This is a genomic window from Cellulomonas fimi (assembly GCF_028583725.1).
In the GTDB taxonomy this organism is placed as follows: Bacteria; Actinomycetota; Actinomycetes; order Actinomycetales; family Cellulomonadaceae; genus Cellulomonas; species Cellulomonas fimi_B.
Window position 1 is genome coordinate 3,850,718 of the sequence record NZ_CP110680.1, and the last position, 57,671, is coordinate 3,908,388.

At 75.2% G+C, this 57,671-nt stretch carries 47 protein-coding genes (2 of these 47 running past the window's edge); 14 read left to right on the plus strand and 33 right to left on the minus strand.

Annotation, left to right across the window (positions count from 1 at the left end; genetic code table 11):
- From OOT42_RS17325 to dacB, 21 genes are all read right to left on the minus strand, one after another.
- Positions 1 to 3,938, minus strand: the 5' portion of a protein-coding gene (locus OOT42_RS17325) for an endo-1,4-beta-xylanase (protein ID WP_273652394.1). It extends 838 nt beyond the left edge of the window; the window shows 3,938 of its 4,776 coding nt (coding positions 1-3,938); the start codon lies at positions 3,936 to 3,938; its stop codon lies off the left edge, out of view.
- A 216-nt stretch (positions 3,939 to 4,154) separates the two neighbouring features.
- On the minus strand, positions 4,155 to 4,496 hold the full coding sequence (locus OOT42_RS17330) for a histone-like nucleoid-structuring protein Lsr2 (protein WP_273652395.1): 342 nt from the start codon (positions 4,494 to 4,496) through the stop codon (positions 4,155 to 4,157).
- A gap of 65 nt (positions 4,497 to 4,561) precedes the next feature.
- Positions 4,562 to 4,771 carry a hypothetical protein gene (locus tag OOT42_RS17335; protein WP_273652396.1) on the minus strand — a complete coding sequence of 70 codons (210 nt, stop codon included), beginning with the start codon at positions 4,769 to 4,771 and terminating at the stop codon, positions 4,562 to 4,564.
- 3 nt (positions 4,772 to 4,774) lie between these two features.
- On the minus strand, positions 4,775 to 6,313 hold the full coding sequence (gene lysS, locus OOT42_RS17340; protein ID WP_273652397.1) for a lysine--tRNA ligase: 1,539 nt from the start codon (positions 6,311 to 6,313) through the stop codon (positions 4,775 to 4,777).
- 61 nt (positions 6,314 to 6,374) lie between these two features.
- On the minus strand, positions 6,375 to 7,262 hold the full coding sequence (gene nadC, locus OOT42_RS17345; RefSeq protein WP_273652398.1) for a carboxylating nicotinate-nucleotide diphosphorylase: 888 nt from the start codon (positions 7,260 to 7,262) through the stop codon (positions 6,375 to 6,377).
- Between the two features lie 99 nt (positions 7,263 to 7,361).
- A complete protein-coding gene (locus OOT42_RS17350) occupies positions 7,362 to 10,751 on the minus strand; it encodes an endo-1,4-beta-xylanase (protein WP_273652399.1) in 3,390 nt (1,129 codons plus the stop codon).
- Between the two features lie 151 nt (positions 10,752 to 10,902).
- Positions 10,903 to 12,588, minus strand: a complete 1,686-nt coding sequence (locus tag OOT42_RS17355; RefSeq protein ID WP_273654876.1) for an L-aspartate oxidase — start codon at positions 12,586 to 12,588, stop codon at positions 10,903 to 10,905.
- An 83-nt stretch (positions 12,589 to 12,671) separates the two neighbouring features.
- Entirely contained in the window at positions 12,672 to 13,166 is a 495-nt protein-coding gene (panD, locus tag OOT42_RS17360) for an aspartate 1-decarboxylase (RefSeq protein WP_273652400.1), read from the minus strand.
- On the minus strand, positions 13,163 to 14,125 hold the full coding sequence (gene panC / locus OOT42_RS17365; RefSeq protein ID WP_273652401.1) for a pantoate--beta-alanine ligase: 963 nt from the start codon (positions 14,123 to 14,125) through the stop codon (positions 13,163 to 13,165). Before panC ends, panD begins: the two co-directional genes overlap by 4 nt.
- Entirely contained in the window at positions 14,122 to 15,195 is a 1,074-nt protein-coding gene (locus OOT42_RS17370; RefSeq protein ID WP_273652402.1) for a Rossmann-like and DUF2520 domain-containing protein, read from the minus strand. The genes panC and OOT42_RS17370 overlap by 4 nt, the downstream gene beginning before the upstream one ends.
- Positions 15,192 to 16,796: a PH domain-containing protein gene (locus tag OOT42_RS17375; RefSeq protein ID WP_273652403.1), complete on the minus strand. Its 1,605-nt coding sequence runs from the start codon at positions 16,794 to 16,796 to the stop codon at positions 15,192 to 15,194. Before OOT42_RS17375 ends, OOT42_RS17370 begins: the two co-directional genes overlap by 4 nt.
- Positions 16,793 to 17,302 (minus strand): PH domain-containing protein, encoded by a 510-nt coding sequence (locus OOT42_RS17380; protein WP_273652404.1) that lies wholly within the window; start codon positions 17,300 to 17,302, stop codon positions 16,793 to 16,795. Before OOT42_RS17380 ends, OOT42_RS17375 begins: the two co-directional genes overlap by 4 nt.
- A 50-nt stretch (positions 17,303 to 17,352) precedes the next feature.
- On the minus strand, positions 17,353 to 17,838 hold the full coding sequence (locus tag OOT42_RS17385; protein ID WP_273652405.1) for a DUF3180 domain-containing protein: 486 nt from the start codon (positions 17,836 to 17,838) through the stop codon (positions 17,353 to 17,355).
- The gene (gene folK, locus OOT42_RS17390; RefSeq protein ID WP_273652406.1) at positions 17,838 to 19,544 is read right to left on the minus strand and encodes a 2-amino-4-hydroxy-6-hydroxymethyldihydropteridine diphosphokinase; all 1,707 of its coding nucleotides are present in this window, start codon (positions 19,542 to 19,544) and stop codon (positions 17,838 to 17,840) included. The genes OOT42_RS17385 and folK overlap by 1 nt, the downstream gene beginning before the upstream one ends.
- Entirely contained in the window at positions 19,541 to 20,524 is a 984-nt protein-coding gene (gene folP, locus OOT42_RS17395) for a dihydropteroate synthase (RefSeq protein WP_423775926.1), read from the minus strand. Before folP ends, folK begins: the two co-directional genes overlap by 4 nt.
- Before the next feature lie 33 nt (positions 20,525 to 20,557).
- Complete coding sequence (gene folE / locus OOT42_RS17400; RefSeq protein WP_273654878.1) at positions 20,558 to 21,157, minus strand: GTP cyclohydrolase I FolE; 600 nt, start codon at positions 21,155 to 21,157, stop codon at positions 20,558 to 20,560.
- A gap of 25 nt (positions 21,158 to 21,182) precedes the next feature.
- Complete coding sequence (gene ftsH, locus OOT42_RS17405) at positions 21,183 to 23,237, minus strand: ATP-dependent zinc metalloprotease FtsH (RefSeq protein ID WP_273652407.1); 2,055 nt, start codon at positions 23,235 to 23,237, stop codon at positions 21,183 to 21,185.
- 130 nt (positions 23,238 to 23,367) lie between these two features.
- The gene (hpt, locus tag OOT42_RS17410; protein WP_273652408.1) at positions 23,368 to 23,919 is read right to left on the minus strand and encodes a hypoxanthine phosphoribosyltransferase; all 552 of its coding nucleotides are present in this window, start codon (positions 23,917 to 23,919) and stop codon (positions 23,368 to 23,370) included.
- A 2-nt stretch (positions 23,920 to 23,921) separates the two neighbouring features.
- Positions 23,922 to 25,055, minus strand: a complete 1,134-nt coding sequence (gene tilS / locus OOT42_RS17415; RefSeq protein WP_273652409.1) for a tRNA lysidine(34) synthetase TilS — start codon at positions 25,053 to 25,055, stop codon at positions 23,922 to 23,924.
- 103 nt (positions 25,056 to 25,158) lie between these two features.
- On the minus strand, positions 25,159 to 26,232 hold the full coding sequence (locus OOT42_RS17420; protein ID WP_273652410.1) for a zinc-dependent metalloprotease: 1,074 nt from the start codon (positions 26,230 to 26,232) through the stop codon (positions 25,159 to 25,161).
- Between the two features lie 64 nt (positions 26,233 to 26,296).
- On the minus strand, positions 26,297 to 27,706 hold the full coding sequence (dacB, locus tag OOT42_RS17425) for a D-alanyl-D-alanine carboxypeptidase/D-alanyl-D-alanine endopeptidase (protein ID WP_273652411.1): 1,410 nt from the start codon (positions 27,704 to 27,706) through the stop codon (positions 26,297 to 26,299).
- 174 nt (positions 27,707 to 27,880) lie between these two features.
- Here dacB and OOT42_RS17430 point away from each other — a divergent pair, with 174 nt between their 5' ends.
- Positions 27,881 to 28,378 (plus strand): inorganic diphosphatase, encoded by a 498-nt coding sequence (locus OOT42_RS17430; RefSeq protein WP_162353993.1) that lies wholly within the window; start codon positions 27,881 to 27,883, stop codon positions 28,376 to 28,378.
- A gap of 160 nt (positions 28,379 to 28,538) precedes the next feature.
- Here OOT42_RS17430 and OOT42_RS17435 read toward each other — a convergent pair whose 3' ends face one another.
- Positions 28,539 to 29,972 (minus strand): NlpC/P60 family protein, encoded by a 1,434-nt coding sequence (locus OOT42_RS17435; RefSeq protein WP_273652412.1) that lies wholly within the window; start codon positions 29,970 to 29,972, stop codon positions 28,539 to 28,541.
- Positions 29,973 to 30,498: 526 nt separating this feature from the next.
- On the opposite strand from OOT42_RS17435, the gene OOT42_RS17440 reads away from it, so the two are divergent.
- The 5 genes from OOT42_RS17440 (at position 30,499) to OOT42_RS17460 (ending at position 36,014) form a co-directional block, all read left to right on the plus strand.
- On the plus strand, positions 30,499 to 31,818 hold the full coding sequence (locus OOT42_RS17440) for a bifunctional o-acetylhomoserine/o-acetylserine sulfhydrylase (RefSeq protein WP_273652413.1): 1,320 nt from the start codon (positions 30,499 to 30,501) through the stop codon (positions 31,816 to 31,818).
- 138 nt (positions 31,819 to 31,956) lie between these two features.
- On the plus strand, positions 31,957 to 33,174 hold the full coding sequence (gene metX / locus OOT42_RS17445; RefSeq protein WP_423775928.1) for a homoserine O-acetyltransferase MetX: 1,218 nt from the start codon (positions 31,957 to 31,959) through the stop codon (positions 33,172 to 33,174).
- 99 nt (positions 33,175 to 33,273) lie between these two features.
- Complete coding sequence (locus tag OOT42_RS17450; RefSeq protein WP_273652414.1) at positions 33,274 to 33,999, plus strand: maleylpyruvate isomerase N-terminal domain-containing protein; 726 nt, start codon at positions 33,274 to 33,276, stop codon at positions 33,997 to 33,999.
- 87 nt (positions 34,000 to 34,086) lie between these two features.
- A complete protein-coding gene (locus OOT42_RS17455; protein ID WP_273652415.1) occupies positions 34,087 to 35,034 on the plus strand; it encodes a zinc-binding dehydrogenase in 948 nt (315 codons plus the stop codon).
- A 14-nt stretch (positions 35,035 to 35,048) separates the two neighbouring features.
- Positions 35,049 to 36,014 (plus strand): alpha/beta hydrolase, encoded by a 966-nt coding sequence (locus OOT42_RS17460; protein WP_273652416.1) that lies wholly within the window; start codon positions 35,049 to 35,051, stop codon positions 36,012 to 36,014.
- Between the two features lie 64 nt (positions 36,015 to 36,078).
- On the opposite strand, the gene OOT42_RS17465 is transcribed toward OOT42_RS17460, so the two are convergent.
- A complete protein-coding gene (locus tag OOT42_RS17465; protein ID WP_273652417.1) occupies positions 36,079 to 37,674 on the minus strand; it encodes a hypothetical protein in 1,596 nt (531 codons plus the stop codon).
- 260 nt (positions 37,675 to 37,934) lie between these two features.
- Positions 37,935 to 38,231: an MTH1187 family thiamine-binding protein gene (locus OOT42_RS17470; RefSeq protein ID WP_168680835.1), complete on the minus strand. Its 297-nt coding sequence runs from the start codon at positions 38,229 to 38,231 to the stop codon at positions 37,935 to 37,937.
- 103 nt (positions 38,232 to 38,334) lie between these two features.
- Between OOT42_RS17470 and OOT42_RS17475 the strand changes: the two genes are divergently transcribed.
- Both OOT42_RS17475 and OOT42_RS17480 read left to right on the plus strand, forming a co-directional pair.
- Positions 38,335 to 39,102, plus strand: coding sequence for a hypothetical protein (locus OOT42_RS17475; protein WP_273652418.1), 768 nt, complete (start codon positions 38,335 to 38,337; stop codon positions 39,100 to 39,102).
- Between the two features lie 49 nt (positions 39,103 to 39,151).
- Complete coding sequence (locus tag OOT42_RS17480; protein ID WP_273652419.1) at positions 39,152 to 39,622, plus strand: DUF6174 domain-containing protein; 471 nt, start codon at positions 39,152 to 39,154, stop codon at positions 39,620 to 39,622.
- Positions 39,623 to 39,637: 15 nt separating this feature from the next.
- On the opposite strand, the gene OOT42_RS17485 is transcribed toward OOT42_RS17480, so the two are convergent.
- The 4 genes from OOT42_RS17485 to OOT42_RS17500 all read right to left on the minus strand — a co-directional run bounded on the left by OOT42_RS17485 (position 39,638) and on the right by OOT42_RS17500 (position 45,762).
- Entirely contained in the window at positions 39,638 to 42,598 is a 2,961-nt protein-coding gene (locus OOT42_RS17485) for an FAD-binding and (Fe-S)-binding domain-containing protein (protein WP_273652420.1), read from the minus strand.
- Positions 42,599 to 42,673: 75 nt separating this feature from the next.
- Entirely contained in the window at positions 42,674 to 43,111 is a 438-nt protein-coding gene (locus tag OOT42_RS17490; protein WP_273652421.1) for an OsmC family protein, read from the minus strand.
- 112 nt (positions 43,112 to 43,223) lie between these two features.
- Positions 43,224 to 44,405, minus strand: coding sequence for an AAA family ATPase (locus OOT42_RS17495; protein ID WP_273652422.1), 1,182 nt, complete (start codon positions 44,403 to 44,405; stop codon positions 43,224 to 43,226).
- A gap of 115 nt (positions 44,406 to 44,520) precedes the next feature.
- A complete protein-coding gene (locus OOT42_RS17500; protein WP_273652423.1) occupies positions 44,521 to 45,762 on the minus strand; it encodes a D-alanyl-D-alanine carboxypeptidase family protein in 1,242 nt (413 codons plus the stop codon).
- 381 nt (positions 45,763 to 46,143) lie between these two features.
- On the opposite strand from OOT42_RS17500, the gene OOT42_RS17505 reads away from it, so the two are divergent.
- The 4 genes from OOT42_RS17505 (at position 46,144) to OOT42_RS17520 (ending at position 52,494) form a co-directional block, all read left to right on the plus strand.
- A complete protein-coding gene (locus OOT42_RS17505) occupies positions 46,144 to 46,719 on the plus strand; it encodes a hypothetical protein (RefSeq protein WP_273652424.1) in 576 nt (191 codons plus the stop codon).
- Between the two features lie 135 nt (positions 46,720 to 46,854).
- Positions 46,855 to 47,439 carry a protein-L-isoaspartate O-methyltransferase family protein gene (locus OOT42_RS17510; protein ID WP_273652425.1) on the plus strand — a complete coding sequence of 195 codons (585 nt, stop codon included), beginning with the start codon at positions 46,855 to 46,857 and terminating at the stop codon, positions 47,437 to 47,439.
- Between the two features lie 190 nt (positions 47,440 to 47,629).
- A complete protein-coding gene (locus tag OOT42_RS17515; protein WP_273652426.1) occupies positions 47,630 to 51,784 on the plus strand; it encodes a S8 family serine peptidase in 4,155 nt (1,384 codons plus the stop codon).
- 200 nt (positions 51,785 to 51,984) lie between these two features.
- Complete coding sequence (locus OOT42_RS17520; protein WP_273652427.1) at positions 51,985 to 52,494, plus strand: DUF3806 domain-containing protein; 510 nt, start codon at positions 51,985 to 51,987, stop codon at positions 52,492 to 52,494.
- A 55-nt stretch (positions 52,495 to 52,549) separates the two neighbouring features.
- Here OOT42_RS17520 and OOT42_RS17525 read toward each other — a convergent pair whose 3' ends face one another.
- On the minus strand, positions 52,550 to 53,182 hold the full coding sequence (locus tag OOT42_RS17525; RefSeq protein WP_273652428.1) for a ribonuclease H family protein: 633 nt from the start codon (positions 53,180 to 53,182) through the stop codon (positions 52,550 to 52,552).
- An 81-nt stretch (positions 53,183 to 53,263) separates the two neighbouring features.
- Between OOT42_RS17525 and OOT42_RS17530 the strand changes: the two genes are divergently transcribed.
- Positions 53,264 to 53,785 carry a hypothetical protein gene (locus tag OOT42_RS17530; protein WP_273652429.1) on the plus strand — a complete coding sequence of 174 codons (522 nt, stop codon included), beginning with the start codon at positions 53,264 to 53,266 and terminating at the stop codon, positions 53,783 to 53,785.
- 37 nt (positions 53,786 to 53,822) lie between these two features.
- Here the strand turns inward: OOT42_RS17530 and OOT42_RS17535 are convergent, their stop codons facing one another.
- The 4 genes from OOT42_RS17535 to OOT42_RS17550 form a co-directional block, all read right to left on the minus strand.
- Positions 53,823 to 54,416 (minus strand): DoxX family protein, encoded by a 594-nt coding sequence (locus OOT42_RS17535; protein WP_273652430.1) that lies wholly within the window; start codon positions 54,414 to 54,416, stop codon positions 53,823 to 53,825.
- 198 nt (positions 54,417 to 54,614) lie between these two features.
- Positions 54,615 to 55,568, minus strand: coding sequence for a 5'-3' exonuclease (locus OOT42_RS17540; protein WP_273652431.1), 954 nt, complete (start codon positions 55,566 to 55,568; stop codon positions 54,615 to 54,617).
- A 54-nt stretch (positions 55,569 to 55,622) separates the two neighbouring features.
- Complete coding sequence (locus OOT42_RS17545) at positions 55,623 to 56,267, minus strand: response regulator transcription factor (RefSeq protein WP_273652432.1); 645 nt, start codon at positions 56,265 to 56,267, stop codon at positions 55,623 to 55,625.
- Entirely contained in the window at positions 56,258 to 57,436 is a 1,179-nt protein-coding gene (locus OOT42_RS17550) for a sensor histidine kinase (protein ID WP_273652433.1), read from the minus strand. The genes OOT42_RS17545 and OOT42_RS17550 overlap by 10 nt, the downstream gene beginning before the upstream one ends.
- A 131-nt stretch (positions 57,437 to 57,567) precedes the next feature.
- On the opposite strand from OOT42_RS17550, the gene OOT42_RS17555 reads away from it, so the two are divergent.
- Positions 57,568 to 57,671, plus strand: partial view of a DedA family protein gene (locus OOT42_RS17555; RefSeq protein ID WP_273652434.1) — the beginning only. Its footprint extends 547 nt past the window's final position; the window shows 104 of its 651 coding nt (coding positions 1-104); it begins with the start codon at positions 57,568 to 57,570; the stop codon falls past the right edge of the window.

The window sequence follows — 57,671 nt, forward strand, 5'->3', positions numbered from 1 at the left end:
TTGCCCGGGTCGACGAAGATCTCGACCGAGTCCTGCGTCCACGGGTCCGAGCCGGCCGTGTTGACGACCGCGTCCGTGACGGTGGCGAGGACGTAGAGCGTGTCGTCCTTCCACAGCGTCTTGACGTCCGCGACGGCACCCGCCGGGTCGGAACCGGCGCCGACGACCTTGGTCGTCGTGACCGAGCCCGCGTCCGCCCAGACCGCGTCCTCCTCGCCGTCGATCGTCGGCGCCGACGACGCCGGCGCGACCTCGAGGTAGGACAGCGGCTCGACGAGCGTGAGCGTGCCGGTCGCGCCGAGCTTGTTCCAGCCGACCGTCGTGCTGCCGTCGGTCGCGGTCACGTCGAACGCGAGCTGGTCGCCGGCCGCGGCCGCGTCGAGCGGCAGGTGGACCACCGCGGCCCACCCGTCACCGAGCTCGGTCGCGACCCCGTCGACGTCACCCTCGCCGTCGCGACCGAACGCGTACGTCGACCCGTCGAGCGTGAGCGTGAGGCCGTCCGACGCCGCCGGGGTGCCGTCCGACACGACGACGAACGCGGTCAGGTGGTCGGCCTCCCAGCGGAGCTGGAACGCGGCGGAGTCGCCCATCGGGAGCAGCGGGAGCCGGTCCCAGTCGGGTGCCGAGGTCGCGTCGTCGTCCAGCGGCACCGTGCCCTGGAAGACGTTCGCGGCCCGCATCGGGGCGGGCAGCGTCGACGCGTCGACGATGCCGTGGTACGCCGGCTTGGCCTTGACCTGGTCGTCGAACACGAGCGGCGCGCCGGAGTCGTTGCGCCACGACCGGCCGTCGACGAGACCCCACACGGTCGCCGAGAAGACCTGGTCGGTCTCCGCGTGGAACGCGCGGAACGCGTCGAAGGCGTCCTTGTAGTAGTAGCCCTGGTCGACCAGCTTCGCCTCGGTCACGGGCGTGCCCGTCGTGACGTCGAACTCCGTGATCGCCTGGACCTTGCCCAGGTCGGCCATGCGGTCCAGCGCACCCGCGAGCGTGCTCACGGGGGTCGCGAGGCTCACGTGGAACTGGTGGCCGATGCCGTCGAACTCGACGCCACGGTCCACCATGCGCGCGATCAGGTCGTGGTAGCGCTGCTGCTTGCCGGCCTGCTCGGTGTTGTAGTCGTTGATGAACAGCGTGACCGGGTGCGACTGCCCGGGAGCCGCGTACGTGCCGTTGAACGCGTCGTTCGCGTACTCGAAGGACAGGTCGACGAACTCCTCGCCGAGCACCTGGAACCACCGGCTCGTGCGCATGCCGCCGGGGGTGCCGCCGCCGTCGGAGACGACCTCGTTGACCACGTCGAACGCGGTGAGCGGATTGGTCGTGCTGCCGAACTTCCCGTACTTGTCGCTCAGGTACTTCGCGACGTTCTCGATGTGCGTGCGCAGCCGGGCCTTCAGCACCGCCTGGTCGGCCGGGCTGTTCGTGAGCCAGCGGCCGGCGCCGTCCTGGAAGAACCAGTCGGGCGTCTGGCTGTGCCACACGAGGACGTGCCCGTAGACCTTGAGGTCGTGCTCCGCCGCGTACGTCATGAGCGCGTCCGCCTCGGAGTTCGTCGTGACGAACGTGTGCGTCGGGTCGTTCGCGTCGTACCACGCCTCGGGCTTCATGAAGTTCTCGGGCGTGATCTGGTCGAAGTGCTTGGTGAGCAGGCGACCATAGGGGTCGACGGTGTCACGGGCCTGGATCGCGGCGCCGAACGGGAAGTCCAGCGTGTCCTTGATCGGCGTCAGGCCCTCCTCGATCGAGAGCGGCGACGCGACCGTGACGACGACGTCGTCGACCAGGAAGTCGGACGTGTTGCCGCCGTTGTAGTCGGTCTCCAGGTACAGCAGGTCGGAGCCCTCGGGCAGCCGGACCGACGCCGTCACCTCGACCCACTGGCTGTTCGACTGGCCGGACACCTGCGCGAGCGTCGTGAACTTCTGCGTGCCGCCGTCGTCGTGCCGGACCGTGAGCCACACGTCGTCGGCCGGCTGGCCGGCGGCGAAGCGCACCCACGCGGACAGCTCGTAGAGCGTGCCGGGCACGAGGACGCCGTCGACGTCGAACGCGAGGCCGTGACCCTGCGACGAGCGGTTCGCGACGAGCGCGGACTGCGCACCGCCGTGGGCCGCGGTCGTCGTGACGGTCGCCGTCGGCGTGCCGCTGCCCGTCTCGCGGACGAACCAGCCGTCCATGCCGTCCTCGAAGTCGGCGTCGATCACCGTGGACCCGACGGGCTGCGACGGCGCGAGCGTGACGGACGGGAGCGTGAACTCCCAGCCGGCGTCGAGCCGCTCCTGCACGACCGCCTTGAGGGCCGCGACCGAGTTGGCGCGGTTGCCGCCGCCGTCGTGCACCAGCACGATCTCGCCGTCCTTCATCGCGGCGCGCAGGTTGGCCTTGAGCGCCTCGACGTCGGACTGCGTGGTCGCGTCCCAGTCGTTGATGAGGTTCGTGACGGCGAGCGGCTGCATGCCGAGCGACACCGCCGCGGCCGGCGTCTGGCCCCACGCGCCGTTGGGCGCGCGGAAGAACGGCACCTGGGCGTTGGCGTCACCGAGCGCGGTGCGGAGGGTCGTGAGGTTCTGCGCCATCTTCTGCGCGGCCTGCGCCTGGGTCAGCCCGTCCATCGCGCTGTAGTCGGTGGAGTGGTTGCACAGGGTGTGCCCGTCGGACACGATCCGGCGCAGGACGGTCGCACCGTCGCCGGTCGTGACGTTCTGGCCGATGACGCAGAACGTCGCGGGGATGTCCTTCGCCGCGAGGAAGTCGAGCAGCTCGGTCGTCGCGGCGCCGTTCGGGCCGTCGTCGAAGGTGAGCGCGGCCCGCTTCACGCCGGGAGCGGACCCGGCCGCGGCGGTCGCGACGGGCGTCGTCGTCGGGTTGAGCGCGCCGCCCGGGGGGACGTCCGGCACCTCACCGGGGCCGGTGGGCGCCTGGCCGGTGATGACGACGTCGTCGACGAGGAACGAGGCGGTCGCGCTGTCGGACTCGACGTAGAGGTTGGTCGGCGGCGTCGCCGGGTCGACCGTGTACGTGCCGGACAGCCTGGTCCACTCCCCCGCGGTGACGGCGACGCGGCCGCCGACCCACGGGTACTCGTTCGACGCGCCGGGCGTCTGCATGCCGAGGTTCAGCTGGGCCGGGCCCGCCTCCCCGTCGGCGAGCCGCACCCACGCCTCGATGTCGTAGGTGCCGGTGGTGACGAGCGAGGACACGTCGTGCTGCGCGCCGTTCCACCCCGCCGTGCGGCCGGCGACGAGCAGGCTCGACGTGCCGCCGTGCGCCTGCGTCGTCGTGGTCGCGACGGTGGTGCTGCCGCTGCCGCGCGCGGTCCAGCCGTGCCCGGCGGACTCGAACGTGCTGGTCAGCACCGCGCCCGGGGCGGCGGCTGCCGGTCCGGTGATGACGAGGTCGTCGACGAGGTAGGTGTACGCGCCCGTGAGGTCGCCGGTGCCGAGGTAGAGCTGGAGCGTCGACGGGTCGGTCCCAGTGGCGGGGACGGTGTACGTGCCGCTCACGGTGGTCCACGCGTCCGCGGTCATCGTCGTGTTGCCGACCCACGTGTACGCGGGCTTCATGACGAACCGCACGCCGGCGGGGCCCGCGGTGCCGTCGGCGAGGCGCGCACGCATCGAGAACGTGTACTCGGTCCCCGGCACGAGGTCGGCGAGCGCGCCGGGCGCGGTCTGGACGCCCTCGTAGTCGGCGGCGCGGTTCGCGACCTGGAGGACCTTGCCGCCGTCACGGTCGACGACGGTGAGCGTGGGGTTGCCGCTCTGCTGCCAGATGCCGGTGGTGCCGTCCTCGAACGTGGTCGACGAGACGACGGTGGACGCCGCTGCGGCGGCGGTGGTCGCGGTGGGCAGGATGCCCGCGATCGGGGCGGCGATGACGCCGAGCGCCACCACGGCGATCCCGATAGTTTCGATGCCTCTCGGCCGTCTCATCGACGCTCCTTTGCGCAATGCTGACAGATGACCGCGCCAACCTACGCATCGGCCTGCGCCGTCGGTATCAGCCGGAGGAGCGAATTTTCGGGCTCCTCGTCGCAACTATCGAAACTGTGACGGATCCGTGACCCGACAGCGCGTACGCGCGCGACCGGCCCCGGGCACGACGAAGCCCCCGGCGCACGGGGGGCACCGGGGGCTTCGGGAGTCGCGTCAGTGCGCGGCGTCGTACGCGGACTTCACCTCGGCCGAGATGCGGCCGCGCTCCGAGACGTGGTGGCCGTTGGCCTTCGCCCACTCGCGGATCGCCTGCGCGTCGCCCGACGAGCGACGCGCGGTGCTGCCGCCGCGGCCGGCGGGGCGCGCCGACGACGAACGGCCGCCGACCTTGCGCGCGTGGCCGACCCACTGCGCGAACGCGTCACGCAGCTCGGACGCGTGCGCCGAGGTGAGGTCGATCTCGTAGGTGACGCCGTCGAGCGCGAACGTCACCGTCTCGTCCGCCGTTCCGCCGTCGATGTCGTCGACGAGCAGGACCTGGACCTTCTGAGCCATTGTTCGCTCCGGGGTAAGTGCGTGGAGGGGATTTTCTCGCTTACCGCCGAAGCATGACACCCGTACTATTCGGACGTCAAACGATCGCGCTTCGATTCCTCATTTGCGCCGCCGGCTTCCTGCTGCGCGGCGAGGCGTTCCGCGGCGTCCATTCTCGCCAATGCCTGGCGTTCGGTGCGGTCCGCATTCACGAGCGCGCGGATCGCGAACCAGAAGATCAGCCCGACGCCGATCGACGGGAGGATGGCGGCCAGCGCCGCGGTGAGCCCGTCCACGCGTCAGCCCTGCGGCTTCACGAGCGGGAACAGGATGGTCTCGCGGATCCCGAGGCCCGTGAGCGCGATGAGCAGGCGGTCGATTCCCATGCCCATACCACCCGACGGGGGCATCGCGAACTCCATCGCGGTGAGAAAGTCCTCATCGATTCGCATCGCCTCGTCGTCCCCGCGCGCCGCGAGCGCGGCCTGGGCCTCGAACCGCTGACGCTGGATGACCGGGTCGACGAGCTCCGAGTAACCGGTCGCGAGCTCCATCCCGCGCACGTACAGGTCCCACTTCTCGACGAGCCCGCGCTTGGTCCGGTGGTCGCGCACCAAGGGCGACGTCTCGACCGGGAAATCACGCACGAACGTCGGCGCCGTCAATGCGTGACCGACGTGGTGCTCCCAGAGCTCCTCGACCATCTTCCCGTGGTTCCGCTGCCCGGGAGCGAGCTCGATCTCCGCCTTCTCCAGCAGCGCGAGGAGGACCTCGTCCGTCGTGTCGTGCGTGATCTCGACGCCCAGCGCCTCGGACAGCGAGTCGTACATCGGCAACCGCGCCCACTCACCGCCCACGTCGTACTGGGTGCCGTCGGCGAGCGTCACCGTCGTCGACCCGAACGCGTCGCGCGCCGCGGTCTGCACGAGGTCCTGCGTGAGGTCCGCGATCGTGTCGTACGTGCCGTAGGCCTCGTACGCCTCGAGCATCGCGAACTCCGGCGAGTGCGTGGCGTCGACACCCTCGTTGCGGAAGTTCCGGTTGATCTCGAAGACGCGCTCCACACCGCCGACCGCCGCGCGCTTGAGGAACAGCTCGGGCGCGATGCGCAGGAACAGCGGGATGTCGAACGCGTTCATGTGCGTCTCGAACTGGCGCGCCGCCGCACCCTCCGGACGGACCTGGAGCATCGGCGTCTCGACCTCGATGAACCCGCGCTGGTGCAGGTTGTCGCGGACCGAGCGCAGCACCGCCGCGCGCGTGCGGACCATGTCGCGCGAGCGCTGGTTGACGATGAGGTCGACGTACCGCTGCCGGACGCGCGCCTCCTCCGACAGCTCCGTCCCCTCGTACAGGTTGGGCAGCGGGCGCAGCGCCTTCGCGGCGATCGACCACGCGTCGGCGAACACCGACAGCTCGCCGCGGCGGGACGAGATGACGCGGCCGTGCACGAACACGTGGTCGCCCAGGTCGACGTCGGACTTGAACGCCGCGAGCCGCTCCTCGCCCACCTCGGCGAGCGACAGCATCGCCTGGAGCCGGTTGCCGGCGCCGTCCTGCAGCGTCGCGAAGCAGAGCTTGCCGGTGTTCCGCAGGAACACGACGCGGCCGGCGATCCCGACCTCGTCCTGCGTCTCCGTGCCCGGCTCGAGCGACGGGTAGGCGGCGCGGACCTCGGCGATCGTGTGCGTGCGCGGCACCACGACGGGGTAGGCCTCGGTCCCCTCGGCGAGCAGGCGCTCACGCTTCGCGCGGCGGACCTGGATCTGCTCGGGGGTGTCGTCGACGGGGGCGTCGACGGCGGCGTTCTCGGCCGGGTTCTCGGGCGCAGCGGTCACCGGGCGATTCTACCGGCGCGACCCGCGGCACCCGTCGCCCCGACGGTGACGTGCGCGACGCTCAGGACGCCTGGAGGTCCAGCGCGAGGTCGAGGATCGGCGACGAGTGCGTGAGGCCGCCCACGGACAGGTAGTCGACGCCCGTGCCGGCGACCTCGGCCGCGCGGTCGAGCGTGAGGTTGCCGGTGGCCTCGAGCTCGACGCGGCCGGTCTCCGGCTCGCCCGCGCGGACGGCCGAGACGACCTCGGTCAGCAGCGGCGTCGGCATGTTGTCGAGCAGCAGGAAGCGGGCGCCCGCGGCCACCGCCTCCAGCGCCTGGTCGAGCGTGTCGGCCTCGACCTGGATGTCGACGTCGGGGAACCGCTCCTGCACCGCGCGCACGGCGGCGGCGACGGACCCGGCGGCGACGACGTGGTTGTCCTTGACCATCGCGACGTCGTAGAGCCCCATGCGCTTGTTCGTGCCGCCACCGCAGCGGACCGCGTACTTCTCGAGCGCCCGCAGGCCCGGCGTGGTCTTGCGCGTGTCGAGCACCTGCGCGCCCGTGCCGTCGAGCACGTCCGCCCAGCGGCGGGTGTGCGTCGCGACGCCCGACGCGCGCGACGCGAGGTTGAGCATCGTCCGCTCGGCGACGAGCAGCGTCTGCACCGGCCCGACGAGCACCGCGAGCACCTCGTCGCGCCACACGCGTGCGCCGTCCTCGACCGTGAGGGTGACGGTCACGCCGTCCGTCCCGAGCCGTCGGGCGACCTGGTCGACGACCTCCTGCACGACGACCAGCCCGGCGACGACGCCCTCGGCGCGCGCGACGAGGTGCGCGGTGCCGACGGTCTCCGGCGGGATCGTCGCCTGCGACGTCACGTCCCGGCCCGGCGCCGGACCGAGGTCCTCGTCGAGCGCGACCTGGACCACCCGGGCGACCCACGCGGGGTCGAGCTGCTGCTGCACGCCGCCACCCTACGTGCGCGACGACGGCCCCGGACGGAGGGGTCCGGGGCCGTCGTGGGGGGCACCGCCCCGCCGGGCAGGGCGGCGGGGCGGCGTCGGTCAGGAGTAGGTCACGCGCACCGGGGCGCTCGCCACGGCCTCCTTGCCGACGTAGGCCTTGACCTCGAACTGCCCGGGCAGCACCCAGACCGGCACCTTGACCTTGGTGCTCGCGGCGCCCGAGGCGTCCGTCTTCACCGTGCCGAGGTCGACGTCCTTCCAGTACCAGTCGTGCGCGCCCTCGACGAGCTTGCCGAACAGCCCGCCGTAGGACGGCGTCGCCGGGCGGTCGCCCACGCGGTCGAGCACGAGCCTCACCTTCGTCTTCGCCGGGAACTCGGCGAGCGTGACGGCGAGCTTCTTGCCCGGCGCGACCGTGTCCGACCCGAGCGTGAGGACCTGCCCCGGCTCGACGACCGGAGCCGCGAGCTCGAGGACGCCCCAGCGCGCGGTGCTCTGGTACGAGCGGCCCGTCGGGTCGGTCCACGTGCGGACCGAGCCGCGCACGCCGTCGGTGGCGTCGTTGACCTGGAAGTCCAGGCCGACGAGGTCACCGGCGACCGCGTCACGACCCAGCGCGATCGACGCCTCGACGACGTAGCCGCCGTCGATCAGCGCCGTGGCGCTGGTCAGCCGCTCGCCGATGACCGAGAGGTCACCGCTGATCGACTGCGCGTTGCTCGCGCTGATCCGGTACTGCCCGTCCTGCGGCGTGTAGGCGCCGTTCTTGGCGTTGACCGGGTCGACGAAGATCTCGACCGAGTCCTGCTCCCACGCGTTCGTGGCGGACTCGTCGATCACCGGGTCGGCGACCTTCACCAGCACGTCGACGGCGTCGTCGTGCCACAGGACCCGCACCTCAGCCGTGGCGCCCGGGGTGCCCTCGACCTGGGTGTCCGTCGTGACGACCGGCGCGGTCGCCCAGACGTCGTCGACCGTGCCGTCGATGGTCGGGGCCGTGGCCGCCTGCGGCGCGGAGACGAACCCGATCGGCTCGATGAGGGTGACGACGCCGAGGCGCTCGCCGTCCTCCTGGCCGTGCGACAGGTCGTTCCACGACCGCTGCTCGCCCGTGACGCCGTCGGTCACGCGCACGTCGAACGGCACCGTGCCGCCCTCCGTCAGGCCGGCGACCGGGACGGCGACCGCGAACCGGTAGCCCATGGCCGTGGCCTGCGCCTGCGTGCGGTTCACGGTCACGTGCGACTCGGCGGCGAAGACGTCGACGACGTCCTCGGTGCCGTCGTCGCTCGCGTCCGCGACCTCGACGTACGCGGTGAGGCCGTCGGCCGACCAGCGCAGCTGGAAGCCCGTGCCCTCACCGAGCGACGTCTCGGGCAGGAGCGCCCACGTGGGGTCGTCGACGCCCGTGGGGGTGCCCTGGTGCGCGTCGACCTGACGCGTGAGCGTCGGCAGCTCCGACCGGTCGACGATGCCCCAGTAGGCCGGCTTCGCCTGCAGGTCGTCGTCGAACGGCAGCGGCGCACCCTCGCGCCACGACCGGCTGTCGTACGGGCCCCACAGCGTCACCGAGAACAGGTCCGGGTACTCGCGGAGCATGTCGAACACGTCGGCGTAGTAGTAGCCCTGCGCGACGAGCTTCTCCTGCGTGACGGCCCCGTCGAGCGGCGCGTCGAGCTCCGTGACGGCCTGCAGCAGGCCGGTCGTCGCGAAGGCGTCGATGCTCGCCTTCATCTGCGAGACGGGCTGGAGCAGGTTGACGTGGAACTGGTGGCCGAGCCCGTCGAGCGGGGCGTCCCGGTCGAGCAGCCGGTTCACGACGTCGAGCATCGCCTGCCGCTTGGCGGGCAGCTCGGTGTTGTAGTCGTTGAGGAACAGCTGCACCGGGCCGTCGGTGTCGCCACCGTTGAACGCGTCGCTCGCGTACGCGAACGCGAGGTCGAGGTACTGCTCGCCGAGCACCTCGAACCAGCGGCTCTTGCGCAGGCCGTCGCTCTCGCTCTCCGCGATCGCCTCGTTGACGACGTCGAACGCGACGATCGGGTTGCCGTCGGTGCCGTACTCGCCGTACTTGTCGCGGTAGTGGTCGGCCACGGTCTCGATGTGCGTGCGCATGCGGTCGCGCAGGATCGTCTGGTCGGCCGCACTGTTCGTGAGCGGCGTGCCGTCCGTGTGGTTGAAGAACCAGTCGGGCGTCTGGGAGTGCCACACGAGCGTGTGCCCGTAGACCCGCTGACCGTGCTCGATCGCGCTGTCGACGAGCGCGTCCGCGGCCTCGAACGTGAACGTGCCCTCCGTCGGCTGGATGCTCTCGGGCTTCATCGCGTTCTCGGCGGTGATCTGGTCGTAGTGCTTGACCACGAGCTCCTCGCCCGTGCCGACCGTCTCGCGCTCGTCGATCGCGACGCCCACCGGCCAGGGCAGCACGTCCTGGAGCGACGGGATGTCCTGCTGGACGGGCGGGGCGGTCGAGCCGGTCACCACGACGTCGTCGACCACGAAGGACGCGAGCGACGACGCCGACTCGACGTAGAGCAGCGCCGAGTCCGCGGCGGCCATCGTGTACGACGCCTGCACGTGGGTCCACGCGTCGGCGGTGACGCCGCTCGCGGTGGTGACGGTGTCGTACGTCGACTCGCCCGCGTTGTCGCGCTGGACGCTGACCCGCAGGTCGGCCGGTTCGGTCGCACCCGCGGCGAGCTTGAGCCACAGGTCGATCGAGTAGGTCCGGCCCGTCTGGAAGAGGTCCGTGACCGTGGCGCCGATGCCGTTCCACGCCTGCGTGCGGTCCGCGACGAGCGCCGCCTGGGCGCCACCGTGCGCGTCGTCGGTCAGCGTGACCGTGTTGTCGCCGCGCGGACCCCAGACGCCGAGGCTCTCCTCGAAGTCGTTGCTCAGGGCGCTGTGGACGCCGCCCGGGTCGGTCGGCGCCTGGCCGGTGATCACCACGTCGTCGACGAGGACGTCCGGGAACGGTGCCGCGTCGCCGCCGTCGAGGTACATGCGCGCGGCGTCGACGCCCTCCTCGAACGTGTACGAGCCGCTGATCGTGGTCCACGCGTCGGCACCGAGCGTGCTCGGTCCGCTGACCCACGTGTACGGGTTGCTCGCGGCCGGGGCGTCCACCGTGAAGTGCACGCCCGCGGCGGGCTGGTCCGCGTCGGCGAGACGCGCGCGCATGCTCACGGTGTACGTCTCGCCCGGCTCGAGCAGCGGGACGAGGTCGAGGGCGATGCCCTGCCAGCCCGCCGTGCGGCCGGCGATCTCCAGGCTCGTGCCCGTGCCGTCCGGGTCGGGCACGAGAGTGAGGGTGGGGCTTCCGCTGGGCGTCCACGGGGCGTACGTGCCGCCCTCGAAGTCGCTGCGGAGGATCTCCGTGTCCGCCGCGGCGGCCGCGGAGGTAGGTGCGGAGCCGAGCGCCGGCGCGGCCACCAGGCCCAACGCCAGCACCCCGACTCCGATAGTTTCGAACAGGCCTGACCGACTCATCGACGCTCCCTTGCGCGGACGGGTCCCGTACTCCGGGGTTCGGGATCCGACGATACGGTCACACCCGGCGATCCGACCAGGGCTGGCGTCCAGAAACCCTGCGGCGCAGGTATCGAAACTATCGCGCCGCAGGTCGCGGGCGCGTGGAGGCTCAGTCCAGGGGGACGCGGGTCGTCGTCAGGGTGCCGTCGGCGTCCAGCGCGAGCTCCAGGCGCAGGCGCCACGCCTCGTCGCGGTCCGGGTGGTCCGTGCGGGCGTGGCCGCCGCGGCTCTCGGTCCGTTCGAGCGCCGCCGCCGTCAGGACCGTCGCGACCTGGTGGACGTTCGTCGTCTCCCACTCCGCGACCTGCGGTGCCGCGAGCGCACGCCCGTCGTCGCGGCGCTCGTGCGCGTCCGTCGGCACCGCCGCGAGCGCCGCGACGGCCCGCGTCAGGCCCTCGCCCGACCGCAGCACGCCGGGACCGTCCGTCGCGATCCGCTGCACCCGGGACCGCGCCGCGGCCGCGACGAGCGCCGCCGCACCGGGACGCTCCACCGGGGTCCGCCGCGGCAGCGCGCCCGCCTGCACCTTCTCGGCGACGTGCCGGGCGGCGCGCGTCGCGAAGACCAGGCCCTCGAGCAGCGAGTTCGACGCGAGCCGGTTGGCGCCGTGCACGCCCGTGCACGCCACCTCCCCCGCCGCGTACAGCCCGGGCACGGACGTCCGCCCGACGAGATCCGTCACGACGCCGCCCGAGTGGTAGTGCTGCGCCGGCGCGACCGGCACGAGGTCGTTCGCGAGGTCGATGCCGTGCTCCTGGAGCCGGTCGTGGATCGTCGGGAACCGGCGCCGCAGGAAGTCCGCGCCGAGGTGCCGCGCGTCGAGCCACACGTGGTCCGCGCCCGTCTCGGCCATGCGCCGGACGATCGCGTGCGCCACGACGTCCCGCGGCGCGAGCTCGGCCATCGGGTGCACGTCGGGCATGAACCGCACGCCGTCGGTGTCGAGCAGCAGCGCGCCCTCGCCGCGCACCGCCTCCGACACGAGCGTGAGCTGCCCCTTCACCCCGGCGCCCAGCCACAGCACCGTCGGGTGGAACTGCACGAACTCGACGTCGCCGAGGACCGCGCCCGCCCGCAGCGCCGCCGCGATCCCGTCGCCGGTCGCCTGGGCGGGGTTGGTCGACGACCGGAACACCTGGCCGATGCCGCCGGTCGCGAGCACCACGGCCCGCCCGAGCGCCGCGCCGACGCCGTCGCGCTGCCCCTCGCCGATGACGTGCAGCGTCACGCCGCACGCCGCGCCCGGCGAGCCGTCCGGTCCGGGCGGACCCGTCAGGACGTCGAGGACCAGCGCGTGCTCGATGACCTCGATGCCCGGGTCGTGCCGCACCGCCTCGATCTGCGCGACCAGCGCGCGCGAGATCTCCGCGCCCGTCGCGTCACCGCCCGCGTGCGCGATGCGGTCCGCGTGGTGGCCGCCCTCGCGGGTCAGCGAGATCTGGCCGTCGGGCTGCGTGTCGAACACCGCGCCCCGGGCGACGAGCTCGCGCACGCGCGCCGGACCCTCGGTGACCAGCACCTCGACCGCGCGCGGGTCGCACAGCCCGACCCCCGCGACGAGCGTGTCCTGCAGGTGCGCCGCCGGGGAGTCCGACGGGTCGAGCGCCGCGGCGATGCCGCCCTGCGCCCACACCGTCGAGCCCGACACGAGCGCGTCCTTCGTCACGAGCAGCACCCGCGGCACGCGCGTGCGCAGCTCGAGCGCCGCCGTCAGGCCCGCGATGCCCGAGCCGACGACGACCGCGTCCGCCTCGACCGTCCAGCCGGCCGCGGGCGCGGCCAGCCGCGTCGCCAGCCGGGTCGCCGTGCCGCCGCGGGCGCTCGCCGGGGCGACGGTCGGCGTCGATGGGCCGTCGGCGGCCCGGTCCGCGACCGACGTCACCGGTCGGTGCCGACCTGCGGGAAGGGGTGCGGGTGCTCGACCAGGTCGCGGCCCACCGCGAACGGCACGCCGCTCGACACCAGGCCCGCCTGCTCCGTCCACTCGTCCGGGACCCGGCCGGGGTCCTCGCCGAGCTCGACGATCCGGTTCTCCGCGTCGACCAGCACGACGTGCGGCTGGTACGTGCGCGCCTCGGCGTCCGACATCACGCCGTACGCGATGAGGATGACGATGTCGCCCGGGTGCACCAGGTGCGCCGCGGCCCCGTTGATGCACACCTGGCCCGAGCCCGCCTCGCCCGCGATCGCGTACGTCGTGAGCCGGGACCCGTTCGTCACGTCGACCACGTCGACCTGCTGGCCGGGCAGCAGGTCCGCCGCCGCGAGCAGGTCCGCGTCCACCGTGATCGAGCCGACGTAGTGCAGGTCCGCCTGCGTCACCGTCGCGCGGTGGATCTTGCCGGTCATCATGGTCCGCTGCAGCGTCGTCATGCGCGGGCTCCTTCCTGCGCGTCCGCCCCGGGCGCGAGCGCGCCGTCGGGCCGGCGGGACGCCCCGAGCGTCACCGCCGTGTTGTCGATGAGCCGCGTCGTGCCGACGCGCACCGCGAGCAGCAGCAGCGCGACGCCGGCGGTCGTGTCCACGACGGGCGTGAAGTCGTCCGGGTCGACGAGCGCGACGTAGTCGACGTCGTCGTCCGCGATCCCCGCCGTCGCGAGCGCCGAGCGCGCCGCGTCGACCACGTCCTGCGCCGCGGCCCCGGCGCGCGCCCACTCCGCGCCCGCGCGCAGCGCGCGGGACAGACCGAGCGCCCGCTGCCGCTCGGCGGGCGACAGGTAGGCGTTGCGGCTCGACAGCGCGAGGCCGTCGACGTCGCGCACGAGCGGCGCGCCCACGACCTCGGTCGGCACGTCGAGGCTGCGCACCATCGCCCGGACCGCCGCGAGCTGCTGCGCGTCCTTCTCGCCGAACAGCGCGACGTCGGGCCGCGTGAGGTGCAGCAGCTTGAGCACCACGGTCAGGACGCCGTCCAGGTGGCCCGGCCGCGCCGCTCCTTCGAGCACGTCGCCGATCGGCCCCGCGCTCACGCGGACCGTCGGGTCGCCGTCCGGGTACATCACGGCGACGTCGGGCGCGAACACCACGTCCCCCTCGCCCAGGAGCCCCGGGCCGGTGAGCAGCGCCAGGTCGCCGTCGAGGTCGCGCGGGTACCGGGACAGGTCCTCGGTGGGGCCGAACTGCAACGGGTTGACGAAGATCGTCGTGACCACCACGTCGGCGAGCTCGCGCGCGTGCGCGACCAGCGACAGGTGGCCGGCGTGCAGCGCGCCCATCGTCATGACGACCGCGCGGCGGTACGGCTTCGTGCCGCGCGCCTGCGCGTCCTGGTCCGCGAGGGCCGACGCGAGCTCGTCGCGCGTGCGCGCGAGCACCGGCCTCGTCGTTGTCATCGCTCGTCCTCCTGCGGGCGGTCCGGGCCGGTCGGCCCGTCGTCGGACCCGCCCGACGGGTCGTCGGCAGGCCGTCCCTCCTGCTCCAACCATCCAGCATCCCCGGTCATGCCCGGTGCTGCGGCCGGGGTGGCGGACGTCACGTCGGGGCCCAGCGCGTCGAGCACGCGCGTCGCGGCCGCCTCGGGGACCAGTCCCGCGGCGAGCGAGCGTTGCGTCGCCGCCCGGGCGAGCGCGCGGTAGCCCGCCAGGACGTCGACCGCCCCGGTGCTCGCGCCGAGCGCGCCGAGGACGGCGACGTGCTCGCGGACCGTGCCGTCGTCACCCCGGCGGACCGGTCCCGTGAGCGCGGTGATCGCTCCTGAGCCGCGGTCGCCGCCCGGGTCCGACGGTGACTCCGCGCGCAGCGCGCCGTCGAGCGCCGCCTCCAGCAGCGGGCCGAGCATCCGACCGGGGTCGGCCACACCCGCGGCCGCGAGCGCCTGCGCGGCCTGCGCGACGAGCACGACCAGGTGGTTCGCACCGTGCGCGAGGGCCGCGTGGTACAGCCCGCGGGCCGCCTCGTCCACGACCACCGGCTCACCGCCGATCTCCACGACGAGCGCCTGGCCGATCGGCAGCACCGCGTTCGGTCCGGTCACCGCGAACGGGCAGCCGGCCAGCCGGGACAGGTCGAGCGACGTGCCCGTGAACGTCATCGCCGGGTGGATCGCGAGCGGGATCGCGCCGACGGCCCGCGCCGGACCGAGCACGTCGGTCCCGAACCGGCCCGACGTGTGCACGACGATCTGCCCCGGCTGCCACGCACCCAGGTCGCCCAGTCCGCCCACGAGGTCCGCGAGCGCGTCGTCCGGGACCGTGAGCAGCACGAGCTCCGCGCGGCGCACGACCTCCGGGACCTCGACGAGCGGGACCCCCGGCAGCAGCGTCTCCGCGCGCTCGCGCGACGCCTCCGAGATCCCCGACGCCGCGACGACCGGGTGCCCGGCCCCGCGCAGCGCGTTGCCCAGGACGGCCCCGACGCGGCCCGTGCCGACCACGCCGACACCCAGCCGACCCGGACGCGTCACGCGCCCGCCCCGGGCTCGACCCGCGCCGCGCCCGCCTCCGGCTCGGCCACGCCCACCTGGCCCGGGACCACGACCGGCGCGGCGACCTTCCGCATCCACTGCTCGGGGCCCTCGCTCGCGCGCGCGGTGCGGGCACGCTCGGCCTGCTCGTCGAGCAGCGCGACCGCGACCCCCGCGTCGAGGTGCGCGATGTCCGGCGACACGGGACCCGGCGTCGAGTGCACGACGAACGACGCCAGCCCGAGCCGCCGCTGCAGCGGACCCTGCTGGAGGCCCAGCGACTGCGTCCGCTCGTGCGGCACGACGTCGACCTGCCGCCACCAGCGCCCCCGCCGGATCACCAGCGCCCGCCGCGTGACGAGCACGCCGTGCCGACGCCAGCCCAGCGGGTCCACCCACCGCGCGCGGCGCGGCGCGACGGCGAACCCGTGCGACTCGTCGGTGCCCGTCAGCGCCGCGTCCACGACACCGATCGGGTCGTCGACGCCGAGGTCGTGCAGGACCAGCCATAGCGCGGTGCGGACCTCGTCGCGCGTCGACACCGGGTGCAGCACGGTGTCGCGCTGCTGCTCGCCCGACGGCGAGTACCCGGCGACGTTCATCTCGACGCGCCACCAGTCGGGCTTGCGCCACCACAGCCCCTGGCTGATCCGGATCGCCTGCACGCGGCCCGGCGGGACGGTCTGCGCACGCGCCTCCGTGAGCCCGTGCCGCAGGCGGATGCCGTCGGGGGACGTCGCCGCCCGGAAGCTCGCGCCCTGGTTGATGCGCGACCAGACGTACGAGACGAGGCCGAAGAACATCGGCAGCAGGAAGAACACGGTCGCGAACGTCCGGCTGAGGACACCCGCGGCGACGGCGACGAGCACCGCGAGGACCAGGGCGACCGTGGCACCCGAGCGCAGCGTCGCGACGACCAGCCGGCTCATCGGCACCTCGTACACCTGGTGCTCGGGCGCGGCCTCGAAGGCGACGACCGTCCGGGGGCCCGTGGCCACGACCGCGCCCTCGGCGCCGGCAGCGACGTCGGCACCGTCGACGACCCGGTCGGACGGTCCGTCCACCCCGACGCCGGTCGGCCCCGCCGGCGCCGGCACCGTGCCCGGGCGCTGCAGGCCGGCGGCGAGCGCCAGCAGCTCCGCGCGCAGCGCGAGCGCGTCCGACTCCCGCAGGAACGCCAGGCTCACGCCCGACCCGGACCCGCCCGCGACCTCGAGCTTGAGCTCGGCCAGCCCGACCAGCCGCGCGAGCAGCGGCTGCACCACGTCCACGGCCTGCAGCCGGTCGAGACGCGCCTGGCGCTGCTGGCGGAACAGGATGCCGGTGTTGAGGTGCACGGCGTCGTCCGTCACCGCGAACCGGGTCATCCGCCACGCGAGGGCCGAGTACGCGAACCCGACGACCGCCACGGCGGCGAGCCCGCCCAGCACGACCAGCCAGCGGTAGCCCTCGACGAGCTCCAGCAGCCGTCGCACGTCGTCGGCCGCCTGGTAACCGACGACGACCAGCACGGCGACGACGATCTTCCACCCCTTGAGCGCCGGGGTGACCGGGTGCATCCGCCGCCACTCGACCTCCGGCGGGGCGGTCGTGCCGCTCACAGCCCCGCCAGCCGCGCCTCGCCGCGGGACGCCAGCCGGTCGCGCAGCCGTGCGGCCTCCTGCGGCGGCAGGCCCTCGATGGACGCCGTCGTCGCGGGCGACGCCGTGTGCAGCTGCACGGACGCGATGCCGAACTTCCGCGCGAGCGGGCCGGCCGTCACGTCGACGTACTGCATGCGGCCGTACGGGACGACGACGAGCTGCCGGAACATGATCCCGCGGCGCACCAGCAGGTCGTCGGCGCGCTCGGCGTACCGCATCGCGCGCACCTGCCGCGGCACGAGCAGCGCGATCCACACGCCCAGCGCGAGCACCAGCGCCGGCAGCGACCACAGCCACGCCACCTGCGTCAGGGCCGCGAGCGCGACGCCGAGCAGCAGCAGCGGTCCCAGCACGATCGCGGTCACGGTGAGCCGGGCCGACGCGAGCCGCGGCGACACGGGCGTCCAGTCGACGCCGAGCGGGTCGAAGAGGTCGGCCGAGGCCGGCTGCGTGACGTCGGTCATGCCCCCATCCTCCCACCGACCGCGCTGGTCACGGAGCGGCGGACGTCCCGTCAGGTCGACGGGTCGGGCGCCGCCTCCTCGCGCCGCACGGCGCCCTCCTCGGGCGGGGGGACGCGGCAGAACCGCTCGACGACGAGGCCCACGACGGCGAGCACCACCGCACCGCCCGTCGCGACCGCCGCGGCCGCGGCCCGACCGCCGTTGCCCGGGACGCTCAGGTCCGTGACGAGCGACAGCGCCTGGCCGCCGTACCAGCCCGCGAGCAGCGCACCCGTGTAGCAGGACGCCTTCGCGAGCACCGCCGTGCGGGCCGCGCGGATCGGGTCCAGCCCGGGCCGCTTGCCGCGCAGGAACTGCCGGACCGCCCAGCCCATGCTGAGCACGACGCCTGCGATCACGACCTCGACGGCCGCGACCAGCCAGGGCACCGACGGCGTGGACGTGCCGCGGTCCGACAGCGCGTCGAGCGCGATCCACGTGACGGCGGCGACGCCGGCCGCGAGAGCGAGGAGCGTGGTCCAGCGGGTCGCCTGCATCACGACGACGGTGCCCGGGGGCCGTCGTGCGGGGCGCCGAAGACGGTCTCGCGCGTCGGCACCGGGCCGGACGGCGCGTCGGCCTCCACGACCGGGACACCGCTCGTGCCCGGCACGGGCGCGGTCAGCCAGTCGAGCGCGAGCCACCGGACGCCGCCACGGTCGGGGGCCGTCGCCGCGAGCTGCGCGACCGGGCCGCCGCCCAGGCCGGGGAGCACCGCCTCCGGGTCGACCTGCGACCACGGCTCGAGGACGAACGCGCGCTCGTGCGCGCGCGGGTGCGGCAGCTCGAGGTCGTCCGTGACCGCGAGGACCGAGCCGTACACGACGATGTCGACGTCGAGCGTCCGCGGACCCCACCGTTCGGCGCGCTCGCGCCCGTGCGCGTGCTCGATCGCCTGCGTCGCGCGCAGCAGGTCGCGCGGCGACAACGTCGTGCGCGCCAGCACCACCGCGTTGAGGTAGTCCGGCTGCTCCGGGCCCACGGCAGCCGTCCGCGCGAGCGGCGACACGTCGGTGACCTCGATCCCCCGCGTGCCCGCGAGGTCGGACACCGCGTCGCGCAACGTCTCCTGCGCCGAGCCGAGGTTCGCGCCGAGCGCGAGGACGACGTCGACCGGCTCGGCCGGCGCGTCGTCGAGGACGTCCGTGACGATCTCGCCCGTGACGACCTCGTCCGGGCGGCCGTACGCGTCGGGCTCGTCGTCGTACGCGGGCACCGGCCCGGGCATGACCTGCGTCGCGCCCGGGTCCCACGCCTCGACCGCGGAACCCGTCGGTCCGGTGGCGTCGGGCCCGGCGCCGACCTCGACGGGCTCGCCCGTGATCGGGCCGGGCGGCGGGGGCGGCGCGCCGAAGACGGTCGTCGGCGCGTCGTCCCCGGGTCCGTGCGGCGGTGGCGCGAGCGGTGCACCGAAGACCGTCGTCGGCGCGTCGTCCGCCGGCACGGGCGCACCCGTGCCGGGTGCCGGGTAGCCCGCCGAGGCGCCCGACGGAGCACCTGTCGACGACCCTCCCGCGGGCAACCCGCTGGGCGTCGGCAGCGGTGCGCCGCCCGGCGCCGACCCGGGCGCCACGAGACCCCCGCCCGCCATGCCCGACACCGGCAGGCCCGCGGCAGGGCTCGGCGTGCCGAGCGCGGGAGTCGGCGCGTCAGCACCCGCGACACGCGGCTCGGTCGACGTCGGGGTCGGACCGGGCGGGTCGCCCGGCAGCGGTGCGACGAGCGCCGCGGCGCCCGTGCGCGGGAGCGCGGCCTCGCGGAGCGGGCCCGTGTACGGCTCGGCGGCGGGCAGCTTCGTGCGGTCGCGCCGGATCGCGACGACGACGTCCCCGAACGGGACCGGGATCGGCGCCTGCGGCTTGTGCACCGCCACGTCGACGGCCTGCACCGCGCCCGCGGCGAGGACGGTCGCCGCGATCCGCTCGGCGACGGTCTCGATGAGGTCGACCGGCTCACCGGCCAGCACCGCGGCGACCTGCTGCGCGAGCGCGCCGTAGTCCAGCGTGTGCGCCAGCTCGTCGCCCGCCGCGGCCCGCCGCGTGTCGAGGTGCACGACGACGTCCGCGACGAACGTCTGGCCCTCGCGCCGCTCGTGGTCGAAGACGCCGTGGTACCCGGTCGCCGCGATCCCCGACAGGCGGATCTGGTCGAGCCGCCGCCCGCTCGCGTCGTACGCCGCGCCGTTCTCCTCGTGCGTCGTCACGTGCTGCTCCTCATGCTCGCGTCCTCGTCGACCGGTAGCTCGTCGTCCTCGTCGGGCCGTGCGGCGCCCGGCGCGCCCGCCACGTCCCCGCCGCCCGCGGCCCGCCACGCGGCCGCCACCCGGACCGCGTCGGCCGAGCCTGTCACCTCGTGCACGCGCACGCACCACGCACCTGCCGCCGCGGCGAGCGCCGAGACCGCGGCCGTCGCGCCGTCACGCGCCAGCGGCGGTGCCGGCGTGCCGTCCGGGCGGGCCAGCAGGTGACCGAGGAACCGTTTGCGGCTCGCGCCCACGAGCACCGGGAACCCGTCGGCGACGAGCTCGGGCAGGCGGGCCAGCAGGGGCCAGTTGCTCGCGCCCGGCTTCGCGAAGCCGAGCCCGGGGTCGAGCACGACCTGGTGGTCCGCGACGCCCGCCGCCCGGAGGGTCGCGACGCGCTGCGCGAGCTCGGCGCGCACGTCCGCGACGACGTCCCCGTACTCGGCCAGGTCGTCCATGACGTCGGCGTGCCCGCGCCAGTGCATCGCGACGTACGCGACGCCCGTCTCGGCGACGACCGCCGGCATGTCGTCGTCCGCGAGGCCGCCGGACACGTCGTTGACCAGCACCGCGCCGCGCTCGACGGCCGCCCGGGCGACGACCGCGCGCGTCGTGTCGACGCTCACCGCGGCTCCCCGGCCGGCGAGCGCCTCGACCACGGGCAGCACGCGCGCGAGCTCGTCCTCGACCGGCACGCGGCGCGCGCCGGGCCGCGTCGACTCGCCGCCCACGTCGAGCAGGTCGGCGCCCTGGTCGAGCAGCTCCAGACCGTGCGCGACCGCGGCGCCCGGCGTGAACCAGCGACCGCCGTCGGAGAACGAGTCGGGCGTGACGTTGACGACGCCCATGACGAGCGTGCGGCCCGCGTCGTGCAGGTGCGTCGGCAGCGGAGCCGGGCGCGGACGCAGGGCGGCCGTCGCGGGGGCGTCGGGGCGGGTCACGGTGCCGAGCCTAGGGGCGGTGCGCGAGGGCCGTCAGTGGCCGAGGACCAGGCTCATCGCCTCGGCGCGGGTCGCGACGTCGCGCATCTGCCCGCGCACGGCCGAGGTCACGGTGCGCGACCCGGGCTTGCGGACGCCGCGCATGGACATGCACAGGTGCTCGCACTCGACGACGACGAGCACGCCGCGCGGCTGCAGGACCTCGACGAGCGCGTCGGCGACCTGCGACGTCAGGCGCTCCTGCACCTGCGGGCGGCGCGCGTACACGTCGACCAGCCGCGCGAGCTTCGACAGGCCCGTGATGCGACCGTCCGCGCCGGGGATGTAGCCGACGTGCGCGACGCCGTGGAACGGCACGAGGTGGTGCTCGCAGGTCGAGTACACCTCGATGTCCTTGACCATGACCATCTCCTCGTGGCCGAGGTCGAACGTCGTGGTCAGGACGTCGGTCGGGTCCTGGTAGAGGCCCGCGAAGATCTCGCGGTAGGCACGCGCGACGCGGGCGGGCGTCTCGAGCAGGCCCTCGCGGTCCGGGTCCTCGCCGACGGCGAGCAGCAGCTCGCGGACGGCGGCCTCGGCGCGCTTCTCGTCGTACTCGCCGACCGCACGACCGACGCCGGTCACGGGCCCGATCGTCGACGGCACGCCGTCGACCACGTCACTCACCGTCCCGGCTCCAGCCCCGGGTGTCGGGGGTCTGCTCGGGCGGGAGCTCGACGACCTTGCGCGCCGGGTTCTCGTCGCCGACGACCGCGGCCTCGTCCTCGGGGATCACGGCGTGGCCGTTCTGCGCGGCCTTCTCCGCCGCGGTCAGCACGGGCCCCTGCGACGAGACGGCGCGCTGGTCGCTCGACAGCCACACGCTGCGCGGCGGCCGCTTGACGATGGGCGCGAAGATCTCGGCGAGCTGCTCGGCGTTCAGCGTCTCCTTGTCGAGCAGCTCGAGGACGAGGTCGTCGAGGACCTCGCGGTACTCGACGAGGATCTCCCACGCCTCGTCGTGCGCGCGCTCGATGAGCGCGCGGACCTCGAGGTCGATCGCGCCCGCGACGTCCTCGGAGTAGTCGCGCTGGTGGCCCACGTCGCGGCCCAGGAACACCTCGTTCGACTCCTGGCCGAGCCGGATCGCACCGAGGCGGCTGCTCATGCCGAACTGCGTCACCATGCGGCGCGCGGTCGCGGTGGCCTTCTCGATGTCGTTGCTCGCACCCGTCGTCGGGTCGTGGAAGACGAGCTCCTCGGCGACGCGGCCGCCCATCGCGTACGCGAGCTGGTCGAGCAGCTCGTTGCGCGTCGTGGAGTACTTGTCCTCGGTCGGCATGACCATCGTGTAGCCGAGGGCCCGGCCGCGCGGCAGGATCGTCACCTTCGTGACGGGGTCCGTGTAGCGCAGCGCCGCCGCGACGAGGGCGTGGCCGCCCTCGTGGTACGCGGTGATCTTCTGCTCCTTGACGTTCATCACGCGCGTCCGCTTCTGCGGGCCCGCGATGACGCGGTCGATCGCCTCGTCGAGCGCGTGGTCGTCGATGACCTGCGCGTTCTTGCGCGCGGTGAGGAGCGCGGCCTCGTTGAGCACGTTCGCCAGGTCGGCCCCCGTGAACCCGGGCGTCCGGCGGGCGACGGTCACCAGGTCGACGTGCGGCGCCATCGGCTTGCCCTGCGCGTGCACCTGGAGGATCTTCTCGCGGCCCTTGAGGTCCGGCGGCTCGACCGAGACCTGCCGGTCGAACCGGCCGGGGCGCAGGAGCGCCGGGTCGAGGATGTCGGGGCGGTTGGTCGCGGCGATGAGGATGACGTTCGTCTTGACGTCGAAGCCGTCCATCTCGACGAGCATCTGGTTGAGCGTCTGCTCGCGCTCGTCGTGCCCGCCGCCGAGGCCCGCGCCACGGTGCCGGCCGACCGCGTCGATCTCGTCGACGAAGATGATCGCCGGCGAGTTCTCCTTGGCCTGCTGGAACAGGTCACGCACGCGGCTGGCACCGACGCCGACGAACATCTCGACGAAGTCCGAGCCGGAGATCGAGTAGAACGGCACGCCCGCCTCGCCCGCGACCGCGCGCGCCAGCAGCGTCTTGCCGGTCCCGGGCGGGCCGTAGAGCAGCACGCCCTTCGGGATCTTGGCGCCGACGGCCTGGAACTTGGCGGGCTCGGAGAGGAACTCCTTGATCTCCTGGAGCTCCTCGAGCGCCTCGTCCACACCCGCGACGTCCGCGAACGTGACCTGCGGCGACTCCTTGCTCACGAGCTTGGCGCGCGACTTGCCGAAGCTCATGACGCGCGAGCCGCCGCCCTGCATGTTCGACATGAGGAACCAGAAGATCGCCAGGATGATGACGAACGGCAGGACGATGCCGAGCAGGCTCGACCACCACGACGTCTGCGGCACCTCGGACGTGTAGCCGTCCGGCAGGTCGGCCGACGCGACGGCGTCCACGACCGCGGGGCCCTGCGGCACGACGTAGTAGAACTGCACGCGCTCGCCGAAGTTCTCGTCGTCCTTGACGAAGTCCTCGGACAGCGTGAGGTCGACCCGCTGCTGCCCCTCGGTGATCTTCGCGGACTCCGCCTTGCCGTCAGCCAGGAGCTCGAGGCCGTCGGAGGTGTCGATCCGGCTGACCTTCGGGGTGGCGAGCGCGGTCGCACCGATCCAGAGGAGCACGACGGCGAGCACGATCCACAGGATCGGGCCGCGGGCAAGACGCTTGAGGTTCATGGGCGATCGGGGCCAGGCCCCTCATCCTCCGCTCGCAGGGCTGGTGGCCTTCGAACTTACACGGCGATCCTGTGGCAACCCCGCGGTGTTCGCCCAGGGCACATCCGGGCCGTGGGCGACCCCGTGCAGGTCACGCGTAGACGTGCGGCGCGAGCGTCCCGACGAACGGCAGGTTGCGGTACTTCTCGGCGTAGTCCAGGCCGTACCCGACGACGAACTCGTTCGGGATGTCGAAGCCGACGTAGCGCACGTCGACCTCGACCTTGGCGGCCTCGGGCTTGCGCAGCATCGTCGCGATCTCGACCGACGCCGGGCCGCGCGAGCGCAGGTTCGACAGCAGCCACGACAGCGTCAGGCCGGAGTCGATGATGTCCTCGACGATGAGGACGTGCCGGCCGTGCAGGTCGGTGTCGAGGTCCTTGAGGATCCGCACGACGCCCGACGACTTGGTGCCCGAGCCGTACGACGACACCGCCATCCAGTCCATCTGCGCGGGCGAGTGCAGGCGGCGGGCGAGGTCGGCCATGACCATGACCGCACCCTTGAGGACGCCCACGAGCAGCAGGTCCTTGCCCGCGTAGTCGGCGTCGACCTGCGCGGCGATCTCGTCGAGCCGCGCGTGCAGCTGCTCCTCGGTGAGGAGGACCCGCTCGAGGTCCGCGCCCATGTCGACTGGCTCCACCGTCACCGCTCCTGTCGCTCGTCGTGCACCGGCAGGGCCGGCCCGAGGAGAAGCCTGCCACACGACCGTGCGGCGACGACCCCGCCGGGCAGCGGCAGCGGACCCTGCCCGTGCCAGTCCGTGAGGAGCGCGTCGACCGCGAGCACGTGACCCCGGTTGAGCGCCCCGGCCGGGCAGCCCGCGCGCACCGCCGCGACCCGCAGCGCGCGTCGGCGCACGGCCACCGGTGCCCCGAGCAGCACGCCCACGTCGAGCCCACCGAGCCCGCCCGTCCCCGCCGCCCCCGGGTCCCGGTCGTCGGCCGGGGCGGGTGTCGCGGAGGCTCCCGGGTGCGGGGGAGCCGCGTCGGGGCGAGGTGCGGGCACGGTCCGGGAGGCCGCCGTGAGCAGCGTGGCGGCGAGCTCGTCGAGCGCGTCGGCGTCCTCGCGGAGCTGGTCGGCGGTGCGCGCGAGGGCGCCCGCGACGCCCGGCCCGAGCTCGCGCTCCAGGAGCGGCAGCACGCGGTCGCGGACCCGGCTGCGCAGCGGCGCGTCGTCGGCGGTCCCCGCGTTGGTGGGGTCCTCCCACGGCACGAGCCCGAGCGCGGCGCACACGCCGACGGTGTCGGACCGGCGCAGGCCCAGCAGCGGTCGCCGCAGCACGCCGCGCACGGGCGGCATCCCGGCGAGCGAGCGCGCACCCGACCCGCGCGCGAGCCGGAGCAGGACCGTCTCCGCCTGGTCGTCGAGCGTGTGCCCGAGCAGCACGGCCGCCGCGCCCGACCGCGCCGCGACGGCCTCGAGCGCCGCGTACCGCGCGTCGCGCGCCGCCGCCTCGGGGCCACCCGGGCCGTCGACGCGCACCCGCTCGACGACGACGGGGTCGAGCCCGAGCGCGCGGCACGCGTCCGCGGTCCGCGCCGCGACGTCGGCGGACCCGGGCTGCAGCCCGTGGTCGACGACGACCGCCCCGGCCCGCAGGACGCGCGGCCCGCGCCGGAGCGCCCGGTCGGCGACGAACGCCGTCGCGGCCGCGAGCGCGAGCGAGTCCGGCCCGCCCGAGCAGGCGACGAGGACCAGGGCACCGTCCGGCAGGTCGGCGACGGCCGCGGTCACCGCGCTCCGGACGGCCGCGACACGGCGGTCCGGCCCCGTCATCGTCGCGCTGCCCGCGCCCCGGCGGCGCCGGCACCCCGGTGACCCGACGGCGGGGCCACCGGCCGGGCGCCGACGGTGCCGGTCTCGGCGGTGCGGGGTCGCGTCACCCGTGCACCCGGCGGACCCACGACGCCGGGTCCGCGATCTCGCCCGGGCGCGGCAGCGTGTCGGCGCCCGACCAGACGGCGTTGAACCCGTCGCGGCCGACGTGCCCCTGCACGGCCCGCACGAAGGCGGCGCCGTCGCGGTACTGCGCGAGCTTCTCGTCGAGCCCGAGCAGGCGGCGCAGCACGCGCTCGAAGCCGCGCGCGCGGGCGCCCTCGTCGCGCTTCGCCTCGAACTTGCGGCGGATCGTGCGGACGGTCCGGACCACCTTCGGGCCGACCTGGTCCATCGCGACGTCGGCGTGCCCCTCGAGGAGGGCCATGACGGCGCCCACCTCCTCGAACACCGCGCGCTGCCGGTCGGACAGGACGTCGAGGACGCTGCCGCCGTCGGGCCCGAGCACGGCCCGCGTCACGCGCGCGAGCAGGTCGGCCGCACCGGGGCCGTCGTCGCCGCCGGGCGCGGACGCGGCGAGGTCGCCCAGGAGCTCGGCGGACCGCGCGCGCAGCAGGTCGGCGAGCCACGGCGCGGCGGCGAACTGGAGCGCGTGCGTCTGCTCGTGGAGCGCGACCCAGAGGCGGAAGTCGGCGGGGTCGACGCCGAGCGTCCGCTCCAGGTGCAGCACGTTCGGCGCGACGAGCAGCAGCCGTCCCGTGCCGCCGGGCGGCGCGGTGAACGGGTCGAACTGCCCGAGGACCTTGCCGGACAGCAGCGCGAGGACCCCGCCGACCTGCGCGGCGGCCGCGGTCCGGGCGCCCGGCGGGGGCACGAGCGGGCTGCCGTCCGGCCGCCGCCCGAGCGGCTCGGCGAGGCGCGCGAACATCTCGACGTTGGCGCGGGCCCACGACGCGCGGTCCACGACCAGCACGCGCGAGACCGCGTCGGGCGCGGTGCCGTCGACGGCGGTCAGGCCGGTGATGTCGGACGCGTACCCGCCCGCGCGGTGCGCGGCGTCGCGCAGGCCCTCGACGAGGTCGAGCAGCTCGTCCCGGGTGGCCGTCGGGCCGGGGCGGGAGAGTCGGCCGGCGATGCGGGCGGCCGCGGTCCAGTCGACGGGCGCGGTCTCGTCCATCGGGCCACCGTAGACGCCGCACGCCCCCGCCGTCGCCGGAGCGGGCGCGGGTCTCCCGCGTGCCTCAGGCGCAGCCGCAGCCCGACAGGTTCGTCACGAACGCGTCGATCGTCGCGCGCGGCGCCCACTGCCCGCCCGCGGGCGTCCGGTCGGCGAGCACCACGAAGACGAGCTGGCGCCGGTCCGCGTCGAGCACGGTGCCCGCGAGCGCGGTGACACCGGGCAGGCTGCCGGTCTTGGCGCGCGCGAGCCCGCGCGCGGTCGACGTCGTGTACCGGTCGGACAGCGTCCCCGTGAGTCCCGCGATCGGCATGCCCGTCGCGACCTCGCGCAGCCCGGGGTGCGCGGGGTCGGTCGAGCGGCGCAGCAGCGCGAGCAGGAGGTCGGGCGACAGGACCGACCCGGCGCCGAGGCCCGACGCGTCGGACAGGTGCGCGCCGGTCGTGTCGACGCCGCCCGCGGCGACCGCGTGCAGGACCGCCTGCGCGCCGCCGTCGAAGCTCGCGGGCAGCCCGGCGTCGATCGCGACGAGCCGCGAGACGACCTCGGTGATCGTGTTGTCGGACGTGTCGAGGAAGTAGTGCACGACGTCGCCGAGCGGCGCGGACCGGACCTCCCCGACGACGGGAGCACCGTCGGGGGCGCTGGTCCGCTGCGGGCTGCCGGTGACGGTGATGCCCACGTCGGCGAGCCGCTGCGCGAACGTGCGGGCCGCGTGCAGCGACGGGTCGGGGTACCGCGGCGGGTACTCGCCCGCGCGCATCTTCGCGATGTCGACGCCGAGCGCCGTCACGGGTGCGACGAACCCGGCGGCGACGTCGGCCGGGTTCCAGGTGGGGCTGAGCGCCGGGCCGCTGAACAGGGAGTCGTCGAACCCGAGCTGGACGGTCGTGCGTCCCTGGAGCGCGAGCGCGCGCGCGACCTGCGCGGCCAGGTCGGCGAGGCCGGCGTGCCCGACGGTCGCGTCCGGGTCGCCCGCACCGGCGGCGAGCATCATGTCGCCGCCGCCGACGAGCACGAGCTGGTCGCCGCTCTGCACGACCGTCGTCGGGAGCGTGACGTCGGGACCGAGCGCGTCGAGCGCGGCGACGGCGGTGACGAGCTTGGCGGTCGACGCGGGCGTGCGACCCTGGTCCGCGAGGTGCGACGCGAGGACCTCGCCCGTGAGCTGGTCCGCGACGACGACGCCCACGGTCGGTCCGAGCCGCGGGTCGGCGACCAGCCCGTCGACGAGGGCCTGCACGGTCGTCGCGCCCGGCATCGGCGCCTGGTCGTCGAGCGGCCCGAGCACGGCCGCGGGGTCGCCGGGGTCGACGGCCCCGGGGGCGGTCGGGAACGGCGCGGCCGGCGCGGGCGACGGCTCGAGCGTGACGAGGCCGGGCGCGACGTCGTAGGCGTCCGCGGTCCCGTACGCCGCGCCCGCGAGCACGACGACGAGCACGGCGGTGCCGACGACCCGTCCTGTTGTGGCCATGATCACCCTGTTCCTGCCGGGGGCGGGGCGAGACCCCCGCGCGCCGGTGCGTCAGACTACTGTCCGAGACAAGGGCGCCCCCGACACCCCGGCGCGCCGTTCACGACGACCGACGAGTCGCCGGGTCCGCCGGCCCCATCGAGGCTGGGCGCGGACGTGGTGCTAAGGAGTGCTGTGGAGTTCGACGTCACCATCGAGATCCCCAAGGGGCAGCGCAACAAGTACGAGGTGGACCACGCGACCGGCCGCATCCGGCTCGACCGCATGCTCTTCACCTCGACCCGGTACCCCGACGACTACGGCTTCATCGAGGGCACGCTCGGCGAGGACGGCGACCCGCTCGACGCGCTCGTCCTGCTCGAGGAGCCGACGTTCCCCGGGTGCCTGATCCGTTGCCGCGCGCTGGGCATGTTCCGCATGCGCGACGAGGCGGGCGGCGACGACAAGGTCCTGTGCGTCCCGACGGGCGACCAGCGCGCCGCGTGGCGTCAGGACATCGACGACGTCTCCGACTTCCACCGCCTGGAGATCCAGCACTTCTTCGAGGTCTACAAGGACCTGGAGCCCGGCAAGTCCGTCGAGGGCGCGCACTGGACGGGTCGCGCGGAGGCCGAGGCCGAGATCGAGCGGTCGCGTCAGCGCGCGATCGACGCCGGGTACGACCACCACTGAGCGACGGTCGGCGCTGGACGCACAGCGCTGAGCCGTGCCCCGGCCGCGCCACCGTGCAGCCCGGGACGGACGACGACGGCCCGCCACCCTCGACGCGAGGGGGCGGGCCGTCGTGCTGCCGGTGCCGGGCGGTCGTCCGACCGGCGACGGGCGCGAGTCGTCAGGGGCGACCGGCGTAGGGCATGGTGCCCGCCCAGCGCATCGCGACGAGGCGCACGGGCTTGTCGAACGTCGGGGCCTCGATGATCTGGCCGTTGCCCGCCCAGATCGCGACATGGTGGATCGCGTCGGGGTTGTTCGGGTCGGTGGACCAGAAGACGAGGTCGCCGGGCCGGAGCTGGTCGTACGAGATCTTGAGGACCTGCTTGTACTGGTCGCGCGACGTGCGGTTGAGGCTGACGCCGCCCGCGGTGCGCCACGACGTGCCGGTGAGGCCGGAGCAGTCGTAGCCCACGGGCCCGACGCCGCCCCACACGTACGGCTTGCCGAGCTGCGTCTTCGCCCACTCGACGGCCGCCGCTCCCCCGCCGGCCGAGCCGCGCGAGCGACCCGTGCCGAGGCCGTACTGGCCGCCCGTCGCCGGGGGCGTCGTGGGCTGCGCGGTCGATCCGCCGCCCGTCGAGCCGCCGCCGGTCGATCCGCCACCCGTCGAGCCGCCGCCGGTCGCTCCGCCACCGGTCGAGCCGCCACCCGTCGCGCCACCGCCAGTCGATCCACCGCCGGTCGAACCGCCGCCGGTCGCGCCACCGCCGGTCGATCCCCCACCGGTCGACCCGCCCGTCGCGCCGCCGTTCGACCCGCCCGTCGACCCCGCGGGCGGCGCGACCACGGGGGGACGCAGGGCCGCCTGCCGCGCGGCCTCGTCGGCGCGCGCCCGGCGGTCGGCCTCGAGGGCGTCCTGGCGGGCGCGCTCGACCTCTGCGCTGGTCTGCCGTGCGGCGGCGAGGGCGGCGATGAGCCCCTCGCGCTCCGCGGCACCCGCGGCGAGCGCGGCGTCGCTGTCCTGCTGGGTCTTCTGCGCGGTGGCCAGGGCGGCGGACGCGTCCCGCTCGGCGGTCGTCGCGTCGGCCTCGGCGGCCGCGGCCCGGTCGGAGAGCACGCCGGCCACGAGCTGCGCCGCGCGGAACTCCTGCACCGCCTCGTCGGCCTTGCCGGTCATCTGCTCCAGCGCGGTGGAGCGGCGCGCGACGTCACGGAACCCGTCGGCGGACAGCACGGCCTGCAGCGTCTCGACGTTGCCGCCGGAGCGGGCGGCCTCGCGCGCCATCGCGACGAGCGTGCGGCGCGCGTCCTCGGCGCGGGTGTCGGCGTCGGTGGAGCGCTGCCGGGCGTCGGCGGCGGCGACCTTCGCGGCCTCGGCGGCGGCGAGCGCGACGGTGTAGTCCTCGCCCGCCTTCTGCACGGCGAGCTGGGCGGCGTCGGCCTGCGCGGAGAGCTGCGCGAGGCGCAGCTCCATCTCGGCGACGGACCGGGAGGCGGCGTCGACCGCGCGGCGCGCGTCGCGCACGTCCTGCGCGGACGGGGGCGTGGGGTCGGCGGCGGCGACGTCCGCACCGATGATCCCGGAGGTGGCGACGACGACCGCGGCGGTCACCAGCCGGAGGGTCCGCCGGGGTCCCCGACGCCGGCCCTCGTCGGCACCGAGCACGCTGTCGAACCGCACCACTGCACTTCCTCCGGACGTTCGCACGGGCCCCTCCCCGGGCCCGTTCGCGGTTCGACGCTACCCACGCGAGTCACAGAAGTGAACACAAGTCACACGAGCAACACGAGTCACACCGTTGTGGTTCGGGACGTTCCGGACGTATGCTCACCCATTTGGCCGAGACCGGTCCGACTGTCATCCACGACCGCCCGACGGCGCCCGTCTCACATCACGGGACGCCTGTGTCACAGAGCGGATGGTGGCTCGTACTCTCGGTCACATGACCCGTCGAATGTGTCGCTGACCAGCGCACGTTCGGCATGCCCGCGGACAGGTGACCAGCCCCGGCCACACCCGCGACGAGCCAGACGCTCGACACGTGCGCCCCTCCCACCCCCATCCGCGGGACGGACGTCGGCTGCCCGAGCTCCCCGCGGACCGAGCACCCACCGGATCCCCGAGAGAGAGCAGACCGATGAGCAACGAGAGCTGGAGCTTCGAGACCCGCCAGATCCACGCGGGCCAGGCCCCCGACACGAGCACGGGCGCACGCGCCCTGCCGATCTACCAGACGACGTCGTACGTCTTCGACTCCGCCCAGCAGGCCGCCGACCGGTTCGCGCTCAAGGAGCTCGGGCCGATCTACACGCGCATCGGCAACCCGACGACCGAGGTCGTCGAGAACCGCATCGCGAACCTCGAGGGCGGCGTCGGCGCGCTCCTCGTCGCGTCGGGCCAGGCGGCCGAGACGTTCGCGATCCTCAACATCGCGCAGGCCGGCGACCACGTCGTCGCGAGCCCGTCGCTCTACGGCGGCACGTACAACCTGCTGCACTACACGCTGCCGAAGCTCGGCATCGAGACGACGTTCGTCGAGGACCCGCACGACGCCGAGTCGTGGCGCGCGGCCGTCCGCCCGAACACCAAGCTGTTCTTCGCGGAGACGATCCCGAACCCGAAGTCCGACGTGCTCGACATCGAGCTCGTCGCCGACGTCGCGCACGAGAACGGCGTCCCGCTGATCGTCGACAACACCGTCGCGACGCCGTACCTCATCAACCCGCTGCAGTGGGGCGCCGACGTCGTCGTGCACTCCGCGACCAAGTACCTCGGCGGGCACGGCTCCGCGATCGCCGGCGTCATCGTCGACGCGGGCCGCTTCGACTACACCGCCGACCCGGAGAAGTTCCCCGGCTTCAGCAAGCCCGACCCGTCGTACCACGGCCTGGTCATCGGCGAGGCGCTCGGCAAGGACGGCGTCTTCGGCGTCAACCTCTCCTACATCCTCAAGGCGCGCATCCAGCTCCTGCGCGACCTCGGCGCCGCGGCGTCGCCGTTCAACGCGTTCCTCATCGCGCAGGGCATCGAGACGCTGTCGCTGCGCGTCGAGCGGCACGTCGCGAACGCGCAGAAGGTCGCCGAGTGGCTCGAGGCGCGCGAGGACGTCCTGACGGTCCACTACGCGGGTCTGGAGTCGTCGCCGTGGCACGCCAACCAGCTCAAGTACGCGCCGCGCGGCGCGGGCGCCGTCCTGGCGTTCGAGATCGAGGGTGGCACCGAGGCCGGTCAGGCGTTCGTGTCGGCGCTCGAGCTGCACTCGAACGTCGCGAACATCGGTGACGTCCGCTCGCTCGTCATCCACCCCGCGTCGACGACGCACAGCCAGCTGACCCCCGAGGAGCAGCTGCGGTCCGGCGTCACGCCGGGCCTCGTCCGCCTCGCCGTCGGCATCGAGCACGTCGACGACATCCTCGCGGACCTCGACGCGGGCTTCCGGGCCGCCAAGGGCGCCTGACCCGTGCCGTCGTCCCCGCCGCCGTCCCGCGGTGAGCCCGCCCACGGCTCGCCGACGGGACGCGGCGGGGACGACCCCGTCCCGAGCGGCGAGACCGCGCCGGGGCACGCCTCCGACCCGCCCGTAGATTGGGATCTCGTGCCCGACGACACGTTCACGTTCGCCCCGGCGAGGGCGCACGCGCGCACGCTCGCGAGCCGCGTGCCGCTGCCCGAGCGGCCGCCCGTGCGCGCGTCGTCGGCCTGGCGCGAGGGCGACCCCGTCGGGCGGCGGCAGTTCGCCGACCTCGGCCCGTTCGCGCTCGAGTCCGGCGGGCGGCTGCCCGCGGTGCGGCTCGCGTACGAGACGTGGGGCACGCTGAACGAGGACGGCAGCAACGCGGTGCTCGTCCTGCACGCGCTCACCGGCGACTCGCACGTCACCGGTCCCGCGGGCGACGGGCACCCCACCGCCGGGTGGTGGCAGTCGATGGTCGGGCCCGGCGCCCCGATCGACACCGACGAGTGGTTCGTCGTCGCGCCCAACGTCCTCGGCGGCTGCCAGGGCTCGACCGGGCCCGCGTCGACCGCGCCCGACGGGCGGCCGTGGGGCGGACGCTTCCCCCTGCTCACGGTCCGCGACCAGGTCGCCGCCGAGATCCGCCTCGCCGACCTGCTGGGCATCGACTCGTGGGCGCTCGTCATCGGCGCGTCCATGGGCGGCCTGCGCGTGCTCGAGTGGGCCGTCACCGCCCCCGAGCGCGTCCGCTCGATCGCCGCGATCGCGACCGCCGCGCAGACGTCGGGCGACCAGATCGCCGGCTTCCACACGCAGCTCGCCGCGATCCTCGCCGACCCGCGCTACCGCGACGGGGACTACTACGACGCGGCCGACGGTGACGGCCCGCACGTCGGGCTCGGCATCGCACGGCAGATCGCACACCAGACCTACCGCAGCGCGTTCGAGCTCGACGAGCGCTTCGGCCGCATCCCGCAGGGCGCCGAGGACCCGCTCGAGGGCGGCCGGTTCGCCGTGCAGTCCTACCTCGACCACCACGGCGACAAGCTCGCCCGCCGGTTCGACGCGAACACCTACGTCGCCCTCACCCGCACGATGATCACGCACGACCTCGGGCGGGACCGCGGGGGCGTCGCCGCGGCGCTCGCCCAGATCACCGCGCGCGCCCTCGTGATCGCCGTCGACTCCGACCGGCTGTTCCCGCCCGCGCAGTCCGAGCGGATCGCCGCGGGCATCCCGGGCGCCGGTCCGGTCCGGACCGTGCGCTCGCCCTACGGGCACGACGGCTTCCTCATCGAGGAGGACCAGGTCGGCGCGATCGTCTCGACCTTCCTGTCCGACGAGGTCCGCACCCGCTGAGCCCGGCTGCGCCGGGCGCCGACGTGTCAAGACCGCCGCCCGCAGGCCGCGGTCGCGGAATGACAAGTCCGGGCGACACGACTGCGGCACGATGGACGGATGTCCCACACCGACCTCGCCGCCGCGTCCGCCGCCCTGCACAGCCAGTGGGACCGCCTGCGGTCCTGGGTCGCGGAGGTCGTCGACGACGACGTGAACGACGCACCCTCCGTGCTCGACGGCTGGTCGGTCGCCGAGCTCGTCGCGCACCTCGGGCGGGCGATGGACGCGCTCGCCGTCTGCACGCCGCTGCCCGACGGGACGGTGCCGTACACGCTCGCCGAGTACGTCGGGACGTACGTCGCGCGGGCGCAGGACATCGCGGACACGACGCGTGACCTCGCGGAGCAGATCGCGCCGAACCCGCTCCGCGCCGTCGACGCGATGGCGGCGGCGGCATTCGCCAACCTCGACGCGCTGGGCCCGTCCGACCGCGTGGTGCAGGCGCGCCGCGGACCGGTGATGCTCTCGACGATGACGGTGTCGCGCGTGCTCGAGCTCGTGGTGCACGCCGACGACCTCGCCCGCTCGGTGCGCCGCGCGCGCGGCACCGGCGCCGGCCCGGACCCGATCGACCCCGCGGCCCTCACGCTCGTGGCCGACGCGCTGCTCGACATCGTCGTCGCACGCGGCGGGTGGAGCCTCGAGGTCGCCGACGCGCGCCGCTGGGTCCGCCTCGCGGCGGGCCGGACGCCCTACGACGTCGACGAGCTGGCCCGCGCCCTGCAGCCGCAGCACACGTCGGAGGCCGTCCCCGACCTCGGCCGGATGCTCCCCCTCCTCTGACCCCTCCCGAGCGGGGCGCCCGGGACCGCGCCGCACGCCGGGGCACGGCAGGCTCGGGTCGTCGACGCAGGTCGCTACGGTGGGCCCGTGATCGCCGCCTACGCCGCCCGCTTCTCCCCCGACGACCCGCTGGCCGCGCTGGAGGTCGGCGAGCAGCCCGCACCGCAGGCCCGCGACGGCTGGACGGTCGTCGACGTGCGCGCCGCCGCGCTCAACCACCACGACCTGTGGTCGCTGCGCGGCGTCGGGCTGCGCGCCGACCAGCTGCCGATGATCCTCGGCACCGATGCCGCGGGCGTGACGTCCGACGGGCGCGAGGTCGTCGTGCACGGCGTGGTCGGGGGCGTGCCGGGGCAGGACGAGCCGCGCTCGCTGCTCTCGGAGAAGCACCCCGGCACGCTCGCGGAGCAGGTCGCCGTGCCGACGTGGAACCTCGTCGACAAGCCCGCCGCGCTGTCGTTCGTCGAGGCCGCGTGCCTGCCGACCGCCTGGCTCACGGCCTACCGGATGCTGTTCACGACCGGTCGCGCGACGCCCGGGCAGCGCGTGCTCGTGCAGGGTGCGGGCGGCGGGCTCGCGACGGCCGCCGTCGTGCTCGGCGCAGCGGCGGGCCTCGACGTGGTCGTGACGTCGCGCTCGGCGGAGCGCCGGGAGCGGGCCCTCGCGCTCGGCGCGACCGCCGCCGTCGAGACCGGTGCGCGCGTGCCGCGCGTCGACCTCGTGCTGGAGTCGGTCGGCCGCGCGACGTGGTCGCACTCGGTCCGGTCGGTGCGGCCGGGCGGCACGATCGTCGTCGCCGGGGCCACGAGCGGCGACGCCGAGGCCGCCGAGCTGCAGCGCATCTTCTTCCAGGAGATCGCGGTGCTGGGCACGACGATGGGCAGCCGCGACGACCTGCGGCACCTGCTCGCGTTCCTCGCACGCACCGGGGTGCGACCCCTCGTCGACTCGACGTTCCCGCTGACCCGGGCCGCCGACGCGCTCGGCCGTCTTGCGGCCGGGGACCAGTTCGGCAAGATCGTCCTCGAGCCCTGACGACGGGAGGCGCAGTGACCGGGTGGGCGCCCGACGTCCTCGGTGACGACTACCGCGTCCGCACGCTCGACCTGCGCCCCGACGACGAGGGCGACGTCGTCGCGAGCCTCGTCCGCTACGCGCCGCCCACCGCCGAGCCCGCCCGGCCGTCCCGCGCGATCCTCTACGTGCACGGGTGGTCCGACTACTTCTTCCAGACGGAGCTCGCCGAGCACTGGCACGCCCGCGGCGCCGCGTTCTACGCGCTCGACCTGCGCAAGTACGGCCGCTCGCTGCGCCCGTGGCAGACGCCCGGCTACGTCGACGACCTCGCGACGTACGACGAGGAGATCGAGGCCGCGCTCGACGTCGTGCACGACGAGGTCGGCGCGTACGGGCGTGTCATGGTGATGGGTCACTCGACGGGTGGGCTGGTCGCCGCGCTGTGGGCCGACCGGCACCCCGACGAGCTCGACGGCCTCGTCCTCAACAGCCCGTGGCTCGAGCTGCAGGGCTCCTCGGTCGCGCGGCACGTGAGCGGCCCGGCCATCGCGCAGCTCGCCCGGTTCCAGCCGAAGGCGCCGCTGCCCAACGTCGACCCCGGGTACTACGCGCGCACCCTGTCGGCGAGCAGCGGCGGCGAGTGGACGTACGACCTGCACTGGCGGCCCGTGCCGTCGTTCCCCGTGCGCGCCGGCTGGCTGCGGGCCGTCGTCGCCGGCCACGCGACCGTCGCGCGCGGGCTGCACGTGACCGCGCCGATCCTCACGCTCGCGTCGTCGCGCTCGCTCTTCAGCGGGCGCTGGAGCGAGGACATGCGCGCCGCCGACATCGTGCTGGACGTCGAGCTCGTCGCGCGGCGCGCCGTGCAGCTCGGGCCGCTGGTCACCGTGGTGCGCATCGCGGGCGGCCTGCACGACCTCACGCTGTCCCCACCGCCCGTGCGGGCCCGGTTCTACGCGGAGCTCGACCGCTGGACCGCGGCGTACGGCTGGGGCTGAGGCCGGAGCACGACGCACCGCGGCGACGACGCGCGCCGTCGACCAGGACGGTGCGCGGAGGACGTCAGTACGGGCGCTCGACGCCCGCCGCCTCCGCGAGGGTCGGACCGCCGTCGCCGAGCCGCCACGCGCGCCACCCGTCGACCGCGTAGTCGACGCCGATGACCGCGGCGGCGGCCTCGTCCGGGTCGGCGAACACCTCGCCGTCCTCGAGCTCGACGAAGCCGTCGGGACGCAGCATCGCCTCGAACCGCTGCCCCCGGCGCTCGCGCACCCAGACCAGCGTCGTGATCACGCGGCGGCGCTTCGCGAGGATGGCGAGCTCCGGCAGCGGCTCGTCGAACGCAGGGGCAGCCGGCTCGTCGAGGTCCGCGGGGTCGAGCACCGCCGTCGGGGCGGTGACCGCGTCCTTCTCACGTGCGACGTCGACGCGGTGCACCACCGGCGGCTCGGGCACGGGCGCGGTCGGCGGGACGGCCGTCATCGGCGGCACGAGGTTCGCCGGGCTCAGCGGGTTCGACGCCGTCGTGCTCGCCGAGGCCCCCGTCGTCGCGTCCGCCGGCGTCGCCGGGGGCGCGTCCGGGGCGGCCGTCACGGCCGTCGGCGCGGTCGAGCCGTCGCGCGGCGGCACCTCCGCCGGGCGCAGCGGCGCGTCGCCCGGCAGGAACGGGCGCGGGCCGTCGACCTGCGGCGGCTCGGCGGCCGTGCGCGGGCGGAGCTGCTGCTCGAACGCCGTGCGCAGGCCGTAGATCGGCGTGAGCGTCATGGGCGCAGGGCCCGTGGTCGTCGTCGCCGGGGTCGCGCGCGTCGGCGGGTTGACGTTCGACGGCGCCGTCGTGCGGCCCTGGTTCTTGGGCTCGCGGGCAGGGCCGAACGGCAGGGGCGTCGGCTCCGTCACCGTGCTGCGGCGCGCGATGGGCGTCGGCGGGGGCGGCGTCGGACGCGGCGGCGGCGTGACCGAGCGGAGCTCGCCGGTCATCGGGCGCGTCCCGCGGTTCGTGCGCTCGGCCTCGTACGCCATCGCCGTCGCGAACGCCTCCGACGAGCGCACGAGCCGCAGCGCGGTGGGCTCGACGGGTCGGCGCGAGCCCTCGTGGATCGCGAGCGGGGACACGTCGAGCAGGCGTGAGTCGTCGACGCCGCGCACGACGCCGACCTGCAGCACGTCGACCTGCCGGCCGGGACCGCGCAGGAAGCCGAGGGTGTCGGTGGCCTCGGCGGCGACCTCGGAGCACAGGATCACGAGGCGGACGCCCTCGCGGCGGCTCGCGACCGTGCCGCCGGCGACCTGCTCGCGGAACGCGGCGAAGTCGACGCCGAACCGGCTGGGGTCGGCGTGGTAGGCACGGGCCAGGTCGGTGGTCGTCATCCGGCCCGCGGCACCCGCGTGGCGCAGCGACGCGACGACCGCGTCGTCGTCGACGACCTGCACGACCTCGACGACGACCGGGCGGCCCGTCGCGTCGAGCGCGAGGAGCTCGGGGAGGTCGGCGTGGTCCGGAGCGCTCGCGCGCCACCGGACGGCGAACAGGGGCTCGCCCGCGACGGCGGAGAGGTGGTGGGTGAGGACCGCGGAGCACTCCTGCGCGAACGACCCCGCGAGGGGCTGCATCGGCTGGACGAGGCGCGGCCGCCCCTCGTCGAGCTCGAAGATGGGCATCGCGGTCCCGGCCTTCCTGGGCACGCAGCGGCCGACCGCCTGCCCCGTAGATCGCGCGCGCATCCCCGACCGGATGCACGTGCGTCCACACTTTCCCACAGCCGGGCGCCCTCGTCAGCCCGTCGAACGGGTGGTGCGACGTGTTTCCGCCCACCCGCCCGGTTTCTCCCGGTGCGTTCTTGGTCACCCGTCCGAGTGGTGGGCACCCGTCCGGCTTCGGCGACCCGCCTCGACGGGCCCTCGCGAGCCCGCCGTCGCCGTCAGTCCTCCGCGAGCGCCGCCTCGACCCGCTCCACCTTGCCGGTGAGCTCACCCGAGCGTCCGGGCCGGATGTCGGCCTTGAGCACCAGGCTCACGCGGTGGCCGTGCCGCCCGACGGCCTCCGTCGCGCGCTTCACGACGTCCATCACCTCGTCCCACTCCCCCTCGATCGTGGTGAACATCGCGTCGGTGCGGTTCGGCAGCCCCGACTCGCGGACGATGCGGACGGCGTCGGCGACGGCCTGGGTCACGGACTCGCCCGCACCGAGCGGGGCGACGGAGAAGGCGACGAGCATGCCGCCACCCTGGACGGGAGCGCGCCGCGTGTCCAGCCGGACCGGGTGCTGCGGCCGGGTGCCGGGCATGGACGGACGTCGAGCCGTCCGCCATCATCGGCGCGTGCCGGCCCTCCGACGAGCGTCCACCCCCGCCCCCGCGCTCGGACCGGGCGGCGCGCCCGTGCCGTACGTGATGGTCGACGACTGGGGGGCGACGTTCACTGTGCCGCCGGACCTCGCGCGCCGGCTGGAGCCCGAGCCCGCCTGGGTCGTGCCGGCGGGGGCCGTGGTCGGGCTCGCCCCGGTCCTCGCGCTCGGGGCCGACGCCGCGACGGCGCCCGTCGCCCTCGTCGGCGTCGTCACCTTCCTCGTGGGGTTGGTGGTCCGCCACCTCGCCGTCGGACCCGCGCCTCTCGCCTGGCTCGCCCACGGCGCCTCGATGGCCGCGTGGACCTGGATCGCGTGGTTCGTCACGGCGGGCCTCGACGCGGGCTGGGTGCCGGTCGTCGCGTTCGTCGCCGTCGGCGTCGTCGGGGAGGCGGCCGTGGGAGCGCGGGAGCGGAAGGTCGTGCGCGCGCGGCAGGCCGCGGTCCGGGCGCTCGCCGACGGGGGCACACGGACGCCCGGCCGGTTCGTGGCGGGCGGCGACGTGCCGGGAGACGGGCCGACCGTCGTGGCGGCCGACGGCTCCGATCGGAGGTGGTCGGTGGTGCCGCGGGCGTGGGACCGGCCCGGCGTCGCTCGGACCTGGGCGACGGCGACGCCCGTGTGGGCCCTGCCCCGCCTCGCGACGGGTCACCCGGTGGGCGTCTGGACGACCGCGACGGGCGAAGCGGCGGTCGTGCTCGTGCCACGCAGACGCCCGCCGGAGCAACGGCGACCGGCCTGACCACGGTCGCGTCGGCGGTGGAGGGCCGGCGTCCGTACGCTCGGCTCGCATGTGGATGCCGGTGCGGGCGTGGGTCACGGTGGTCGGCGCGTGCGCGCTCGTCGGGGGCCTGAGCGGCTGTGGTGACGACGCTCCGTCCGGCCCGGTCCCCGGCGCGGCCGAGGCGGCGGAGCGGTGGGCGGACGGCGGCGTCGACTCCTACGCGTTCGCGCTGACGTCGTCGTGCGGCGAGCGGCTGCTCATCGGGTCGTACCGCGTGACGGTGACCGACGGCGACGTCACGGCCGTCGAGGGGCTCGACGAGGTCGGGCGGCGCATCGCCGGCGAGGGGCACGACCTCACGTCCGAGGTGCCGACGGTCGCCGCGCTGCTCGACCGGGTCGTCGCGGCGGACGCGAGCACCGTGCCCGAGGCGACGTTCGACGACGCGGGCGTGCCGACCGCCGTCACGTTCGACCCGTCGCCCGGGATCGACGACGAGGAGTGCTACACGGTCGCCGACGTCGAGCCGGCAGCCTGACGGGCGGACCCGCCGTCAGAGGCGGGACGCGAGCAGCTCGGCCAGGTGCAGGCCCTGGACGCCCGCGAGCTGGTCGGCCTGGGTGCGGCACGAGTAGCCGTCGGCCAGGTAGACGTCGCCGGGGGCGGCGTCGCGCAGCGCGGGGAGCAGGGAGTTCTCGGCGACCGCGACCGACACGTCGTAGTGGCCCTTCTCCATGCCGAAGTTGCCCGCGAGGCCGCAGCAGCCCGCGAGCGCCGAGAACTGCGCGCCCGCGTCGGTGAGCAGGCGGCGGTCGGGCGTCCACGTCATGACCGAGTGGTGGTGGCAGTGCGGCTGGACGACCGCGGTGACGTCGGACAGGTCGGGGACGGTCCAGCGGTCGCCGGGGCCGATCGGGGCCGGGGCGGTGAGGAGCTCGGCGAGCGTGCGCGTCTCGCGGGCGACGGCCACGGCGCGCGGGTCGTCGGGCAGCAGGTCGCGCAGGTCGCTGCGCAGGACGGCGGTGCAGGACGGCTCGAGCCCGACGATCGGCACGCCGTTGACGGCGAACGGCCCGAGGACCTCGAGCAGGTGCGTGAGCTGCTTGCGCGCGCCGTCGAGCTGGCCGGTGCTGATCCAGGTGAGGCCGCAGCACGCGTCGTGCTCGGGGACGAGCACCTCGTACCCGGCGGCGCGCAGGACCTTGACGGCGGCGTGCGCGACGGACGGCGAGAGCGTGTCGCTGAACGAGTCGACCCACAGCAGCACGGGCGGACGCGTCTGCGCCGCGACCGACGCGGCCGTGGACCCGTCGTCGAGCGGCGCGTCACCGGGGCGCTGTCCGTCCGTCGTGGCACGGTCCTTCCACCCCGCACCCGACGTGACCGTGACCGCGTCGCCCGCGCCGTGCCGGGCCCACGCCCGGAAGGGCGTGCGCGCGAACGAGACCATCTTCCGGCGGGTGTCCATGCCGCCCGCGGCGAGCACCGCCTTCGCCACCGGGCGGACGCCGAGGACCGCGTTGACCAGCGACGACACCCCGGGGACGGCCGTGATCAGCCGCGCCCAGCGGGGCAGCCAGCCGAGCGCGTAGTGGTTCACGGGCCGCAGCCGGCCGGAGTACGTGCGGTGCAGCACCTCGGACTTGTACTGCGCCATGTCGACGCCCGCGGGGCAGTCCGACGAGCACGCCTTGCAGGACAGGCACAGGTCGAGGACGTCGTGCACCTCGGGCGACGTCCAGCCGCGGTCGACGAGCGAGCCGTTCGCCATCTCCTGCAGCACGCGCGCACGGCCGCGAGTGGAGTCCTTCTCGTCCTTCGTGGCGAGGTACGACGGGCACATGAACGAGCCCGTCTCGCGGCCGTCGGCCCGGCACTTGCCGACGCCGACGCAGCGGTGCACGGCCGTCGTGAAGTCGCCCGCGTCGTGCGCGAACGAGAAGCCGGACCCCGCGAGCAGCGAGCGCGCGGCGGGGCGGCGCAGGTCGGCGTCGAGCGGGCGCGGGCGGACCAGGACGCCGGGGTTGAGCAGGTCGCGCGGGTCGAGCAGGTCCTTGAACGCGGCGAACAGGTCGATCGCGCGCTCCGAGTACATGACGGGCAGCAGCTCCGAGCGCGCGCGGCCGTCGCCGTGCTCGCCCGACAGCGAGCCGCCGTGCGACGCGACGAGGTGCGCGGCGTCGGTCATGAACGCGCGCAGCGGGTCGCCCGAGCGCTCCATCGGGACGTCGAGGCGTAGGTGCACGCACCCGTCGCCGAAGTGCCCGTACGCGAGACCGTCGACCCGGTGGGTCGCCATGAGCGCCTCGAGCTCGCGCAGGTACGCGCCGAGCCGCTCGGGCGGGACCGCGGAGTCCTCGAAGCCCGGCCACGCCTGCTCGCCCGACGGGGTGCGGCCGCCGAGGCCCGCGCCGTCCTCGCGGATGCGCCACATGGCGACGGCCTCGGGTCCCGGTGGGAACAGGCCGACGGCGGTCGTGGCGGCGTCGGCCGCGAGCGCGCGTGCCCGGTCCAGGGCCTCGTCGAGGGTGTCGCCGCCGACCTCGACCATGAGCCAGCCGCCGCCCGGGGGCAGGTCGGGCACGGCGGCCGCGCCCTTGACGCGCCGCACGACGTCGACGAGCCGGGAGTCCATGCCCTCGATCGCGAGCGGGCCGTGGGCCAGCAGCGCGGGCACCGCGTCGGCCGCGGTCGGCATGTCGGGGTAGCCGAGCACGACGAGCACGGGGGCCGCGGCGACCGGGACCAGGCGGACGGTCGCCCCGAGCAGCGTCGTCACGGTGCCCTCGGTGCCGACGAGAGCCTTCGCGAGGTCGGTGCCGCGCTCGGGCAGCAGGTGCTCGAGCGAGTAGCCCGACACCTGCCGGCCGAACCTGCCGAGCTCGGTGCGGATGACGTCGAGGTGGGTGCGCACCAGGGCGTCCAGGCCGGGCACCGCGTCGAGGGCGCCGGCCCCGCTGCCGGCCGTGAACCGGCGTCCCGTGCCGTCGAGCGCGTCGAGCGCGAGCACGTTGTCCGCGGTCCGCCCGTACGCGACCGCACGCGGCCCGCACGCGTTGTTGCCGATCATCCCGCCGAGGGTCGCGCGGGTCCACGTCGACGGGTCGGGGCCGAAGCGCAGCCCGTGCGGCGCCGCCGCCTTCTGCACGGCCGCCATGATCACGCCGGGCTCGACGCGCGCCGTGCGCGCCTCGGGGTCGATCTCGAGCACCCGGTTCACGTGCCGCGAGAAGTCGAGCACGATGCCCGTCCCGACCGAGTTGCCCGCGACCGACGTGCCGCCGCCGCGCGACGTCAGCGGGACGCCCAGCGTGCGGGACACCTCGGCGGCCGCGAGCACGTCGTCCACGTCCCGCGGGAACGCGACGACCTGCGGCACGACCCGGTAGTTCGAGGCGTCGGTCGAGTACTCGGCGCGGCGGCGCGACGTGTCGTCGACGTCACCGCGGAGGGCGGACCGCAGCGCGTGCACGACGTCGTCGGTACGCACGGCGGTGTCGGTCGGGGCGGTCACGGGTGCAGTCTCGCACCGCCCACCCGGGACCCCGCGCCCCGCCCCGCAGGCTGGGACGGGGCGCGGGGACGCCGGTCAGTCGAGGGCGGCGTCCAGGGTGATCTCCGTGCCCGTGAGGGCCTTGCTCACCGGGCAGCCCGCCTTGGCGGACTCGGCGGCGCGCACGAACCCGTCGGCGTCGAGGTTCTCGACCTCGCCGCGGACCGTCAGGTGGATGCCGCTGATGCGGAACCCGCCCGCCGGATCGGGGCGCAGCGTCACGTCGGCCGTCACGTGCAGGGCGACGGGAGTGCAGCCCGCCTCGGCGATGACGGCGGACAGCTGCATCGCGAAGCACGACGAGTGCGCGGCGGCGATGAGCTCCTCGGGGCTCGTCGTGCCACCCGCGTCGTCCGCGGCGCGCTTCGGGAACGAGACGTCGTACGTGCCGACGCCCGAGCTCGTCAGCTCGACCTGGCCGCCACCCTCCATGAGCGTGCCGTTCCAGGCGGTGCGTGCGGTGCGCGTGGGCATGCGGTCTCCTCGGTGTCGTGGCTCGGCGCGCCACCGCGGCGCACCGCGTCCCACGCTAGGAGGCCGGGCCGCCCGCCGCGCGCGGACCCGTCACGGTGGACACCGCCGCAGGTCAGCGGGCGCGCTCGAGGTGCCCGGCGACGATCTGCGTCGGGGCGCCCGCCTCGCGCAACGCCCACGCGGCGCGCGCGTGCACGGCCCGTCGCCGGGGCTCGTCGAGGCCCGCGTACAGCGCGCTGCGGACGAGGTCGTGCCGGAAGACGAGCCGGTCGGCGCGCGCGTGCACGAGCCCGGCGGCGAGCGCGACGCGCAGCGTCCGCCAGCAGTCCGGCACGGGGCACCCGACGAGCGTCGCGAGGTCGGTCACGACGAACGACGTCCCCAGCACCGAGGCGTGCGCGAGCAGGTCGAGCACGTCGTCGTCGAGGTAGTCGAGCCGGGTCCGGACGAGGGTGTCGAGCGCCGCCAGCCACGTCGCGCCCTGCACGTCGACCACGCCGTCGCGGACCTCCAGCGCGCCCGCGGACCGCGCGGTGCGGACCACGTCGGTGACGAACCGCGGGTTGCCGCCCGTCGTCGCGAGCGCGCCGCGCAGCGCAGGCCCGACGGACCCGCCGACGAGGCGCTGCGCGAGCTCGACGGTCGCGAGCGGCCCGAGAGGGCGCAGCTCGACGTAGCGGGCCCCGGCGCGCACCCACGCGTCGACGACGGTCGAGAGCTCGACGCGGTTCGGCACGGGCCGGAACGTCATGACGACGAGCGCGGCGGGCACGTCGCCCTCGTGCGCGAGCGCGTGGAGCACGTCGAGCGACGCGGGGTCGGCGTCGTGCACGTCCTCCAGCACGAGCACCCACGGCCCGCCGTCACCGCGGCGGCGCAGGAGCGCGGCGAACAGCTCGGCGGCGCGGGCCCGGCGCTCCTCGACGAGCGCGGCACCCCGCAGCCCGCCCCGGCGCACGTCGGCCCGCAGCGCGTCGATGAGGTCGGTGAGCTCGGCCTCGACGGGCCCGCGCGCGACACCGTGCGGGTGCGCGAGGAGGGCGTCGGCGAGCAGCGCGTACGGCTCGGGTCGCTCGCGGGTCGCGCGCGTGGCGCGCAGCCCGAGGCTGAGCAGGCGTGCGCTCGACGTGAGCGCCTCGACCAGGCCGGTCCGGCCGATGCCGGCCTCGCCCTCGACGAGGACGGTCGCGCCGTGTCCGCCGGCGGCGGAGGCCAGCAGGTCGTCGAGGTCGTCGAGCTCCGCGGCCCGCCCGACCAGCGGCCACGTGCGGCCGGGCTCGGCCGAGGTGCTCATGCGCCCGATCGTAGGGCGCGCGCGGCCGCTGCGGCGGGACGCGGGCACGACGACGGCCCGGGTGCGCGGGGCGCCCGGGCCGTCGGTCGTGCTGGTCCTGCGTGCGGGGACGGCGTCAGCCGACGTACTCCCAGTGCCACGCCTCCGGCTTGCTGCTGCCGCGCTCCGCCCACGACGGGTGCGTCCAGGAGAACCGGTCGGCGTTCGACTTCATCCACGCGAACTGCTTGGTGCCGAACGACTCGATGCCACCGCCGAGGTCGACCGCGACACCCGTGCCGTGGTTCGACGTGCCCGGCGTGGCGCACAGCCAGCCCTTGGTGCGGCGGCAGGCGACCTGGCCCGCGTAGGAGCGGTAGGAGTCGGAGATGCTGAGGTTGGTGCCGAACGCGGCGAGGTAGGCGGCGTTGAGCTGCTCGAGCGCCTCGGCGGCGTCGCAGCGCAGCTGCACCGACCCGTCCCACGAGACGCCGCACAGCGCCTCGCCGGGGATCTTGCCGTTGGCGTAGCCGAGCAGCGACTGCTTCCAGGCGGCGCGCTGCGCGGCCTGCTCGGCGGCGACGCGGGCGGCCTCAGCGGCGGCGGCGGCCTCGGCGTCGGCCTGGGCCTGCGCGGCGGCGGCTGCGGTGCGGTTCGCCTCGGCGGTCGTGCGGATCTCGTCCGTGAGCGCCGCGACCTCGGCGGCGGCGTCGCGGATCGTCGCCGGGCTCGCGTCGTCCTCGTCGACCCGCTCGACGGGCGCCTCGGTCGTCGCGCCGGGAGCCGGGCTCGCCGTCGCGTCGGGGGTCGCCTGGGCGGCCGGGTCGCTCGCGGTCGGGGTCGGCTCGGCCGCCTCGTCGGTCGTCGCGGGGGCGTCGGTCGTCGTCGGGGCGTCCGTCGTCGCGGCCGGGTCGCTCTCCGACCGGTCGGCGGCGCGCGAGGTGCGCTCGCGCTCGGGCCGGACGTCCTCCGGGAGCGCGTCCACGAGTGCCTCGAGGCGGTCGGTCGCGGCCTGGAGCTCGGCGAGCCGGGTGACGTCGACGGCGGCCTGCTGACCCTCCGTCTGGGCGGCGGAGCTGGCCTCGATCGCGTCGTCGGCGAGACCGACGGCCTGCGTGACGGCCCGGGCGTGCGCGGCCTGCGCCTGCTCGGCGGCCTGCGCGGCCTGGACGGCCTGCTGCTCCTCGCCCTTCGCGGACGCGGCGGCCGTGACGCTGCCGCCGAGCGCGATGGCGAGCACCGCGACGACGGCGCCCTGGGCGAGCCGGGCGGGCATGTGGCCGCCGCGCGGCAGCACGTGCGCCCGGGGGCGGTGCGTCCGGCGCAGGACCGCGCGGGTGGCGCCGGTGTCGGCGGACACGCGCTCGGTCGCGTCCACGACGACGGGGGTCGGGGTCGTGCGGGCAGGGGTGCTGTCGTCCCGGGGGGCGGAGGGGACGACGGGGGTCGCGGCAGTGCGCGGGGCGACGTGCTTGCCTCCCCGCGACCGACGCGCCGGGATCGGCAATCTGTCACTCACGCGCTTCACGTTAAGTGAGTCGGACGGCCGCCCCGGACACTTGAGACGAAGAACATGTGCGGATCCCGTCACGTCTCCGTCACAGAATTCACAGGGAGGCGGTCGGCAAGCGTGTTCCCCCAGGTCACAGGCCCGCGAACGGCCGTTTCGGACACTCCGGACAGGCCCATCCGGGCGCTGTGGCATTCGTCACGCAAGCGCGACACAAGCCGCCCGGGCACCGACCGCTACGCTTCGAGCGTGCCAGCCGACGACCTCTCGACGACCCCCGCCCCGCGCGGGCTCGACGACCTCTACGACATCAGCCGGCTGGCCGCTCGGCTCGGCGTCGAGCACTCCACGATCCGCGTCTGGCTGTCCCGCAAGGTGCCGTGGCTGCCCGCCCCCGACGGGCGTCTCAACGGCGGCGCGGTCTGGCGCGCGACCACCCTCGAGGGCATCGAGCAGCGCCGCACCCCCGGCCGGCCCGGCCGCAAGCCCGGGTTCGTCCCGTCGCGCGCCGCCGCCGACGTCGCCCGCACCAGCCCCTCCGTGCCGACCACGACCGGCGCCCTGCCCGTCGTCACGAGCACCGCCGAGCTCCCCGTCGTCGCCACCACCACCGGCGCGCTGCCCCTCGTCGCGACCGGAGCGACCGCCGTCGTCGCGACGACCACCGGCCCGCTGCCCGTCGTCGCCACCACCACGGGCGCCCTCCCGCTCGTCGTCACCGGCGCCCTGCCCGTCGTCGCCCCCGCCGCCGACGCGCTCGCCGCGGCGGACGTCGCCGCCGGCCTCCCGGCGGCCGCACCCGCCGTCCCGGTCTCGGCGGGCTAGCCGTACCGACCCGCCGCGTCGTCGACGCGCTCGATGGGTCGTCGCCCATGCGCACAGCCCCACGCGCGCGCGACCGCGGGGCGCGCGCCCGTCACCCGACCCGTCGACGCGGCGCTCGCGTCCTACCCTGAGGAGATGGGCGCCGTCCCGGACCCCGAGCGCGCGGCCGACGTCGCGGAGGCGATGCGCACCCTCGCACGCGAGCACTTCCTCCCCGAGGAGCAGCGGCACCGGGCCGGCGAGGACCACCCGCTCCCCCTGTGGCACGGCCAGACCAGCTCGCAGCCCAGCACCGTCGCCGCCATGCTGCGGCTGCTCCAGGTGCCGGTGGGCGCGCGCGTCCTCGACGTCGGCAGCGGCTCGGGCTGGACGACCGCGCTGCTCGGCAGGCTCGTCGGACCCGGCGGCGCGGTGCTCGGCCTGGAGCTCGACCCGCAGCTGGCCGACTGGGGCCGCGGCAACGTCGTCGCGTGCGGGATGCCGTGGGTCGCGGTCGAGCGCGCCGACCCGCACGTCCTGGGACGTCCGGTCGACGGCGGCTGGGACCGCGTGCTCGTGTCCGCGGCACCCCGCGCGCTGCCGCAGGCGCTCGTCGACCAGGTCGCCGAGGGCGGTCGCATGGTCATCCCCGTCCGCTCGACCATGCACCTCGTGCGCCGCGTCGACGGACGCGTGCTGGTCACGACGCACGGCTCCTACACGTTCGTGCCGCTGCGCTGACGCAGGTCGCGGGGACGGCCGCCGACCGGCGCCGGGACGCGCGTCCGACTCCGACGAAAAAGACGACCGTGCACGGGGGTGACGAATGTCGTGACTCGTCAGTAACGTGCACGAGGCACCCGGGTGCGCGCGCCAGGAAGCGGCTCGTCGTCCGGGTGCACGCCGGTCCTCACCAGTCAGGGATGTGCACATGTCACGTCGTCCGTTGCTCGCCGGGCTCACCGCCCTGTCCGTCACCCTCGGAACCGCCGTCCTCGGCGCGCAGCCCGCCACCGCGGCACCGCCCCCGGACACCCCGAGCGCCGCCGACCCCGGCACGCTCGACCCCCGCGCCGCCGCCCGCGTGTCGCGCGACCTGCAGGACGCCACCGGACGCGTCACCGCGTTCGTCCAGCTCGACGCGAAGTCCGGCGCCGACGTCGTCGCCGACGGCGGCTCCCCCGCCCAGGTCCGCGCCCAGGCCGAGGTCACCGAGGAGCTCGCCGAGGACGTCGTCCCGCAGGAGCAGACGGCACGCACCGCCAAGGCTGCGGAGCCGCAGCGCATCGCCACCCTGACCAACCTCGTCGCTGGCACGCTCGTCACCGGTGACGCCGCCGAGGTCCGCGCGCTCGCCGACAGCCCCGACGTCGTGGCCGTCTACCGCGTCGCGCGCAAGACCGTCGACAACGCCCACCAGGTCGAGTTCACGCGTGCGCTCGCGACGTGGCAGAGCACGGGCCAGACCGGCGAGGGCGTCCGCGTGGGCGTCATCGACACCGGCCTCGACTACACGCACGCGGACTTCGGCGGCCCCGGCACCGTCGAGGCGTACGAGCAGGCGTACGGCGAGGACGGCACCCAGCCCGTGCCCGCCGGGCTGTTCGACCCCGAGAAGTTCCTGGGCGGCTACGACTTCGCCGGCCCGCTCTACGACGGCAACACCGACGACCCGCTGCCCGGCTCGACGCCCGTCCCCACGCCCGACGAGAACCCGATCGACCCGACGTACCTGTCCGACAACGTCGGTCACGGCACGCACGTCGCGGGCACCGCCGCCGGCTACGGCGTCCTGCCCGACGGCACGACGTTCGAGGGCGACTACACGTCCCTGACGTCGGTCGCGGACTGGCAGGTCGGACCGGGCACCGCGCCCGAGGCCGGGCTGTACGCGTTCAAGGTGTTCGGCGACATCGGCGGCTCGACCGAGCTCACCGGTCTCGCGCTCGACCGCGCCGCCGACCCGAACGCCGACGGCGACTTCGGCGACCGGCTCGACGTGCTGAACCTGTCGCTCGGCGCCGCCGGCGCGCCCGCCGACGACCCGGACACGCTGCTGGTCAACGCGCTCGTCGCGCTCGGCACGGTCGTCGTCAACTCCGCGGGCAACTCGGGCGACATCACCGACATCGGCGGCTCCCCCGGCAACGCCGCGGGCGCCCTGACGGTCGCCAACTCGGTCGGCTCGCCCCAGACGTACGACGGCATCGAGGTCACGGCGGCCGCGAACCCCGCGCTCGTCGGGCTGCACTCCGGCCAGAACTCCATCGCCTACTCGGGCCCGGACGTGACCGCACCGGTCGCGTCCGTCGGTGCGTCGTTCGACGGCTGCACGGCGTTCACCGCCGCCCAGGCCGCGACGGTCGCCGGCAAGATCGCCTACCTCTGGTGGGACGACGACGACTCGACCCGCCGCTGCGGCTCGGTCGTCCGGTTCAACAACGCGACCGCCGCGGGCGCCGTCGGCGTCCTGCTGCCCACCGAGCAGACGGTCTTCTCCGCCGGCATCTCGGGCAACGCCGCGATCCCGGGCGCCCAGATGACGGCCTCCACGACCGACGCGCTGCTGCCGGAGATCACGGCCGGCACGCTCACCGTGCACATCGGCCCGTCGCTCGCCGGCGCGGTCGTCGCGGACATCGCGGGCGACGCCCTCAACCCGGGCTCGTCGCGCGGCGAGCACGGCTCGCTCGGGCACGCGAAGCCCGACGTCGCCGCGCCCGGCACGCTGATCTTCTCGGCGGCGTCCGGCACGGGCAACGAGCCGCAGTCGCTGTCCGGCACGTCGATGGCGTCGCCGCACGTCGCCGGCATCGCCGCACTCGTCCGTGGTGCGCACCCGAGCTGGGACGCCACGCAGGTCAAGGCGGCGGTCGTCAACACCGCGACGCACGACGTCTGGACGGGCCAGAACCAGACCGGTGAGACCTACGGACCGCGCCGCGTCGGGTCGGGTCGCGTCGACGCGCTCCAGGCCGTGGGCACGAACGTCGTCGCCTACAACACGCAGGACCCGAAGCAGACGTCCGTCGCCTTCGGCGTCGTCGAGGTCGGCGCCCAGACCGTCGTGCAGAAGAAGACGGTCACGGTGAAGAACCTCGGGACGGCGAGCGCGCGCTACAGCACGTCCGTCACCACGTCGACGACCACCGGGGGCGCGACCGTCACCGCGTCGCCCGCGTCGTTCACGCTGCCGGCCGGCGGCTCCGCGATCGTCACCCTGACGCTCACGGCCGACCCGTCGACCCTCAGCCGCGACCTCGACCCGACCTCCGCGGCGACGACCGCCGGCGTGCCGCGCGAGTACGTGTCCGAGGTGTCAGGCCGCCTGGTGCTCACGTCGGGCTCGCAGGAGCTGCGCGTGCCCGTGCAGGCCGCGCCGCGCCTGGTCAGCGAGCTCACCGCGGCTCCCGTCGCGTTCGCCGACCCGGCCGCCACCACCGCACCGCTCACGCTCTCGGGCCGCGGCGTCGCGGAGGGCGGCTGGTACTCGCTCACCACGCCGCTCGTGCTCGGCACGACCGACGCGCGTCGCGAGGCCACGCCCGACGGCTTCCTCACCTCGGAGTCCACGCTGGCGGCCGGTGACATCCGGTACGTGGGCTGGGCGTCGAACGCTCCGCAGGTCGCGGCCGCGGGCGGCGACCCCGCCGCGGACGGCGTCATCGGGCTCGGTCTCGCCACGGACGGCGAGTGGAACACGCTCGGGCTCGGCTGGCTGCCGGTGTTCGACATCGACGTGGACGGTGACGGCACGGCGGACTTCCAGACCGCGGTGCAGAAGGTGCCGGACACCGACATCACGCTCGCGACCACGTACGACCTCGCGACCGACGACGCGGTGTCGCAGTGGCCCGTCAACGCGTTCTTCGGCAACGTCGAGGCGGGCGTGTTCGACAACAACGTCCTCGTCGCGCCGGTCGACATCGCCGCGCTGGGTCTCGCGCCCGGCGCGACGCCGACGGTCACGGCGTGGACGTACTCGCCGGACTACGCGGTCACGCCGCCGGCGATCGACGAGGCCGACCCGTTCACGATCGACCCGTTCGACCCGCCGTTCTGGTTCGAGCCGGACATCGCGGGCTCGTTCTCGTCGCTCGGCGCGGACGGCACCGAGATCCCCGTGCACCGCTCCGCGGACGCGGGCTCCGGCACGCTGCTCGTCCTGCACCACCTCAACGCCGACCCCGCCGCGCGTGCGCAGCTCGTCGACGTGACGGTGCCGGAGCCGACGGCGACGACCACGACGCTCACGGCGAGCGGCGCGTCGAAGGCCGGCCAGGAGCTCACGCTCACGGCGACCGTCACCCCGGCCGAGGCCACGGGCACGGTGCGGTTCCTCGACGGCGACACGGAGATCGCGTCGGCGGCGGTCAGCGGCGGCACGGCGACCGCGAAGGTCCGCCTCGGCGCCGGGAAGCACGCGCTGACCGCGGTGTTCACGCCCGACAGCGCGCTGTTCGCGTCGTCGACGTCCGCGGTCGTCACGGTCGACCTGAAGAAGTCGGGGTCGTCCACGGCGCTCACGCTGTCGCGGAACTCCGGCCCGTACGGTGCCGCGGTCGCCGCGACCGTCACCGTCACGGGTCAGACGGCGGCGCCCGCGGGCACCGTCGAGATCCGTGAGGGCAGCAAGGTCCTCGGCACCGGCACGCTCGCGGTGACCGGCCTGGTCGGGACGGCGACGATCGCCCTGCCGCAGGACCTCACCGTCGGCACGCACCAGCTCACGGCGGTGTACACCGGCAGCGCGGACGTCTCGACGTCGAAGTCGCAGCGGTCCTACCGGGTGACGCCGGCCGTCGCGAAGGCGACGCTGTCGACGGAGTCGTGGACCGTCCCGGCGGGCGCGAAGCCGTCCGTCACGGTGACGGTGTCGGGTGCCGCGGGTGCTCCGGCGCCCACGGGCAAGGTGACGGTGCTGCACAACCTGCGGACCGTCGCGACCGTCCAGCTGAAGGACGGCGCGGCCACCGTCACGCTGCCCGCCGTGAAGGTCGGTGGCTACGTCACCGCCCTCTACGCGGGTGACAAGGGCTACCTGCCCACGGTCACGACGCACGCCCTCACGGTGACGCGGTCCTGACCACGCGGGACCGCCCGTGCGGTCCCGCGTCGGGCCCCTGACCTGGGGTTCTCGGCACGAGGGCGGGTCCTCCGACCGGAACGACGCACGTCGTCCGGACGGGGGACCCGCCCTCGTCGGGCGTCAAGTCCCGTGCCGGACGCGTCGATTCCCTCCGTATGCCGCTGTTCCGTCGCACGCCCAGGCCCACGGACGGCTCCGTGGTGCCCACGCCGCACGGACCCGCCGGGGCCGAGCACGTGGACGCCGCACCGCCGGACGCCCTCGCACCGCTCAACGCCGCCGAGCTCGTCTGGACCGCGCAGCAGCGCGCGCTCGTCGAGGAGCTGTGCGACGGCTCGCTCGACGCGAAGGCCGTCGGCGACCTGTTCGACCGCGTCCAGGCGACGTGGCGCGCGAGCGAGGACCGCCCCGACCCGGAGCCGCTCGTCAACGCGTTCGGGGTCGCGCTCGGCGACCTGCTCGTGCAGCGCGTGCCCGGGCTCGCGTGGGCGTCGCACACCGACGCGTCGGGCACGCGCCTGGCGCTGACCCACCCGACGGGCGGGCTGCTGCTGCTCCCGATCACGACCGTGGCCGACGAGTGGGGGTCGGCGCCCGAGCGCTGGTTCGTCGCGACGGTGCACCGGTCGGCGGGGACCGCACTGGCGACGCTCGCGGCCGGTCAGCCCGAGGCCGAGGCCGCGGGGACGGACGCTCCGTCGGCCTGACGGCGGCTCGCCCGGCCTGACGGCTCGTCGACGCCGGGCGCGGGTGGCGGCCCGCTCAGAAGAGCGTGTCGACGACGACCGCGGGCGCGGACCGTCCGGGTCGGGCCGGCACCGCACGATCGGGCGCGGCCCCGGCCGGGCCTGCGGACGCGGCAGGACCGGGCGTCGGGACGGCCGCGGCCGGGACCGACGGCTCCGGGCGGCCCGGGCCGCCGACCGCGTTCGCCGGCAGCGACGACTGCGCCGACGACGGCTTCCCGTCACGCGCCTCCCGGGCGGCGACACCCGCGAGCTCGTCGGCGCGCTCGTTGAACCGGTCGCCCCGGTGCCCACGGACCCACGCGAACGCGACCGGCCCGGGGCGCTCCGCGATGGCGCGGTCGATCGCCTGGATGAGTGCGAGGTTCTGCACGGGGCCGCCGCTGGCCGTCCGCCAGCCCTTGCGCTTCCACCCGTGCACCCACTCCGAGGAGCACTTGATCGCGTACTGCGAGTCCGCCTCGATGCGCAGCGGCTCGTCGCCCGGGTGCGCGTGGATGGCCTCCAGGACCGCGGTGAGCTCGGCGATCTGGTTGGTGCCGGACGCGGCGCCCCCGCTCGCGTGCGTGCCGTCGTGGTTGGCCCACGCCCAGCCGATCGCGCCGCCGGGGTTGCGCAGGCAGGAGCCGTCGGTGCTGACCGTGATCACGAGCGTCGATTCTGCCGTGCCGGGAGGGCCGAACGGTGCACGTCGCTCAGGTCGGGCGCGCGTCGCGCCGATGAACTCCGCATGACGACGATCGACGACGTCGACCTCTTCGGTGAGGCGTTCGGTGGCTTCCGGTCGGTGGGCGTCGCGCGGCGACGTCACTCGGCGGTCCTGACCGTGCTGGCGCTGCTCGCGGCCGCGGGCGTCGTCGGCGCGGGCTTCGTGTGGGCGCGGGACAACGCGCGCGGCCCGGTCGTGGAGCACGTGGACGCACGCACGCTGCTGCCGGTCTTCGCGACCGCGCAGGGTGTCGACGACGTGGTCGACCCGGCCGAGATCGGGCGCCTGCTGGTCGACCGGTCGTCGACGCGGTTCCTCGCCGAGACGGAGAGCGGCCGCCACTACGCGGCCGTGAGCACCACCGGCGAGCTGTGCCTGCTGACGCTGCCGCCGGGCGACCTGGCCGAGCTCGGCTGCGTGTCGTCCGTCACGGGCGCGCAGCTCGCGTCGGGCGACGTGTGGCTGGCGGCAGAAGGTGGACCCGCCCCCGCAGCCGACGACGGCTGGCGTGAGGCGGGTCCGAACCTGTGGGTGCGCGGCTGACGTCTGCCGGCCGCTGACGGGCGCTCCGCGAGGAGCGTCACTCCCCGGGGAGCCGCAGCCGGGCGCCGAGCGCGACGGCGGCGATCACGGCCCCGGCGGCGGCGAGCACCACGTCCTTGAGGACGTACTGCGCGACGATCGTCGGGCCGCCCGCGGGGAACAGCTCGTCGAAGAACAGCACGAGCGGCGACATGATGCCGACGAGCGCGCCCGCGAGCAGGACGAGCCCGGCCCGCAGGAAGCGCCCGGTGACGAGCGTGAGGCCGATGACGGTCTCGAGGACGGCGGTGAGCAGGAGCGCCGCGGTCGGGCCGACGAGCCCGAGCGTGAGCTCGCCGATCGTGCGCTGGGCGAGCTCGGCGGCCGGGCTGACGCCGGGGAAGAACTTGAGCACGCCGAAGCCGAGGAAGACGAGGCCGAGCGAGATCCGCAGGGCCGTGACCGAGTGCTTCGTGAGCACGCGGGCCAGGGCGGCGACCGCGTCGTCGGCGAGCGCCCGGGTGCGGGCGACGCGGCCGGTGGCGCGGGGGCGTGTCATGGTCGGCCGGTCGGTGCCGGCGAGGGTGTTGTCCGGGACGGTCGTCGTGGGTCGCACGGCGGCGCGGCGGGTGCCGGTGGTGGTCGAGGTCATGGTGGTGCCTTTCGGGGCGGGCCCGCGTCGGGCCGTCGGGGGTGCCGGCGGTGTCCGGCGGGGTCCTGTGGCTACCGGTCGGTAGCTCACGACCCAGCAGGAGGGACGCCTCCCGATGTCTGATACGCCCGGTTCTACTCATCACCCGGACGGGTGACCAGGACCCCCGTCCGGCACGCGCGGCCCGTGCCCCGCCGCTCAGTCCGCCGACGCGAGCGCGTCGACCACGCGCTTGACGCTCGACGCCAGCCCCCACCGCTCCGCGAGCGCGACGAGCCTCTCGGGGTCGGCCGCGACCCGTGGCAACGCGTCGGGCACGTCGCCCACGGGCGCGTCGGGCGCGACCTGCACCACGCGCGGCGCGACCGCGAGGTAGTCCGCCGCCTCGGTCAGCCGCCGCCGCTGCGTCGCGGTGAGCCCCGGGTCGCCGGCGTCGCGCGCGGCGAGGATCCCGTCGAGCGACCCGTACCGGTGCACGAGCGTCGCCGCCGTCTTCTCCCCGATCCCCGGCACACCCGGCAGACCGTCGCTCGGGTCGCCGCGCAGCACCGCCATGTCGGCGTACGCCTGGCCCGACGCGACCGCGTACCGCTCGGCCAGCCGCGCCGCGTCGACGACCTCGAGGTCCTTGATCCCGCGCACCGTGTAGAGCACACGCACGTGCGCCTCGTCGTCGACCAGCTGGAACAGGTCCCGGTCGCCCGTGACGACGTCGACGGCGGCCCGCTCGTCGGCGGGCCGCGCCTTCTCGCGGGCGACGAGCGTGCCGATGACGTCGTCGGCCTCGAACCCGGGCGCCCCGACGCGCGCGATGCCGAACGCCTCGAGCACCTCGACGATGACCGGCACCTGCGGCGTGAGCAGGTCCGGGACCTCCTCGACGTCGGACCCGCCCGGGACGGCCTGCGCGACGCGGTGCGCCTTGTAGGACGGGATCGCCTCGACGCGGAACGCCGGGCGCCAGTCGTCGTCCCAGCACGCGACCAACCGCGTCGGCCGCCGGTCCTGCACGAGCCGCGCGATCATGTCGAGCAGCCCACGCACCGCGTTGACGGGCGTCCCGTCGGGCGCCTTGACCGAGTCGGGCACCCCGAAGAACGCGCGGAAGTACAGCGAGGCGGAGTCGAGCAGCAGCAGCCGTCCGTTGGTCATGCCCGGACGCTACCGGCGCCCGCCCACGCACCGCGCCAGGACCGGGCCCGCCCGTCAGCCGCCGAGGTACCGCAGGATCGCCAGCACGCGGCGGTTGTAGGCGGACCCGGCGACCAGGCCGAGCTTGTCGAAGATCGCGTTCGCGTGCTTCTCCACGGCCGACGTCGACAGGTGCAGCGTGCGGGCGACGCCCGCGTTCGTCCGGCCCTCGGCCATCGCCGCGAGCACGTCGCGCTCACGGCCGGTCAGGGCGGCCAGCGGGTCGGTTCGCGTCGTGTCCCGCAGCAGCTGGCGGACGACCTCGGGGTCGACGACGAGCCCGCCGGCCCGCACACGCTCGACCGCGTCGAGGAACTCGTCGACGGCCATCACGCGGTCCTTGAGCAGGTACCCGACCGCACGCGCGTCGTCGCCCATCAGCCGCGTCGTGTACTCGCGCTCCACGTACTGCGACAGCACGACGATCCCGACGTCGGGCCACCGCCGCCGGATCTCGACCGCGGCGCGCACGCCCTCGTCGGTGTGGGTCGGGGGCATCCGCACGTCGATCACCACGACGTCGGGCCGCTCGGCGGCGAGGCGGGCGAGCAGCTGGTCGGCGTCCGGGTACGCGGCGACGACGTCGTGCCCCTCGTCCACGAGCAGCGCGCGCACGCCCTCGCGCAGGAGCGTCGAGTCCTCGGCCAGCATCAGGCGCACGGGACCACCGCCTCGACCCGGGTCGGGCCGCCCGGAGGGCTGTCGACGGTCAGGCGGCCGCCGGCCGACGCGACCCGCCCGACCAGCCCCGCGATGCCGTGCCCGCTGCGGGCGTCGGCGCCGCCGACCCCGTCGTCGGTCACGACGACCGTCACCCGCTCGTCGGGTCCGTCGCCCGTCACGTCGACCGCGATCTGCGCTCGGGTCGCGCCCGCGTGCCGGGTGACGTTCGTCAGCGCCTCCGCGACGACGTAGTAGACCGTGGTCTCGACGTGCCCGGGGAGCCGGCGGGGACGGTCCCACCGCACGGTCGTCGGCGGGTCGGTGCGCTCCGCGAGCTCGTGCAGGACGGGTGCGAGCCCGCGCGTGTCGAGCGACGAGGGCCGCACCCGCCACGCGACGTCGCGCAGGTCCGCCAGCAGGTGCTCGGCCTCCGCGGCGGCGCGGTCGAGCAGCTCGTGGGTCCGCGTGCCGGGCTCCGCGGCGCGGCGCGCACGACCGACGAGCAGCCCGACGGCCACCGCGCGCTGCTGCACGCCGTCGTGCAGGTCGCGCTCGATCCGCGCGCGCTCGGCGTCGAGCGCGGCGAGCAGCTCGGCGCGGCTCAGCGTGAGCTCGGCGACCTGACGCGTGAGGCGTTCGGTGCGGTCGCCGGCGAGCCAGCGGTCCGCCGCGGCGCGGTCCAGCACGCCGACGCCCGCGAGCCCCATGAGGTCGAGGTACAGGAGGACCGCACCGAGCGGGACGAAGACGAGCATCGTCGACGTGGTCACCTGCCCCGCCGCGAGCGGGTCCGACACCGTGACGCGGACGTCGAACAGCCACGACAGCAGGCCGACGACCGCCGCGTACACGCCGAACGCCAGCAGCCCGAGCACCGCGGTCCCCACGACGCCGACGCCGACACGGGCCGCGAGGAAGGCGGTCGCCCGCCCGAGCGGGACCGGGACCGCGTCGTCCGTCCACCCGTGCCACCGCACGAGGCGGCGCCGGTGCGCATCGACCAGCCGGGTCACCGCCCCGGCGACGGTGCGCGAGCGTCCCGCGACCACGGCGGCGGCGGAGACGAGCAGGTCCAGCGGCCAGACGACCGTGCCGACCGCGGCCCCGACGAGCAGCTGCGACGGGCCCGGACGTCCGCGCGTCGAGGGCATCGCGGACGTCGTCACCCGCGTCAGCATAGGAGCCGGGCCGGCGGCTGCGGGATGCGGGAAACCGCACCGTCGCGTGCGGTCGACCGCGGCCGTCGGGCGGGGAACCGCCGGGTCACGGCGGGTGCGTGGTTCCTAGCGTCGTGGCCATGTTCGACGACATCCTCGCGCCCGTCACGGACGGCGCCGTCAGCCTCATGGAGTCCCTCGGCGCGCCCGGTGCGGGCCTCGCCATCGCCGCCGAGAACCTCTT

Coding starts and splice junctions, on each gene's coding strand:
- OOT42_RS17465 (WP_273652417.1), bottom strand. CDS start 37,674: ATGCCCATCTTCGAGCTCGACGAGGGGCGGCCGCGCCTCGTCCAGCCG.
- OOT42_RS17535 (WP_273652430.1), bottom strand. CDS start 54,416: ATGACCTCGACCACCACCGGCACCCGCCGCGCCGCCGTGCGACCCACG.
- OOT42_RS17515 (WP_273652426.1), top strand. CDS start 47,630: ATGTCACGTCGTCCGTTGCTCGCCGGGCTCACCGCCCTGTCCGTCACC.
- OOT42_RS17420 (WP_273652410.1), bottom strand. CDS start 26,232: ATGGACGAGACCGCGCCCGTCGACTGGACCGCGGCCGCCCGCATCGCC.
- OOT42_RS17495 (WP_273652422.1), bottom strand. CDS start 44,405: ATGAGCACCTCGGCCGAGCCCGGCCGCACGTGGCCGCTGGTCGGGCGG.
- OOT42_RS17470 (WP_168680835.1), bottom strand. CDS start 38,231: ATGCTCGTCGCCTTCTCCGTCGCCCCGCTCGGTGCGGGCGAGTCCGTG.
- OOT42_RS17380 (WP_273652404.1), bottom strand. CDS start 17,302: ATGACCGACGTCACGCAGCCGGCCTCGGCCGACCTCTTCGACCCGCTC.
- dacB (WP_273652411.1), bottom strand. CDS start 27,706: ATGGCCACAACAGGACGGGTCGTCGGCACCGCCGTGCTCGTCGTCGTG.
- OOT42_RS17385 (WP_273652405.1), bottom strand. CDS start 17,838: ATGCAGGCGACCCGCTGGACCACGCTCCTCGCTCTCGCGGCCGGCGTC.
- OOT42_RS17530 (WP_273652429.1), top strand. CDS start 53,264: ATGACGACGATCGACGACGTCGACCTCTTCGGTGAGGCGTTCGGTGGC.
- OOT42_RS17490 (WP_273652421.1), bottom strand. CDS start 43,111: ATGCCCACGCGCACCGCACGCACCGCCTGGAACGGCACGCTCATGGAG.
- tilS (WP_273652409.1), bottom strand. CDS start 25,055: ATGACGGGGCCGGACCGCCGTGTCGCGGCCGTCCGGAGCGCGGTGACC.
- panD (WP_273652400.1), bottom strand. CDS start 13,166: ATGACGACGCTGCAGCGGACCATGATGACCGGCAAGATCCACCGCGCG.
- OOT42_RS17330 (WP_273652395.1), bottom strand. CDS start 4,496: ATGGCTCAGAAGGTCCAGGTCCTGCTCGTCGACGACATCGACGGCGGA.
- OOT42_RS17450 (WP_273652414.1), top strand. CDS start 33,274: ATGTCCCACACCGACCTCGCCGCCGCGTCCGCCGCCCTGCACAGCCAG.
- panC (WP_273652401.1), bottom strand. CDS start 14,125: ATGACAACGACGAGGCCGGTGCTCGCGCGCACGCGCGACGAGCTCGCG.
- OOT42_RS17440 (WP_273652413.1), top strand. CDS start 30,499: ATGAGCAACGAGAGCTGGAGCTTCGAGACCCGCCAGATCCACGCGGGC.
- ftsH (WP_273652407.1), bottom strand. CDS start 23,237: ATGAACCTCAAGCGTCTTGCCCGCGGCCCGATCCTGTGGATCGTGCTC.
- OOT42_RS17540 (WP_273652431.1), bottom strand. CDS start 55,568: ATGACCAACGGACGGCTGCTGCTGCTCGACTCCGCCTCGCTGTACTTC.
- OOT42_RS17350 (WP_273652399.1), bottom strand. CDS start 10,751: ATGAGTCGGTCAGGCCTGTTCGAAACTATCGGAGTCGGGGTGCTGGCG.
- OOT42_RS17510 (WP_273652425.1), top strand. CDS start 46,855: ATGGGCGCCGTCCCGGACCCCGAGCGCGCGGCCGACGTCGCGGAGGCG.
- OOT42_RS17480 (WP_273652419.1), top strand. CDS start 39,152: ATGTGGATGCCGGTGCGGGCGTGGGTCACGGTGGTCGGCGCGTGCGCG.